Origin of the sequence: Bradyrhizobium sp. GCM10028915 (genome assembly GCF_042666195.1) — a bacterium.
In the GTDB taxonomy this organism is placed as follows: domain Bacteria; phylum Pseudomonadota; class Alphaproteobacteria; order Rhizobiales; family Xanthobacteraceae; genus Bradyrhizobium; species Bradyrhizobium canariense_D.
Genome location: NZ_JBHTFN010000003.1, coordinates 110,836 through 167,080 on the forward strand (window position 1 = coordinate 110,836; position 56,245 = coordinate 167,080).

Genomic DNA, 56,245 nt, shown 5'->3' on the forward strand with positions numbered 1-56,245 from the left:
AGCGCGTCAATGACGAGATGAAAACCATCCGTCAATTCCTGCTCGGTGCCCGGTGCTTCGGACTTGGTCGCGGTATTCAGCATGGGCCTTGTCTCCCTGGTCTCAAGATGCCGTTTCAGGCTTTTGCGGGCGATGCCTCGCCCTTTGGTGAACGTTGCCGGCTAGAAGAGTTCCTGACCATGCGCTTCGACGTAAGCGGCAAGGCCAAGGGTGTGATCGCGGGCGCGCTTCTCGGCGAGCTCGGTATCGCGCGCCTCCAGGGCTTCGATCATGCCGAGATGCTCGGGAAGCGACGTCGCGGTGCGGTCCTTGCGTCCGATGGTCAATTGCCGATAGCCACGCACATGCAGCAGCAAGTCGTTGGTGAGATCGACCAGCACCGGTGATTCCGACAGCGAGATCAGCGCCTGGTGGAAGGCGATGTTGGCGCGCGAATATTCCTCGACGTGATCCTCGGGCAGGCGATCCTTGCCAAATTCCTTGAAGTAGTCGCGCAGCGCCGTGATGTCTTTCTTGCGCGCTGTGGCGGTGATGAGGCGAGCCGCCATGCTCTCCAGCGCCGCCCAGGCGCGGATCATGTCGACGATCTCGCTTTTGGTCCTTCGGACCACCATGATGCCGCGGCGAGGAACCGTCTTCACGAAACCGTCTTGCTCTAGCATCGCGATGGCTTCGCGGATCGGCGTGCGGCTCACGCCGAGGCGCTCGGACAACGCGCGCTCGTCGAGCATGACGGGTTCGGGCGTCGAGTAGATGTCCATCTTGAGGATGGCTTCCTTCAAGGCGTCATACGCCTTGTTCTTGAAGCTCGACTCCGGGGCAATACGAACGATTGCGATATCTGCCTCGGCCATGTTCGGCAACGCCTTGGTTGGTTTCCGCAGTGACACGACGAATCTCCTCCAGTGGGAGTCGTCTTTTACAGGATTATTAACGGGAAAGTTTTTGGCATACCAAATACCAGAATGTCAAGCTGCCTATTTTTTGCAGCGTTCTAAGGTGCGCTGCAGCTTGACAAGTTGGCTTCTGGCATACCAAATGCCATCGCCAGCCATTTTTGATCCAAGCCGGCGGAGTAATCTCGGCTTTATGCCACTCCGTTCCGCGACATGGAACAGAGCGCGGCGAATGGAAAGCATCACGGGCAGCCGCAACGCGCGCGCGCTTTGAGAACGCAAGAACCAAGGTCAAGGGAGAAGCCACATGTCCAATTCCAAAGATGCCGTCCGCAAGGTGCTTGACCAGGTCAAGGCGGACAAGCGCACCAGCCTGACCGCGCCGGAAGGCAAGCTGGTCTGCGACGCCTACGGCATTGCGGTGCCGAAGGAGGGTGTGGCGAAGTCGGCCGGCGAGGCCGGCAAAATGGCCGCCTCGATGGGGTTTCCGGTGGTGATGAAGATCGTCTCGCCGGACATTCTCCACAAGACCGAAGCCGGCGGTGTCATCGTCGGCCTCAAGACGGCCGAAGACGCCGAGAAGGCCTACGAGACGATTCTCTCCAACGCCAGGAAGTACAAGTCCGATGCCAAGATCGAGGGTGTCCAGGTGCAGCAGATGCTGGCCGGCGGCACCGAAGTGATCGTGGGGTCGATCACCGACGCCTCGTTCGGCAAGCTGGTTGCCTTCGGCCTCGGCGGTGTGCTGGTCGAAGTCCTGAAGGACATTACCTTCCGCCTCGCGCCCGCGACCAAGCAAGATGCGCTGTCGATGCTCGACGGCATCCAGGCGCATGAAATTTTGAAGGGCGTTCGCGGCGGCGAGCCGGTGAACCGCACGGCGCTCGCCGATGTCATCGTCAAGGTCTCGCAGCTCGTCACCGATTTCCCCGAGATCGTCGAGCTCGATCTCAACCCGGTGTTCGCGACGGCCAAGGACGCGATCGCGGCCGACGTCCGCATCGTCGTCGACTTCGCTTACGTGCCCAAGCCGAAGCCGCGCCCGACCGAAGAGATCGTCGCGGCGATGAGCCGCATCATGCAGCCGAAGGCGGTTGCCGTGGTCGGCGCTTCGGCCGAAGACGGCAAGATCGGCAATTCCGTGATGAAGAACCTCATCAACGGCGGCTACAAGGGCGACATCTACCCGATCCATCCCAAGGCCGCCGAGATCCTCGGCTACAAGGCCTACAAGAGCGTCAAGGACGTGCCCGGTGTGATCGACACCGCGGTGTTCGCAATTCCCGCGAAGTTCGTGGCCGCGGCGCTCACCGAATGCGGCGAGAAGAAAATTCCCGGCGCGGTTCTGATTCCGTCGGGCTTCGCGGAAGCCGGCGCGCCGGAGCTCCAGGCCGAGATCGTCGAAGTCGGCAAGAAGTACGACATCCGCCTGATGGGACCGAACATCTACGGCTTCTATTATACGCCTGCCAATCTCTGCGCGACCTTCTGCACCGCCTATGATGTCAAGGGCCACGCGGCACTGTCTTCGCAATCGGGCGGCATCGGCATGGCCATCATCGGCTTCTCCCGTTCGGCCAAGATGGGCGTGTCGGCGATCGTCGGCCTCGGCAACAAGTCCGACATCGACGAGGACGATCTGCTCGCCTTCTTCGAGCAGGATCCGAACACGAACCTGATCGCGCAGCACTGCGAAGACCTCAAGGACGGCCGCGCCTTTGCGGAAGCCGCAAAACGCGTCTCCAAGAAAAAACCGGTCATCGTGCTCAAGGCCGGCCGCACCTCCGCCGGTGCCAAGGCGGCCTCGTCGCACACCGGCGCGCTCGCCGGCAACGACAAGATCTACGAGGATGTCCTGGCCCAGTCCGGCGTGATCCGCGCCCGTAGCTTGCGGCAGCTGCTCGAATTCGCGCGGGGCGTGCCGGTGCTGCCGACGCCGAAGGGCGAGAACGTGCTGATCATTACCGGTGCAGGCGGTTCGGGCGTGCTGTTGTCGGACTCCTGCGTCGACAACGGCTTGTCGCTGATGTCGATGCCGCCGGATCTGGATGCGGCCTTCCGCAAGTTCATCCCGCCGTTTGGCGCGGCCGGAAATCCCGTGGACATCACCGGCGGTGAGCCGCCGATCACCTACGTCAACACCGTAAAACTCGGCCTGACGGACGAGCGCATCCACTCGCTGATCCTCGGCTACTGGCACACCATCGTCACGCCGCCGATGGTGTTCGCCCGCAACATGGTCGAGGTGAAGAAGGAGATGGAGGCCAAGGGCTTCGTGAAGCCGATCGTCGCCTCGCTCGCCGGCGACGTCGAGGTTGAGGAAGCCGCCGAATATCTCTACCAGAACGGCATTCCGGCCTATGCCTACTCGACCGAACTGCCGGTCGAGGTCCTCGGTGCCAAGTACAAATGGGCGCGCGGAGCAGGGCTGCTCTGAGCCGACGATGCCGCTTCACCTCTCCCCGCGCGCGGGGAGAGGTGAGAACAGTCAGGTCGCGATGGGCAGGAACGTGATCCGGCGCAAATCGATCGAGCCCCGATCGCCATCGGCGGCCGATCGCGACGCGCGCGACGGCGGCGTGCAGTCCGTCGATCGCGCGCTGTCGATCCTCGAGACATTGTCCGAAGACGACGAAGGCTATCGCCTCAGCGATCTCGCCGTCCGCACCGGGCTCTCGGCCTCGACCGTGCATCGCCTGCTGGCGACGCTGGAAAGCCGCCGCTTCGTGCAGTTCGACCGCGCCGAATCCAAATGGCATGTCGGCGTGCGCAGCTTCACGGTGGGCGCGAGCTTTGCGCGGCGGCGCAATTTCAGTGCCCAGGCCATTCCTTACTTGCGCAAGCTGCGTGATCTTACCCGCGAGACCGCCAATCTCGCCGTGGTCGACGACGAGTTCATCATCGTGCTGACCCGGATGGAGAGCCGCGAGATCATGCGCTCGCTGACCCAAGTCGGCGGCCGCGTTCCGATGGTGACCTCCGGCGTCGGCAAGGCGGTGCTCGCGACCTATTCCGACGAGGACGTCGGCGCCGTCATCCGCCATCACGGCATGCCACGCCTGACCGAGAAATCGATCGTGCGGCCGAGCGACCTGTTCAAGGAGCTCGAAAAGATCCGCAAGCAAGGCTACGCGCTGGATGATGAAGAGGCCTGCATGGGCCTGCGCTGCGTTGCAGCGGTGGTCTACAACGCCTGCGCCGAGCCGCTTGCTGCGATTTCGGTGTCCGGCATGACCAGCCGGCTGACCGATCAGCGGTTACTGGAAATCGGGCAAATCGTCCGTGATGTTGCCGCCGAACTGACGGCAGCGCTCGGCGGGGCAATTCCGACGCCCCGCTAATCGGAAACCGGGGGTATGTCACTGGACAGTGTCGGCCGTTTTGGCTGATATGCGACCAAACGACACGATGCGGCAAACGTCCGCATGAGCCCGGAGACGTCCCATGTTTCAACTTCCCGCGCGCCTCGTCGGCGCAGCCGTCGCGCTGACCCTTGCGGCAGCCACGCCGGCCTTTGCCCAGCAGCTCGAGCTCAAGCTGATGGCACCTGCGGCGCCGGGCGGTGGTTGGGACCAGACCGCGCGCTCGATGCAGCAGGCGCTGGTCGCTGCCGGCGTCGCACGCAGCGTGCAGGTCACCAACGTTCCCGGCGCAGGCGGCAGTGTCGGCATCGCGCAGTTCGTCAACGGCGCCAAGGGCGACGGCAACCAGCTGATGGTCAACGGCTTCGTCATGGTGGGCGCGCTCGCCATGAACAAATCACCCGTCACGCTCGAGCAGGTGACGCCGATCGCGCGCCTCACCGAGGAAATCCAGGTGATCGTGGTGCCGGCGAATTCTCCGATCAAGACCGCGCAGGATCTGGCCGCAGCGGTGAAGGCCGACATCGCCAAAGTGACCTTCGCCGGGGGCTCGGCCGGTGGCGTCGATCATGTGATGGCAGCATTGTTCGCCGGCGCCGTTGGCGCCGACGCGAAGAAGATCAACTACATCCCGTTCTCGGGCGGCGGCGAGTCGCTCGCCGCCATTCTCGGCGCGAAGGTCACTGCCGGCATTTCCGGCCTCAGCGAATATGATGGGCAGATCAAGTCGGGCAAGCTGCGCGCGATCGGCGTGACCTCGGAGAAACGCATTCCAGGCAGCGACATCCCGACCTTCAAGGAGCAGGGCATCGACCTCGTGATCGCCAACTGGCGTTCGGTGGTCGCGCCTCCCGGAATCACGCCGGAGCAGCGCAAGACGCTGAGCGACGCGGTCGAGAAGATGGTGAAGTCGGACGCCTGGAAAGACATTCTCAAGCAGAAGGGCTGGGAGGATGCCTATCTCGGCGGCGACGCCTTCGCCGACTTCCTGAAGAAAGAAACGGTGCGTGTGACGGACGTGCTGAGATCAGTCGGCCTGGTTAAGTCATGACCTCAGGCGATCCCGTCCAGCCACCGCGGCGCGTCGATCGCGCCGGCGTCGTCATCGCCGCGCTGCTCGCAGGTCTTGCCGCGGTGCTGGTCTGGGACGCGCGCGGCCTGCAATCGACCACGATGTACGGGATGGGGCCGGAAGCCATGCCGGTCGTGATCGCCTCCGGCCTCGCGCTGCTCGCGATCGGCAATCTCATCGACGCGCTACGCGGTCATTTGCCGGCGCGCGAAAGCGCCGATCCCGTGCCTGTTGTATTGATCCTCGCCGGCCTTGCGCTGCTGATCGGCATCATCGGCTTCGGCGGCGGGTTCATTCTGGCGACGTCGGCGCTGTTCGTCACGACCTCGGCAGCATTTGGGCGCCGGGCCGTCCTCGTCGATTCCGCCATCGCCCTGGTGATGTCGATCCTCATTTACCTCGCGTTCGACCGGCTGTTGACGTTGAGCCTTCCCGCCGGCCCCCTGGAGCGACTGCTGTGATGGAAACTTTCGCCGCGCTGGCCCACGGCATGGCGGTCGCCGTCCAGCCGATGAATCTCCTCTACGCCCTGATCGGCGTGTTCCTTGGCACCGCCGTGGGCGTGCTGCCCGGCATCGGCCCGGCGTTGACGGTCGCGCTGCTGCTGCCGGTGACGTACAAGCTCGATCCCGGCGGTTCGCTGATCATGTTTGCCGGCATCTATTACGGCGGCATGTATGGCGGATCGACTACGGCCATCTTGATCAACACGCCCGGCGAGAGCGCCTCGATGGCGACGGCGCTCGAAGGCAACAAGATGGCCAAGGCCGGCCGCGGCGGACCGGCGCTCGCGACCTCCGCGATCGGCTCCTTCGTCGCGGGCACCATTGCCACCATCGGGCTTGCCTTTCTCGCGCCGTGGTTGGTCGATTTCGCCGTGCGCTTTGGTCCGGAGGATTATTTCGCGCTGATGTGCGTCGCCTTCGTCACGGTGTCGGCGACCTTCGGCGATTCCCCGATCCGCGGCCTGACCAGCCTTTTTATTGGTCTGACATTAGGTCTCGTCGGTATAGACAAGCTGACCGGTCAGGCGCGGCTTGCGTTCGGGGTGCCCGAGCTGCTCGACGGCGTCGAGGTGACGACGCTCGCGGTCGGCCTGTTCGCGGTGGGCGAGGCGCTCTACGTCGCATCGCGCCGCCACCACACCGAAGAGAAGCTCGAGCCGGTGCGCGGCTCGCTGTGGATGACCAAGGAAGACTGGAAGCGATCGTGGAAGCCGTGGCTGCGCGGCACCATGTTCGGCTTCCCGATCGGTGCGCTGCCTGCCGGCGGCGCGGAGATCCCGACTTTCCTGTCCTATTCCTGCGAGAAGCGACTGACCAAATACCCCGAAGAATTCGGCAAGGGCGCGATCGAAGGTGTCGCAGGACCGGAGGCCGCCAACAACGCTTCGGCTGCCGGCACGCTGGTGCCGCTCTTGACGCTGGGATTGCCGACCTCGGCGACGGCCGCGATGATGCTGGCGGGCTTCCAGCAATACGGCCTCAACCCGGGGCCGCTGCTGTTCGCCGAGCGGCCCGACCTCGTGTGGGGCCTGATCGCGAGCCTGTTCATCGCCAATTGCATGCTGCTGGTGCTCAATCTGCCGCTGGTTGGCCTGTGGGTGCGGCTGCTGGCGATCCCGCAGCCGTGGCTCTATGCCGGCATCCTCGTGTTCGCGACCATGGGCACCATCGCCGCAAAGCCGTCGGTGGTCGAACTTTCGATGCTGGCCGGCTTCGGCGTGCTCGGCTTTCTGATGCGGCGGTTCGATTTTCCGATCGCGCCCGTCGTGGTCGGCCTGATTCTCGGCCCGATCGCCGAGAGCCAGCTGCGTCGCGCGCTCGCGATCAGTCTCGGCGATCCCATGACGTTGCTCCAGAGCCCGATCTCGGCGACGCTGCTTGCGCTGGCGTTCATCGCCCTGCTGGCACCCTTCGTGCTGAAAGGGATGGGACGCTTCAAGGCGAACGAGGACTAGCCATTCCGCCGCGAGCGTCTTCTAATGTTACGTTCATCTCGTAGGAAAAGTCATGCCGTCAGAGCTCCGTTCGCCCCGTCTCGCTGTCCTGATCGATGCAGACAATGCTTCGGCAAAGATCGCCGATGGGCTGTTCGAGGAGATTGCCAAGATCGGCGAGGCCAGCGTTCGCCGCATCTACGGCGACTTCTCCAATGCCAGGTCGAGGGGCTGGGCCGACATCCTGTCCAAACACGCCATCATCCCGCAGCAGCAGTTCGCCTATACGACGGGGAAGAATGCCTCCGACATCACGCTGGTCATCGACGCAATGGACCTGCTTCACAGCGGCCGGTTCGATGGCTTTTGTCTGGTGTCGTCGGACAGCGATTTCACCCGTCTGGCCGCCCGCATCCGGGAGCAGGGCATCGACGTCTTTGGGTTCGGCGAACAGAAGACGCCGGAGAGCTTCCGGCAGGCCTGTCGAAGGTTCGTCTACACGGAGAACTTGCTTGCCGCCCCAGCGAACACCCAGGACGCCGCCTCGAGATCGACGTCGCTTCAGCCGCTCGATGCCGCAACCCCCATCATCAAGAAGGTCATCACCCAGATGGAGAGCGAGGACGGCTGGGTGACGCTCGGGGAAGTTGGCCGCCAGCTCGCCAATCTCGCGTCCGATTTCGATCCGCGAACGTTCGGCTTCCGCAAGCTGAGTGACCTCGTGCGCAAGACGAATGCGTTCGAGATTGACGAGCAGAACGGGAGGTCGATGCGGATTCGGGTCAAGCCCGCTGCCGCACCGGCCCCGCGACGACGGAACTCGCGCAGACCTGCGAGGCCAGCGGCGGCAGGCGCTTCTCCGCCTAAAGCGTAAGCAGAGCCTGCCGTTATATTTGCGCTTGCCCGGTCGGGCGCAGGGCGTAACCATCGCAGGGCCATAACGCCACGCGAGGGTTCTGATGACCAGACTTACCCGCTTCGCCGTCGCACCGCTGCATTCGATGACCCGGCGTCTCGCCGATGTGGCCTCGGCGCGTGTCGCGCCGGATCTCGTCGTCACCGGCGCGCGGGTGCTCTCGACCTATTCGGAGCGCATCCATGCGAACCGCGAAATCTGGATCACCGGCGGCCGCATTGCTGCGATGAAGCCGGCCGGCGCTGCGAAGAATGTCTTCGGCGACGTGCCGGTTTACGACGCGGCGGGCGGCATCATCGCGCCGGGGCTGGTCGATCCGCACATCCACATCGAATCCTCGATGGTGACGGCCTGCGCCTATGCCGAGGCCGCCCTGCTCAACGGCACCACCACAATCTTCTGCGACAGCCACGAGATCGGCAACGTCATGGACGTCGTCGGCGTCGAGGCGATGCTGGAGGACGCACGCGAGGCTCCGCTCTCGATCTTCCTGACGGTGCCCTCGACGGTTCCTGCGACTTCGGCCGCACTGGAGACTGCGGGCGGCGATCTGACGCCCGACAAGATCGCCGGCCTGTTCGACCGTTGGCCGGAAGCCGTCGGGCTCGGCGAGAAGATGGATTTCGTGCCTGTCACCATGGGCGATGAGCGAAGCCACGCCATCCTCGCTGCCGCCCTGAAGCGCGGCCGGCCGGTGTCCGGCCATATCTATGGCCGCGACTTCGTTGCGGCCTATGCGGCGAGCGGCATCACCGACACCCATGAGGCGATCGACCGCGACATCGCCGACGATCTGCTCGATGCCGGGGTCTGGGTGTTCCTGCGCGGGGGACCGCCGACCACGCCCTGGCACTCGCTGCCGCAGGCGATCCGGACCATCACCGAGCTCGGCGCCTCGCACAAGCGCACGGCCGTGTGCACCGACGATCGCGACGCCGACGATCTCCTGCTGTTCGGTCTCGACTGGGTGGTGCGCGAAGCCGTGAAAGCAGGGATGTCGCCGGAGCAGGCCTGGTCGATGGGCTCGCTGCATGGCGCGACGCGCTTCAACATGGACAGCGATATCGGCGGGCTCGGCGGCGGGCGCCGCGCCGATCTGGTGCTGATGGACGACAATCTGAAGCCGCAATGCACTTGGTACGGCGGCGAGCTGGTGGTCGAGAACCGCAAGATCACGCCGAAGCTCGATCAGGCATTGTCGCAGCGATATCAATACCCGCAGGCGGCCTATGCGACCGTGAAGCTGCCCGAGAAGGTCAAGCTAATACCGGAACTGCCGGTGAAGGCCTGCACCGTCAACGCCATCAAGACCGCGTTGCCCGGCATCACGCTGATCCATGAGAAGATCGCGATCGAGCCCGCAAAGGACTGGCCGACGCTGTTTGCGCGCTACGGCCTGTGCTTTGTCACGGTGGTCGAGCGTCACGGTAAATCCGCCGGCAACGTCGCCTACGGCCTTCTGAAGGACTTTGGCCTGAAGCGGGGCGCGGTCGCCTCCAGCGTCGGGCACGATAGCCACAACATCATCGTTGCCGGCACCAACGAGGCCGACATGCAGGTAGCGATCTCGGCCATCAAGGAGCATCAGGGCGCCGTCTGCGTCGTCGCTGACGGCAAGGTGAAGGCGCTGGTGCCGCTGCCGATCGCTGGGCTCTTGTCCGACAAGCGCGTCACGGAGGTGGCGGAAGAGGTCAAGGCGCTGAAGAAGGAATGGGCGGAGGCCGGCTGCACCATCCCCTACATGGGTTTCAATCTGATTCCGCTATCGGTCATTCCGGAAATTCGTATCACCGACAAGGGCCTCGTGCTCGTGCCGCAGATGCAGCTGGCGCCGCTGTTCGAGTGATCGCTTTCACGGATATCTCGATCTAACCGATTGAGACCGCCACGTTTTTTCCGCGGCTGCCGCATCGTGGAAAATAAAATCGATCTCGTTGAGTGAAGCCCTCGCGGGCCCGATGATCTCGCTCGAGCCAATGCAACTCAAGCGAGGTCCGATATGGCGAAGATGCGAGCCATCGATGCTGCCGTGCGAATTCTGGAGAAGGAGGGCATCTCGACTGCCTTCGGCGTTCCCGGGGCCGCGATCAATCCGCTTTACTCGGCGCTGAAGAAGCGCGGCTCGATCCGCCATATCCTGGCGCGCCATGTCGAGGGTGCCTCGCACATGGCCGAGGGCTATACGCGGGCCAAGGCCGGCAATATCGGCGTCTGCATCGGCACCTCGGGGCCGGCCGGGACCGACATGATCACCGGGCTCTATTCCGCGATCGCTGATTCCATCCCGATCCTCTGCATCACCGGGCAGGCGCCGCGCGCGCGGCTCTACAAGGAGGATTTCCAGGCCGTCGACATCGAGTCGATCGCAAAGCCCGTGACCAAATGGGCGGTGACGGTGCGCGAGCCGGCGCTGGTGCCCCGCGTGTTCAGCCAGGCGTTTCACGTGATGCGCTCGGGAAGGCCCGGCCCGGTGCTGATCGACATGCCGCTCGACGTGCAGCTCGCCGAGATCGAGTTCGACGACGAGACCTATGAGCCATTGCCGGTCTACAAGCCGACCGCGACCCGCAAGCAGGTCGAGAAGGCGCTGGAGATGCTCAATGCGGCCGAACGGCCGCTGATCGTCGCGGGCGGCGGCGTGATCAATGCCGACGCCTCGGATCTGCTGGTGGAATTCGCCGAGATTGCCAACGTGCCGGTCGTGCCGACGCTGATGGGCTGGGGGGCCATCCCCGACGACCACGTGCTGATGGCCGGCATGGTCGGTCTTCAGACCAGTCACCGTTACGGCAATGCCACCATGCTCGAATCCGATTTCGTGCTCGGCATCGGCAATCGCTGGGCCAACCGCCACACCGGCTCGGTCGAGACCTACACCAAGGGGCGCACCTTCGTGCATGTCGACATCGAGCCGACGCAGATCGGGCGCGTGTTCAATCCCGATCTCGGCATCGTCTCGGACGCGAAGGCCGCTCTCGAACTCTTCGTCACCGTCGCCAGGGAGTGGCGCCGGTCCGGCAGGTTGCGCGAGCGCCAGGCGTGGCCCGCTGCCTGCCGCGACCGGAAGAAGACAATGTTGCGCAAGAGCCATTTCGATAACGTCCCGATCAAGCCCCAGCGCGTCTACGAGGAGATGACCAAGGCGTTTGGCCGTGACACCTGCTACGTCTCCGTGATCGGCCTGTCGCAGATCGCCGGCGCGCAGTTCCTGGGCGTCTACAAGCCGCGCAACTGGATCAATGCCGGGCAGGCGGGCCCGCTCGGCTGGACGCTACCCGCGGCGCTCGGCGTGCGCGCGGCGTGTCCGGATCGTGATATCGTCGCGCTCTCAGGCGACTACGATTTCCAATTCCTGATCGAGGAGCTCGCAGTTGGGGCGCAATTCAATCTGCCCTACATCCACGTCGTCGTGAACAATTCCTATCTCGGCCTGATCCGCCAAGCCCAGCGCGGCTTCGACATGGACTATCACGTCCAGCTCTCGTTCGAGAACATCAACGCGCCTGAGCTCGGCGGCTACGGTGTCGATCACGTCGCTGTCGCCGAAGGGCTCGGCTGCAAGGCGATCCGCGTCACCGACCCGAAGGACTCGCAGGCGGCGTTCGCGACCGCGCGCGAATGGATGGCCAAGCATCGCGTGCCCGTGATGGTCGAGTTCATCCTCGAACGCGTCACCAACATCGCGATGGGCACGGAAATCGACAACATCGTCGAATTCGAGGAGGTGCTGGATCTGCCGCTCGACGAGGTCGCGACCGCGCTGCCCGGCGTGCTGCAGCCGGCGGAATAGGGAGATAGCATCATGCCGAAATTCGCCGCCAACCTCACCATGCTCTTCAACGAAATGCCGTTCGTGGACCGCTTCGCAGCGGCCAAAGCAGCGGGCTTCGGCGGGGTCGAGTACCTCTTCCCCTACGAATTCGACAAGGCGCAGCTGCGCGAGCAACTCGACGGCCATGGGCTGACGCAGGTGCTGCACAATCTGCCGGCCGGCAATTGGGCGGCGGGCGAGCGCGGCATCGCGATCCTGCCTGATCGTATCAGCGAGTTCAGGGACGGTGTGTTTCGCGCCATCGACTATGCCAAGGCGCTCGATTGCGAGCAGCTCAACTGTCTCGTCGGCATCGCGCCTGCGGATGCCGATCCGCGTGAGCTCAACGAAACGCTGGTTGGGAATCTGCGCTTTGCGGCGTCGACGCTGGCGCGGGAAAACATCAAGCTGCTGATCGAGCCGATCAACACGCTCGACATGCCCGGCTTCTTTCTGAACGGCACCGAGCAGGCCGTGCAGCTGATCTCCGAGGTGCGCTCGAACAATCTGTTCGTCCAGTACGACATCTACCACATGCAGATCATGGAGGGCGACCTCGCCCGTACTATGCAGGAATACCTGCCGCAGATCGCGCACATCCAGCTCGCCGACAACCCCGGCCGTCACGAGCCTGGCACCGGCGAGATCAACTATCCCTTCCTGTTCCGCCATCTCGACGCGATCGGTTACCGCGGCTGGGTCGGCTGCGAATACAAGCCGCGCACCACGACGCTGGAAGGCCTGTCCTGGCACGCGGCGCAGACGTTCGAGACCTGAGGAAACGTTGACATGATCGACATCGGCTTTATCGGACTTGGCACCATGGGACGGCCGATGGCCGGCCATCTTCTGACCGCAGGCCATCGCGTTCTCCTGCACGATGTCGGGCCGGTCGCGCCCGAGCTGATCGCGGCCGGCGGCGTTGGCTGCAAGTCAAGCAAGGAGGTCGCGGAGGAGGCGGATGCGGTCATCATCATGGTGCCGGATACGCCGCATGTGGAGGCCGTGCTGTTCGGCAAGGACGGCGTCGCGGGCGGCATTTCCAAGGGGAAGATCGTGGTCGACATGAGCTCAATCTCGCCGCTGGCGACCAAGGAGTTTGCGAAGAAGATCGAGGCGCTCGGCGCGGATTATCTCGACGCACCGGTGTCAGGCGGGGAGGTCGGTGCCAAGGCGGCAAGCCTCACCATCATGGTGGGTGGCCCCGAGCGCGCCTTCAACACCATGAAGCCGATCTTCGACCGGATGGGGAAGAACGTCACCCGGGTCGGCGCCAATGGCGACGGCCAGACGACGAAGGTCGCCAACCAGATCATCGTCGCGTTGACGATCGAGGCGGTCAGCGAAGCGCTGCTGTTCGCGTCGAAAGCCGGTGCGGATCCGGCGCTGGTGCGGCAGGCCCTGATGGGCGGCTTTGCGTCGTCGCGGATTCTCGAAGTGCATGGCGAGCGCATGGTGAAGCGCAATTTCGATCCCGGCTTCCGCATCGAGCTGCATCAGAAGGATCTCAACCTCGCGCTTGAAGGCGCCCGCGCGCTCGGCCTGTCACTGCCAAGCACGGCAGTGGCGCAGCAATTGTTCTCGTCTTGCACCGCACATGGCGGCAAGGGTTGGGATCACTCGGCAATGGTGCGTGCGCTGGAACTGATGGCGCGGCACGAGATCGCCGCAGCCTGAACTGTTACCAGGTAACAGTCTCCACTTGTAGTTCTGCCTAGATCCGGCGGGGAACCGGAACAATGATCCGGCCCCGCGGTTGAAGGCGCACAACAATCACTGGAGACATAAGCACATGAAGACCCGTCTTGCGATTACGTTCGCTGCCGCGTCGCTGCTGGCGTCGAGTGCAGCCTTTGCCCAGTCGACGACCGAACAGGGCGCCAGGGACGGCGCTCGCGCGGGCGGCGACATCGGCGGCCCGGTCGGAGCGATGGTCGGTGGTACCGTCGGTGCGGCGGTCGGCGCTGGTCTGGAAATCCCGAATGCGATCCTCGGCGGAATTCCGCGCGATGATTCCGTCGTGGTCCACGAGCGCGTCGTGGTCGGCGAGCCACTGCCGCCGACCGTGGTGCTGCGGCCCGTGCCGAACTACACCGAATATCGCTATGCGGTCGTGAACGATCGCCGCGTGATCGTGGAGCCGCGCACGCGCCGCGTCGTTAAGATCATCGACTGATCGACCGGAGCGTGAGCTTTGAAGAGACGGGCCCTGCGGAGCGTCACTCCGCGGGGCCTTGACTCGTCAGGGCCGGATTTGCGCGAAACCGCGTCATGGCCCAATCGGCGATGGCCGCCAGCGCGAAACCGATGCAGGTGGTGCCGGCATCGACCAGAAAGTCCTCCAGCCGCGCATGCCGTCCCGGTGCCCAGAATTGCATCAGTTCCAGCAGGCCGATCAGCACCACGGCGATCGCTGTGGCCGACAGGCGGCGGCGCGGATAGGCGAGGCCGAAGGCTAGTCCCACCAGGACGAAGGCAAGGGCATGTTCGCCGTCCTGGCCAAGGTCGGAATGGGGCCGTAGGCCTGGCGGGCCGAGGGTTGCAAAGGCGACGGCGGCGGCAAGCAGCCAGGCAGAGGAGCGAAGCAAAATGGACATCCGCACCGCTTAGCACGGATTGCAGCAGCCTGCCGAGGCGCCAGGATCAGATCGCCGTGTAGTTAATGACGAACCGTTAAAGTGGCTCGCGCACGCCAAGGCCGTGCATGAAGCGTTCCCGGATTTGTACGGGATCGCGTCGGGTGGCGCCGACGCCGGGCTTGTCATCGATGCGGACGGCGATCAGGCTGGGCTCGCCGGCCGACATGGCTTCCTCGACCAGACGCTCGAAATCCGCCTCGTCCGCGGCCCAGGCGCTGTTGGCAAGCCCGGAGCCGGTTGCGATGGCGACGATGTCAGCCACGTTCGCGGCCGGTGTCGGCTGCGCGCCCGTGATCTGGTAGATGCCGTTGTCCATCACGATCATGATGAGGTTCTTCGGCTTCAACGCCGCGATCGTCGAGAGTGCGCCGAGCTGCATCAGCAGCGAGCCGTCGCCTTCGAGCGCAAAGACGCGCCGGTCCGGCTGCGCCAGCGCCACGCCCAGCGCGATCGGGAAGGCGAGCCCCATGCTGCCGAGCATGTAGAAATTTTGCGCACGGTGGCCGGCGGCCCAGAGGTCGAAATTGGTGTTGCCGATGCCGCCGATCACGGCTTCCTCGTGCTCGAGTTTCGCGATCAGGCGCGAGGTGACGTCGAAGCGGTTCATCACTTTGGTGTTGCGCACGTCTGTATTCATTTGGGCCGGACTCACTTGTCGAACACCTTGCCGCCCGTGAGCAGCGGGTTGAGGATCAGCGCGACTGGCGCCTGCGTCGTGACGGCCTGCTTGATCGAACGATCGGCAATGAATTCGAGCTCGTCGAGCCGGGTGATGGTGTGATGCTCCAGCGCCAGCGAATCCAGCACCGGACGCATGGTGCGGCAGACCAGTGACTGGCCGTAGTTGAACTCGCCGAGCGTGCCGCGCTCGGACACGAACATGATAAGCGGAATCTGGTAGGGCACCGCGAGCGAGGCCAGCACGTTGGCGAGCGTCGCAAAGCCTGAGGTCTGCATCAGCACCGCACCGCGCCGTCCGCCCATCCAGGCGCCCGAGACGATGCCGACGGCCTCCTCCTCGCGGGCGGTGGCAAAGGTGGTGAAGAACTGATCGGCGTGCAGGTTCTTGATCAGCGGCGTCAGCACGCGGTCGGGCACGTAAGGGACGAGGCTGATCTCATTCCGCTTTAAGGTTTGCAGGATGATGCCGTGCCAGCTCTTGTCACTGGAGGTCTGCGCCGCCTCGGACGAGGTTTGTTGCTCCGCAATCGGCATTGCGTTCTCCCTTCGGCCGCGCATGCTTCTTGGTCTTTGCCATTGTCTTAGGCGTCGTCTTAGCCCTTGTCTTGGCCGTCGCGGCGGTCTGCCGAACTTGACGCAGGCAGCGGGATTGTCAACATGTCCGGACTGCACCGTGATCTGCGCCAGACGGCCTGCCGCAGCCGGTGCCGCCGTGTCATAAGCGGCAACAACAAGAGAACGGAGGAACGCATGACAGGAGCGCGCGAAGCGCTGGCCCTGCGGATCTCCTGGAGAAAGCCGGAAGGGTCCTGATGTCCGTCAACAGCAAGCGCGTCTTCTACGTCAAATATCTGGCCAATCCGATCTATATCGACATCCTGAAGGCGCGGCCCGACGTCCGGCTCGATCGCATCGAGAACGAGAGCCCCGAGGAATATTTCGCGCCGATCATCGAGGCGGCTCATGTCTACCAGATCGGCGCCGCCCGTGACGAACTGGCCCCGCACTTCCATGTCGATGCTGCCTTCCTGAGGCGCGCGCCGAACCTGCTGCTCGTCTCCAGCAACGGCGCGGGATTCGATCCTGTCGATGTCGAGGCTTGCACCGATGCCGGCGTGCTGGTCGTCAACCAGTCCGGCGGCAACGCCCACTCGGTCGCCGAGCATGCGCTGGCGATGATGTTGACGCTGTCCAAGCGCATCATCCAGTCCGACCGCAAGCTCCGCAGGGAGTCCAACGTCAACCGCAACGAACTCGTCGGCAACGAGATCGAGCACAAGACCGTCGGCATCGTCGGCCTCGGCAATGTCGGTCGCCGCATCGCCGCGCTGTGCAAGGGCCTGTTCGGCATGAAGGTGCTGGCCTACGATCCTTACCTCACGGCCGAGGTGATGGCCGAGCGGGGCGGCGAGAAGGTCGAGCTCGACGAGCTGCTGCGCCGCGCCGATTTCGTCTCCATCTCCTGCCCGCTCGACAAGCGCAGCCGCAACATGATCAGCGTGCGCGAATTTGCGTTGATGCAGCCGCATGCGTACTTTATCACCACGGCGCGCGGCTTCATCCACGATGAGGATGCGCTGCTCCAGGCCTTGCGCGAGAAGCGCATTGCGGGCGCCGGTCTCGACGTCTGGTCCAAGGAGCCGCCGCCGCCGGAGCATCCGCTGCTCCAGCTCGACAACGTGCTGGCGAGCCCGCATACCGCGGGCGTCACGATCGAGGCGCGGCAGAACATGGGCCGCATCGCGGCCGAGCAGGTGCTGGATACGCTCGATGGCAAGCGGCCGCCGCGCATCATCAATCCGGAGGTCTGGCCACGCTATGTGGAGCGATTCAAGCAGGCGTTTGGTGTGACGCCGGCGTAGTTGACAGTCGCTCTGTCCTTCCGGGGTGCGATGCTCCTGCTGCCCAATGTCCCGGTTAGCGCTACGCGCCACGGAACGATCGGCGGGGGGAACCGCGCCCGACTTTGATCCGTGTCAAAATCTCCCTCCCGGATTCCGCCTAAATGGGATAAGAGTGAGCGCCGCCGGGGCAGGCAGGAGGTCCCATGTCAACTTATGTGGTCAGGTTCATGAAGGACGTGCTCGGCCAGTACGGCCGGCAGATCGAGGTGTGCCAGGGCACGCTCGAGATCGACGCTTCCGACGAGGACGAAGCCAGAGAGCGGGCGAAGGCGAGGTTTTGCGAGGATCAGGCGTTGCACCACTGGTCGCTGCATGCCGACCGCATCCAAGTCAGACCGGCTGACTTTCCCTCGTGAGGCCTGGCGGCCGGGCGCCGTGAGGTGACGCCGGCGCCGAGAGGGGACTGCTGCACCGTCTCAGTCGAGCAGCTTGTCCAGTGTGATCGGAAATCGACGGATGCGTTTGCCGGTGGCGTGATAGACGGCGTTCGCGATCGCGGCGGGAACGCCGACGATGCCGATCTCTCCCAGCCCCTTGATGCCGAGCGCGTTGATGTGCGCGTCCGGCTCGTCGACGAAGATCACGTCGATGTCGTGAACATCGGCATTCACGGGAATGTGGTACTCGGCGATGTTCGCGTTCATGATCCGCCCGAAGCGGTGATCCATCACCGTCTCCTCGTGCAGGGCCATCCCAATCCCCCAGACCACGCCGCCCATGATCTGGCTGCGGCCTGTCTTGGTGTTGAGAATCCGCCCGGCCGCGACGGCGCTCACGACCCGCGTCACGCGAATGACGTTTAGCTCTTCGTCCACCTTGACCTCGGCGAAGACGGCCGAGTGGGTGTTACGCGCGTGCTTCTTGTCCTCGCCGAATTGATTGAGCTTTTCCTTCTCGATGCGTTCGACGCCGCCGTGACGCATCGCGTCGGCGATCGAGACCGCGCGGCTGTTGTTGCTGGAGCTGGCAATGCTGCCGTCGGTCAGCACCGTATCGGCTAGCTCGGCGCCGGCGAGCGGCGAGCCTGGCATCTTCCCGGCCAGGCGTAACAGTTCCTTGCGCACTTCCTCGGCGGCTGCGAGCACCGCATGCGCGCTCGAAGCGGCCATCCAGGAGCCGCCCTCCACAGGCGCCTGCGGCAGACTGGAATCTGCGAGCCGGACGCTGATGTTCTCAATCGGCAGGCCGAGCGCATCGGCTGCGACCTGAGCCACAATGGTGTAGGTGCCGGTGCCGATGTCGGATGCGGCGCAGGACACCTCGGCATGTCCGTTCGACGTCAGCACGATACGGACGGCGACCGGCATCTGCAGTGCTTCCCACACACCCGTCGCCATGCCCCAGCCGATCAGATCCTTGCCGTCGCGCATCGAGCGCGGCGCAGGATCGCGTCTGCTCCAGCCGAAGGCGTCCGCGCCGCGCGCGTAGCATTCGCGCAACTGCTTGCTGGTGTAGGGCAGGTTTTCGCTCTGGTCGCGATCCGAGTAGCACTTCAGCCGCAATTCGATCGGGTCGAGCTTGAGTGCGACGGCGAGCTCGTCCATCGCGCATTCCAGCGCGCAGACGCCCGACGCAGCGCCCGGTGCGCGCATGTCGCAGGGGGTGGAGACGTCAAGGTGCACCAGCTTGTGGGAGAAGCGGCTGTTCGGGCTCTTGTAGAGCTGTTCGGCCCAGCCGGTATCGTTGCGGGCAAAATCCTCATAGCGCGAGGTGACGGCAATCGCCTCGTGCGTGACCGCGTCGAGGGCGCCATCGGATCTTGCGCCGAGCCCGACGCGCTCGATGGTCATCGGCCGGTAGCCGAGCCCGTACATCTGCTGCCGCGTCAGTACGACGCGAACGGACCGCTTCAGCGCGAGCGCGCCGAGTGTTGCCAACACCACCTGATATTGCGGCCGCAAGCCGGAGCCGAAGGCGCCGCCGACGTACGGCGAGACCACGCGAATGTCGTCCGGCTTCTTGTCGAACACGCTGCAGAGAAATTTGTGGACGTTCTGGACGCCTTGGGTCTTGTCGTAGATCGTGAGCTTGCCATTGCTGTCCCAGACCGCCGTGGTCGCATAGAGCTCCATCGGGTTGTGATGCTCGGTCGGTATCACGTAGTCCGCCTCGTGGCGCACATCAGCTCCCGCAAGGGCGGCTGCGGCGTCGCCCCGCGGTTTATGCGGCTCGTTCTTCTCGGCGGCGTTGCTGCGTTCGCCTTCGAGGTCGGTTGCAAAACCATGCTGCTCATATTCGACCCGCACGAGCGTCGCGGCGAATTTCGCGGTTTCCCAGTCCTCTGCGACGACAAGTGCGATCGGCTGGCCATTGAACTTGATCTTGTCATCATAAAGCGGACGGAAAGGCGAGCCTTCCTCGGGCGCCACCTCGTCCTTCCACGCCTCGTCCTTGTCGGCCAGCGGCGGACGGTTCGCATGCGTGAGCACGTTGAGTACGCCCTCGACCTTCAACGCCTCGCTCGCGTCGAGGCGGGCAATGCGCCCGCATGGAATGATGGCCTCGACCACGAAGCCATGGAGGAGCTTGTCGGCTGGAAATTCGCCGGCGTATTTGGCGGCGCCGGTGACCTTGGCCCGGCCGTCGACACGCGACGTTGGCGTTCCGACATAAGCGTTCATGGGGTCCTCACGCGATCTTCTTGTGCGCCTGAGATTGCGGCGTGGCGTTCGCCGCCTGTGTCAGCGTCCGCACGATGGCGCGGCGTGCGAGCTCGACCTTGAAGCCGTTATGTGAGCGGGCTGTTGCTCCCTGGAGCAAGAGATCCGCGGCGTGCGAGAAGTGATCGGGCGTTGCGGCCTGGCCGCGCAACGTAGCTTCGGCCTCGAGGCTGCGCCAAGGCTTGTGAGCCACGCCGCCGACCGCCACGCGTGCCCCGCTGATCGCGTTGCCCTCCAATTCGAGCGCGGCGGCAACCGAGACCAAAGCAAAAGCATAAGACATCCGGTCGCGAATTTTTAGATAGCTGTAGTTTTGAGCAAAGCCGCGCGGCGGAAGCTCAATCCCGGTGATGATCTCGCCGGTGCCGAGATTGGTATCGACATGAGGCTTGTCGCCGGGCAGCCGATGGAGATCGGTCAGCGCGATGGTGCGTTCGCCGGAGGGACCCGCGATGTGCACGAGCGCATCGAGCGCGGCGAGCGCCACGCTCATGTCGGATGGATTGGTCGCGATGCAGGCGGCGCTCGTGCCCAGGATCCCATGGTTGCGGTTCAGCCCGTCCATTGCCGAGCAGCCGCTGCCGGGATGTCGCTTGTTGCACGGCGTGGCCGTGTCATAGAAATAAGCGCAGCGCGTTCGTTGCATCAGATTGCCGCCGACCGATGCCATGTTGCGCAGTTGCGCCGAGGCGCCGGCCAGGATGGCGCTGGCGAGCAGGGGATAGCGCTGCTCGATCAATGGATGATAGGCGAGGTCCGAGTTCGGCACCAAGGCGCCGATGCGCAAGGACCCGTCGGGCGTCTCTTCGACCTTGCGGAGCGGCAGGCGGGAAATGTCGATCAGCCGGGAGGGGCGCTCGACATTCTCTTTCATCAGGTCGATCAGATTGGTGCCGCCGGCAATCAGTTTGGCGCCGGGACCGGCGGCGAGCAAGCGGATGGCGTCGGCGACATCAGTGGCTCGAGCGTACTGGAAGTTGTTCATGGCTGGCCCATTGCCTGCTGGATGGCGGCGACGATGTTTGGATAGGCGCCGCAGCGGCAAAGGTTTCCGCTCATCAGCTCCCGGATCTCGTCGGTATCTTTGGCACGGCCTTCGGCGAGCAGTCCGGCCGCCGAGCATATCTGTCCCGGCGTGCAATAGCCGCACTGGAAGGCGTCATGGTCGATGAACGCCTGTTGCAGGGGATGCAGCGCGCCATCCTTGGCAAGACCTTCGACAGTCGTGATCTCCGCGCCGTCCTTCATGACGGCGAGCGTGAGACAGGAATTGACGCGCCGGCCGTCCACCAGCACCGTGCAGGCGCCGCACTGACCATGGTCGCAGCCCTTCTTGGTGCCGCTCAGTGCAAGATGGTCCCGCAAGGCATCGAGCAATGTGGTCCATGGCACGAGATCGAGCGTGTGACTGACGCCGTTGACGACAAGATGGATCGGAATGCGTTCGGAAATCTGATGCGTGACATCGCCCATGTCCTGCTCCCTGCGACGGCGACCGTGCCGGACGTCAGCCGTGTTGACGCGGGGGCACGCCTCCGCCGGCCAATAGCGCCCAACGGACCACCGACCGGTTGGTTCCTTGCCAGCAGTTCGCCTTTCCGAGAGGTTGCGGTCAGCGCTTTGCTTCGCCGAACACCACATTCGGCACGGCGCGGTCGACAACTTCGCGCAGCGCGAAGCTCGATTGTACCCTCGCGACGCGCGGCAGGCGCGACAGCTCCATGCGGTGGATGCGCTCGAAATCCTGGATATCGCGGGCGAGCACGATCAGGATGTAGTCGTCGGTCCCCGACATCAGGAAGCAGCGCACGACGGACGGGCATTTCACCACCTCCGCCTCGAACGCCTTCAGCGCCTCATCGCTCTGGCTTTCCAGCGCGATACGGACCAGCACCGTGGTGGTGAGGCCGAACTGCGCGAGGTCGAGCGTGGCCTGATAGCCCTGGATATAGCCGTCGTCTTGCAGCGCCTTCTGCCGCCGCGCGAGCGCGGTGCTTGATAGCCCGACCTTGTGCGCGAGCTCGGTGTGACTGGCCCGCGCGTTGGTCGTGAGCTCCGCGAGGATGGCGAGATCTTTCCTGTCGAGGGCCAAGGTTTCGTTTCCAGCGTGAAAGGGCGTTTGCGCGCCGGAAACCGGCGCAGGGAGGCCAAAGCTAGCGGATATTTGCACGAAACCAAACAGGGCACGTCGCTACGATCATGAGGTGAATCACAAGGAGGCCCGGGATGCGCGTCGGTGTGCCCAAGGAAATCAAAGTGCAGGAATATCGCGTCGGGCTCACCCCGGGTGCGGTCCGCGAATATGTCGCCGCGGGGCACGAGGTGACGGTCGAGACCGGTGCGGGCGGCGGCATCGGCGCCTCCGACGAAGACTACCGGCGGGCAGGGGCCACCATTGCCGAGAGCGCGCGCGACATCTTCGCGAAGTCCGACATGATCGTGAAGGTGAAGGAGCCGCAGACAAGCGAGTGGCCCCAGCTCCGCGAAGGCCAGATCCTGTTTACTTACCTTCATCTTGCGCCGGATCCCGAACAGGCCAGGGGTTTGCTCGCCTCCGGCTGTACTGCGATCGCCTATGAAACCGTCACCGACGCGGCCGGTCACCTCCCCCTGCTTGCGCCGATGAGCGAAGTGGCCGGCCGCCTCGCTATCGAGGCCGCCGGCGCCGCGCTCAAGCGCTCCGCTGGCGGTCGCGGGCTGCTGCTGGGCGGTGTCCCTGGCGTGCAGCCGGCGCGGGTCGTCGTGCTCGGCGGCGGCGTGGTGGGAACGCAAGCCGCGCGCATGGCCGCGGGCCTTGGCGCCGAAGTCACCGTGATCGACCGCTCCATTCCAAGGTTGCGGGAGCTTGATGATCTCTTTGTCGGACGCGTGCGCACCCGCTTCTCCACCATCGAGTCGGTCGAGGAGGAGGTGTTCGCCGCCGACGTCGTGATCGGCGCGGTACTGGTGCCGGGCGCGAGTGCGCCCAAGCTCGTCACGCGTGCGATGCTGACATCGATGCGCCCAGGCGCCGTGCTGGTCGACGTCGCGATCGATCAGGGCGGCTGCTTCGAGACCTCGCACCCGACCACGCATGCCGATCCGACCTATCTTGTCGACGGCATCGTGCATTATTGCGTGGCCAATATGCCCGGCGCGGTGCCGGTGACGTCGAGCCAGGCGCTGAACAACGCGACGCTGCCGTTCGGCTTGATGCTCGCGAACAAGGGTTTTGCTGCGATCTTGGAAAATCCACACCTGCGCAACGGGCTGAATGTGCATCGCGGCCGTATCACCAACAAGGCGGTGGCGGAGAGCCTCGGGCTGGAGTTTGCTCCGGTGGAGAGCGGGCTAGCGGCGTAGCGTTGCTGCTCATGCCGGCTTGCGATGGCGGCTGCCGAGAGCTGCCTCGATCGTCCCGGGCTTCTCGATGCGTTCGATCAACATGTCGATGCGGTCGCCGCCCCAAAACAGCTCGCCGTTGAACACCATGGTCGGCACGCCGAACACGCCGAGCACTTCGGCCTCGTCGATGATGCGGTCATGCTCGGCGCGTGCGGGGCCATGGACGTAGGCTTCGAACTCGCTGGCCGAGCCACCGCAGGACGTGATGACGTCCGTGATTGCGGCGAGATCGTCGATCTCGAGCTCATGCCTCCAGAACCGACGAAACACCGTGTCGTGATACGGACGGAAGAAGCGGTGCTGTTGGGCGAACAGCATGCCGACGCTGGAATAGAACGCGTCGTAGATCCGCCTAGGCCCTTTCATGACGAGCCCTTGCGCATTGGCATAGCGCCGGGCGTCCATATAGGCGTAGCGCACCTTGCGCCAGAAATGCGGCGTGCGCTCTTCCACGGTCCCCATGAATTCGGCAACGCGCAGCGTATAGGGCAGCCATTCGAGCTCGACGCCGTGCGTCTCCTGCAGTTCGAATAGGCGCTTGTTGGCCACGAACGCGTAGGAGCTCTTGTAGTCGGTGTAGACGCGCACGCGGGGGTTTGGCATTGGCAGATTCCTTTCATACGCGCGGCGCTACCTGCTCGCCGTGGCGCCGGTGCTCAAATAGGCCGGAAGAAGAAAACTATTGCCCCGGGTCCGTCCGGCGGAAGGAGTTTCCTCTTCGGGAGGCAAAAAAGCCAATCGCTTCCATTGCTGTTTGGGGCCGAAACGACGACATTTCCATCAGAAATTGATGGATTGACTGCTATGGAACGCACCAGGTTTGAGCCTTTCGGCGAGCAATTGGTGTCCGCAACGGACACCCAGCCGCGCTCGCGCGGGTCAAAGCTGCTGCTGCGGGTCGGCACCGGGCTGTTCTGGTCGCTGGTCGCCGGTATCGTGCTGGCGCGCGCGGCCTTCTTCGAGCCCGGCGTCTATGACGGCTTCAGCCGCGTCGCCTCGCTGGCCAAGAGCCTGATCTTCTAAGGCGCGCCTGATCTTCCAACGGGCGCCTGATCTTCCGAGCCAGATTATTCCGGATTGAGGATAGAACTTCGCTCGGCCCTGATATGTCGAAAACTTATTCCCCAATCGGATGGCGCTGCGTATAAATCCTTCTCCTTGGGGAGAGATTTGTGTCGCAGAATCAAGCATCCAGCCCGGCCGACGCCAAGCGGACCACGGCCATCAGCCGCATCGTCGCGCTGATTCCCGGGATCCTCCTCTGCATCGCCGTGGCCGGCGTTTCGGCCCTGCTCGAACGGGCGGAATTGGGCATCTTCGAACATCCCTATGTCGAGGCGCTGGTGATGGCGATCTTGCTCGGCATGGCTGTGCGCAGCTTTTGGAAGCCCGCGCCGCGCTGGCAGTCCGGCATCGCCTTCAGCGCCAAGCAGCTGCTCGAAGTCGCCGTCATGCTGCTGGGGGCCTCGATCAGCTTCGCTGCTATCGCGGCGTCCGGCGTCGCGCTGTTGGCCTCGATCGCGGCCGTCGTTGTGGTCGCGCTCTGCGTTTCCTTCGGCATCAGCCGGCTGCTTGGTCTCTCGACGCGGCTCTCGATCCTGATCGCCTGCGGAAACTCGATCTGCGGCAATTCGGCGATTGCGGCGGTGGCGCCGATCATCGGCGCCAACAATGACGAGATCGCATCCTCCATCTCCTTCACCGCGATCCTCGGCGTGATGATGGTGCTCGGCCTGCCGCTGCTGATTCCGCTGCTGCAGCTATCGGCTACGCAATACGGCATCCTTGCAGGCCTCACTGTCTATGCCGTGCCGCAGGTGCTGGCTGCGACGGTGCCGGCGGGACTCGTCTCGACGCAGATCGGCACGCTCGTCAAGCTGATGCGCGTGCTGATGCTCGGGCCGGTGGTCGTCGGCCTCTCGCTGACGGCGTCGCGCTGGCACAGCGATGCCAAGAAGACCAATGTCGGCTTCTTCCGCCTGGTCCCGTGGTTCATCCTCGGCTTCCTTGCGCTGGCGACCTTGCGCTCGCTCGAGATCGTGCCGTCCACGGTGATTGCCCCGATCACGCGGATCACGGGTTTTCTCACGGTGGTATCGATGGCCGCGCTTGGCCTCGGCGTCGATGTGAAGGTGCTTGCCAATGTCGGGGGACGGGTGACGGCGGCCGTGACCTTGTCGCTACTGCTGCTGCTCGGCATTAGCATCGCGCTGGTGCACTGGTTCAAGTAAGGCAAGCTGCTGCGCATACTCCACTTCCTTCTCCCACAAGGGGAGAAGGAAGTCAGCGCGCAAGTCGAAGATCCCTAAATCACATCCGCGAGCGAATGCCCGTGCAGCTCGATGTTCAGCCCCTGCATGCCCATGTCGTTGAGCTCGCCGCCCATCGCCTTGATGCTCTCCTCGCGGATCAGCGACATCAGTCCGCGGCGCAATGCCAGGAATTCCGACGACATCATCATCGACTGCTGCCGCGGCCGCTCCAGCGGGATCGGAATCTCCGCCTTGATCGAGCCGGGGCGTGCGGTCATGCAGTAGACACGGTCGGACAGGAAGATCGCCTCGTCGATGTCGTGGGTGACGAATAGCACCGAGATCTTCAGCCGCTGCCACATGTTGGTGAGGATCTGCTGCATGATGACCCGGGTCTGCGCGTCGAGCGCGCCGAAGGGTTCGTCGAGCAGCAACACTTTGGGTCCCGTCGCGAGCGCGCGGACGATGCCAACGCGCTGCTTCATGCCACCTGAGAGTTTCTCGGGGTAATGCTTTTCGAAGGCTTCGAGGCCCGCGAGTCCCAGCAGCGTGCGGGCGGCGCGCTCGCGCTGCGAGCGCGGCATGCCGCGCATCTTCAGGCCGAACTCGACGTTCTCCCGCACGGTCTTCCAGGGAAACAGCGAATATTGCTGAAACACCATGCCGCGCTCCGCGCTGGGGCCGTTCACCTTCTCGCCGTCGACGGTGACGATGCCCGTGGTCGGCTTGAGGAAGCCGGCAACCGCGTTGAGCAGCGTCGACTTTCCGCAGCCGGAGGGCCCGACGATCGAGACGAACTCGCCAGGCTTCACATGAATCTGCGTATCGGCGACGGCTTCGACCGGCCCCTCGATGCTGTCGTAGCTGAGGGAGAAGTTCTTGACCTCGATATGGCCCTGCGGTGCCTTGACAACGATCTCACTCATCTTGACCTCCACGGCATCACCAATTGTCCGGCGCCTCGGATCAACATGCTCGATCCGAGGCCAAGCACGCCGATCGCGATCATGCCGAGCGCGATGTCGGCATACTGGACCAGCGAATAGGCCTCCCAGGTGAAATAGCCGATGCCGTACTGTCCGGAGATCATCTCGGCAGCGATCAGCGACACCCAGGCCACGCCCATGCCGACGGTGAGGCCGGTGAAGATGTGCGGGAGCGAGGCCGGAAAATACACATCGCGGAAGATCGAGCGCTCCCGCGCGCCGAGACATTGCGCGGCACGCACCAGCACGGGATCGACCAGCGACATGCCGTGCAGCGTGTTGACCAGGATCGGGAAGAACGATCCGAGGAACGTGATGTAGACGATGCTCTGCTCGTTGGTCGGCCACAGCATGATCGCCATCGGCACCCAGGCGATCGCCGGGATCGGCCGCAGCACCTCCGCCACGGGAAAGATGATCTCGTGGACGGGCTTGAAGCGGCCCATGATCAGGCCGAGCGGCACCGCGACGATCGCCGCGAGCGAGAAACCGAAGAAGATGCGGCGGCAGCTCAAGAGGACGTGCAGCAGGAATTTTGGATCGTGGATCGCCTTGGTGAAGCTCGCATAGACCGCGAGCGGCGAGGGCACGTTGGTGAAGCGCACGAAAAACACGACGCGATAGGTTGTCAGCAGATGCCAGACCAGCAGGAAGGCGAGCAGCGAGATGATGCCGATCGCGGTCGCGCGCAGCCCGCCCCGGTTGAGCCGGTACCAGCGCAGTGCGAGCGTGCCGAAGGAGGGTGGAGACGCGGGTGGCGTGGAGGCGGGCATGGCGCTTGCCTCCGCGATTGCACTTGCCGGCATGCTGTCCTCGGAATGTCTGAGGAGGGCGGGACTGCTCACGTCTTGCCCCCGCCGACCGCCGCCTTCACCGCGTCGTCGAAGCCGAGCACCTTGCCGCTGATCTTGGCGGCATAGGCTTCGGCGTCCTTCTTCAGCAGGAACGGCGCAACCTCACCATTGCCGACCGCGAAGAAAGCCTGGTCTGCGAACAGCTTGATGCCGCGGGTGGTATCGAAGACGTAGGCGACGTTGATCTTCCTGCCCTTGGCCTTGTAGTCGGCATAGGCGCCGAGCGTGCAGCTGGCTGACGAGAAGGGCACGATGCCTGAATCGTCGACCCAGACCTCGCCGGCCTTGCGCGGATCGGCGATCGGCTTCTTGCAGAAGGAATCGTCGCCGGAGATCTCGTAATTCTTGGTGCTCGCAAGCTGCGCGTCGTAGTCGAGCTTCATCTCGGAATAAGCTTTACGGATGTAGCTGTCGTCGACCCATTTCTTCGGCTCGAACTCCTTCATCCGGCCGAGGTTCTGCAGCACCTTGACGTCAGCCGCGGCGGCGTCGATCAGCGCCGGCTTGATCGAGGGATCGGTGGTCATGTTGCCGCTGGGGCCGAGGAAGATGTAGACGACCTCCTTGCTGATGCCGGTCCATTCCTGGATCTTCTCGGCGGCGAGCTTGGGATCGTCCCGCAGCCATTGATTGGCGGCGATCACCGCCTTGAAGTAGGCGACGACGACTTCCGGGTATTTCTCGGCGAAATCGGTTCGCACGACGATGCCGTGGAAAGTCGGGAGATTGGTCTCGACGCCGTCAAAGATCTTTCGCGCGAAACCGCGGAACGGCAGCAACTCGGCGAACGGAACGAAGTCGGCATGCGCGTCGATCTTCTTCTCCTGGAGATTGGTCGAGCCGACCTCCGGGCTTTGGCTGACCAGCTGGAAGAAATCAGATGCATAGCCGCGGTCCTGCATCGCCTTCAACACCATGCCGTGCGCGGCAGAGCCGAACGGCACGCTCACGAGCTTGCCCTTGAGATCGGCGAGATCGTAGTAGGGCGAATCCTTGTGAACGACGATGCCGTTGCCGGAGCCCGACAGGCTGTAGGCGGCGATACCGATCAGCCGGCTCTTGCTCTCGGGATTGCTGTCGAAAGTGAAGCCGTTCACGATCAGCGGATAGTCGCCCATCATGCCGATCTGCAGCTTGTTGGCCATCATCGCGTTGGTGACGGGCGGGCCGGAGGTGAAGTTCTGCCACTCCAGCTCGAACTTGATGTTGGCGTATTTGCCGTCCTTCGGCAGATATTTTTCGAGGAGATGGAGCTGGCGGATGACGACGCCGGCGGTCACCGTGTTGGTCGTGGTGTCCTGCGTTCCGATGCCCAGCGTGACGGTTTCCGCCGCGGCCGGCTGCGCGAGGAGAAGCGCCAGCGACGTCACCGACATCGCGATCGAGAGCGTGGGAAGATGGCGGACCATTCTCATCCTCATTCGGTTGGATGTGCTGTGGTTGCCATGATTGGGTGAGGGCGTGGGCAGGGCAAATCCGGAATGAGCGCCACAGTCGATTAGTTGCCGGGAAAAGTTGATTGCATACTCCTTGGGCAGTCCTGCACTATTAAGCCGCTTGCATGGGCACCGGCCCTGGTCGCAAGCTCGGTCAGTCGGCCGCCTGCCCTCGCATTTCTTCCAGCACGTCGGACCGGCAGACCACGATCTGCGAGCGCTTGGTCAGCACGATTCCCTTTTCCTGCATGCGCTTCAGGCTGATCGTGACCCATTGCCTGGTGGCACCGACCATGTGGGCGATATCGGCATGGGTGAAGGCGGCCGCGATCACCCGGCCGTCGGCGTCATCGACGCCATAGAGGTCGACGAGATGCAGCAACAGATGCGCAAGGCGCTGTGTGATCGAGCGCGTTCCCAACATCTGGGCCAGCGCCGAATAGCACTTGCCCTTGAAGGTCAGGCCTTCGATCAGGCCGATCGCGAGGTTCGGGATCTCGACCGCAAGGGATCGTAGCTCCTTTCCGGGCAGATGCACCACGCTGCAATTGCTGGATGCAACGCCGGACCATTGATGCACGGTGCCTTCGAACACTTCCGGCCCGCCGACGAAATTGCCGACATGCCAATAGGCCAGCGTGATCTCGCGGCCGAGCGGAGAGGTGTAGAACACCCGGATCCGGCCGCTCTCGATCAGCCAGATACCGTCATGCTTGCCACCCTGGCTGAACAGCGTCTGGCCACGGTTGAGCACTTTTCGGCGGCCCTGCTTCAGCACCAGCTCCCGCTCGCGCTGGCTGAGCTTGTCCATCAAGGGCGGCGGTCCGCCGATCCATTGCTGGTTCTCGGTGAGCAGCAGCGAGGAACCGCCGGTAGGCCGGACCGTTGCGGGAACCGTCCCGCGAACCACATTGGCCGCCGCCTGCAACATCATCTGCCTCCGGAACGTTCAAACCGTTCTAAAGAGGAGCAATGTCCGTGCCAGATTCACTCCGCTGTCATCGCCCGGCTTGACCGGGCGATCCAGTATTCCAGAGATGTCAATGGGCTATCGAGAAGCCGCGGCGTACTGGATTCCCACCTTCGCGGGGAATGACAGCGAAGCTTGGAAGACGACCTGTGGCGTCTACCACCCCACCAGGCTCAGCAAATACGGCTTCGGGTAAATCCCCCGATTGTGCCCATCCGAAAACGAGATGTTCAGCCCGTAACCGAGATCGCCGATCTCGGTGATCGCGATGCCTGGAAACCGCTCGGGAAAGCGGCCGTCGAAGCGGGCGCGGGTGCAGTGGGCGCATTTGCAGGAGAGGCGGAGCGTTTCCGCCGCCAAGTCCAGCGTGTCGTCCTGAGCGGTGCGGACGCGGAGCGTCGCGAGGTCGGCGCTTGCTTCGTAATCTGCCACGGTCGGTCCCACCAAGGTCATGACGTGTCTCCGACCCTTCTCTACCTTGCCGCAGCACTGCCGCGATAGCAACTAATTGCCAGGCGCAGGGTGCGCGGCGCTGATCGTCGCTGCCTGCTGTTCGATCATCGCCCACGAAATGTGAAACTAATCGACCGGCAATTTCAGTTCGGCGTTGCCGGATTCCTGTCTCTCCGAAACCTTGTGCGCAATCGAGATCAGGAGAGACAATGAGCGCATTTCAGAAGGAAACGGTTTTGTCGGTCAGGCACTGGACCGACAGCCTGTTCAGCTTCACCGCGACGCGCGATCCGGGCTTCCGCTTCCAGAACGGCCAGTTCGCGATGATCGGGCTGGAAGTCGAGGGCAAGCCGTTGCTGCGAGCTTACAGCATGGCGAGCGCCAATCACGAGGAGGCGCTCGAGTTCTTCTCGATCAAGGTGCAGGACGGTCCGCTGACCTCGCGCCTCCAGAAAATCAGGGAAGGCGACGTCATCCTGGTCGGCCGCAAGGCCACGGGCACGCTGATCACCGGCAATCTCATTCCCGGCAAACGCCTGTTGCTGCTCTCGACCGGAACGGGACTCGCGCCGTTCGCCAGCCTGATCAAGGACCCCGACGTCTACGAGAATTACGAGACCATCGTGCTCGCCCATGGCTGCCGCCAGGTCTCCGAACTCTCCTATGGTGAGCACCTCGTCGAAGGCCTGCGTAGTCACGAGTTCTTTGGACCGCTGATCGGCGACAAGCTCGTCTACTATCCCACAGTCACCCGCGAGCCGTTCAGGAACCGCGGACGCATCACCGACCTGATCGCGTCGAACCAGCTCTTCGAAGACATCGGTCTGTCAGGCCTCGATATCGAGACCGACCGCATCATGCTGTGCGGCAGCCCGGCGATGCTGGAGGAACTTCCCGCGATGCTCTCTGGGCGCGGGTTTGTCGAGGGCAATCACAGCAGGCCCGGCCATTTCGTGATCGAAAAGGCCTTTGTCGAGCGCTGAGGCGCAAATCGCAGCCCCGCGACAACTAATTGCTATCGCCGGGACGCCTGCTGAACAAATCTGATGCAAAGGCGCCGGACCTGCTGGCGAACCAGGAGCAAGCGATGTCACTAGATCAGATCGTCGACGGACTTTCGGAGGTTTCCTGCGACGTGCTCGTCATCGGCGGCGGCACGGCGGGCCCGATGGCGGCGTTAAAGGCGAAGCTGAAGAATCCGAAGGCCAATGTCGTGCTGCTCGAGAAGGCCAACGTCAAGCGCTCCGGAGCGATCTCGATGGGCATGGACGGCTTGAACAACGCCGTCATTCCCGGCTACGCGACGCCGGAGCAGTACACCAAGGAAATCACCATCGCCAATGACGGTATCGTCGATCAGAAGGCGGTCTACAAATACGCGCAGAACTGCTACTCGATCATCGAGGAGCTCGACAGTTTCGGCATCCGCTTCCTGAAGAACGAGAACGGCGACTACGCTGTCAAGAAGGTGCATCATATCGGCACCTACGTACTGCCGATGCCGAACGGCGAGACCGTGAAGAAGGCGCTGTATCGCCAGCTCCGCCGCGCCCGCATCCTGATCTCCAACCGCTACATGGCGACGCGGCTGCTCAAATCCGCCGACGGCCGCATTGCCGGCGCGATAAGCGTCAATACCCGCACCGCCGAGATGCTGGTGATCAAGGCCAAGGCCGTCATCCTGTGCATGGGCGCCGCCGGCCGTCTCGGCCTGCCGACCTCGGGCTACATGTTCGGCACCTACGAGAACGCGGCCAATTCCGGCGACGGCTATTCCATGGCCTATCACGCCGGTGCAGCACTGGCGAACCTCGAATGCTATCAGATCAATCCGCTAATCAAGGACTATAACGGCCCGGCCTGCGCCTACGTCGCCGGTCCCTTCGGCGCCTTCACCGCCAACAACGAGGGATCGCGCTTCATCGAATGCGATTACTGGTCCGGCCAGATGATGCTGGAGTTCTACAACGAGCTGTTGTCCGGGAAGGGCCCGGTGTTTCTCCAGCTCAAGCATCTTCACCCCGACACCATCTCGGAGATCGAATCGACGCTGCACAAGGTCGAACGTCCCACGCGCGGCCTGTTCCAGCAGGGGCGCGGGGTCGACTACCGCAGCGAGTCGATCGAGATGCACATCTCCGAGATCGGCTTCTGCTCCGGTCACAGCGCGTCGGGCGTGTTCGTCGACGACAACGCGCGCACCACCGTCCCGGGCCTCTATGCCGCCGGCGACATGGCGAGCGTGCCGCACAACTACATGCTCGGGGCCTTCACCAACGGTTCGGTCGCCGGCGTCGACGCGATGGAGTTTGCGGACAATCACGACTTCGCGGAATTCGACGCGGCTGAGGTCGCCCGCGAACGTGACCGCGTCATGGCGCCGACCAAACGCGAGGACGGTATTCCGCCGAACCAGATCGAGTACAAGACGCGGCGTCTCGTCAATGACTATCTCCAGCCGCCGAAAGTCACGCGCAAATACGAGCTCGGCATGCGCCGGCTCGCTGAAGCGAGGGAAGACATGCAGGAGCGCATGATCGCGCGCAATGCGCACGAACTGCTCCGCGCGCTCGAAGTCCAGTCGATCATGGATTGCGCGGACATGGCTGTGCATGCCTCGCTCTACCGCGAAGAAAGCCGTTGGGGCCTCTATCACTGGCGGACGGATTTCCCGGAGAAGGACAACGAAAACTGGTTCTGCCACACGCTGCTGAGTAAGCAGGACGGCAAGATGACCAGCGAGAAGCGTGCCGTGGAGCCCTATATCGTACCGATCGCCGACGATGAGAAGGATCTCTACGACAAGCAGCGCATCCGCGCGACAGCCTGACCCGCCGCACAAATACAGGAGACATACGATGCCTCTCGCTTCCTATCAGACATCGGTTCCGGTGGTCGTCGATGACGCCAAATGCATCGCGGACAAGGGCTGCACGGTGTGCGTCGATGTCTGTCCGCTCGACGTACTGCGTATCAGCGATATGACCAACAAGGCCTACATGGCCTATGACGAATGCTGGTACTGCATGCCCTGCGAGGCGGATTGCCCGACCGGCGCCGTCACCGTCAACATTCCTTATCTCCTGAGGTAGCCATGTCGAGCCCGTTCGAATCCTACGACGATCTCGAAGACGCCGACGAGCGGCTCCAGGCTGCCGATCCAGGGGAGCGCCGCGTCGCGATCATCGCGCTCGGCCATTCCGGCGATCCCGCCGCCGTCGGCCATCTCGCCAAAATGGTCGCCGATCCTGATGCCGGCGTCCGCCAGCAGGTCGCGATGGCGCTCGGCGAGTTCGACGGGCCGGAGGCCGCGGCTGCGCTGGTGAAGCTGCTCGTCGATCCTGAACGAATCGTTGCGTCCGCCGCGGCCGACAGCATGGCGGAGTTCAAGGATCCGGCTTGCGCCGAGATCATCCTGCCGCTGGTCAAGCATGCCCACGCCTTCGTCCGCATGGGCGCGTTGCGTGCGCTGAAGGAGCTGCGCTGCAAGGACACACTGAAACCGGCGCTGGAAGCGCTCCAGGATTCCGATGCCGCCGTGCGGGTGCAGGCGATCGGCGTGATCGGGTTCCTCAAGCTGGAGGAATCAATTCCGGCGCTGACCGCGCTGATCAACGATCCCGACGCGCATGTGCGCCGTGCCGCCGTCAGCGCGCTCGCCTTCTCGCAGATGAAGCCCGCGGCCGAGATGATCACGCGCGCGTTGAAGGATTCGGACTGGATGGTGCGGGAGATGGCCGCGGAAACGCTGGGCCTCAACGTCAACGGATCGATTGCCGCCGACCAGCTCATCGCTTCGCTCAGTGACGAGTTCTGGCAGGTGCGGCTGAAGGCAATCCGCAGCCTTGGCCGGATGAAGATCGAGCGCGCGGTGCGCCCGATCGGCAACTGCGTGAACCATGAGCAGGCCAATCTGCGGAAAGAGGCGGCGGCTGCGCTTGGCGAGATCGCCCACCACGACGGCGAAGCGTTCCTTGCCGTCATCGCCGACGATCCCGATCCCGAGGTGCGCAAGAACGCGCGCTGGGCGCTTCAGCAGATTGCGGCCCGAAAAGCGCGGGCGGGGGCATAGAAGCGCGGCGGGCTGCCGCGCTGGACTTCCCGTCCCAGACGTTTATTGGTCTTCGCCAATGTGATAGGCCTCCGCGAGCGAGGCCGATCCGAAAAGAGCGAGGATACGCCCATGACGACATTGACGGTAAAGGACCTTCTTCCCGAGGACGGCACGCGGGGAACGCTCGTCGGCCGCGTCTGGCTGCCGCAGGCGAATGGCCCGGCCGTGGTCGCCGTGCGCGGCGATGGTGTGTTCGACGTCACCGCAAAATTCCCGACCGTCAGCGCACTCTGCGAGGAAGACAATCCGGCGAAGGCGCTTGCCGCGACCAAGGGCGAGCGCATCGGCGATCTCGAGGCCATCGTCGCCAACACGCCTCCCGATCAGCGCGATCCGAAAAAGCCGTGGTTGCTTGCGCCCGTCGATCTCCAGACGCTGAAGGCGGCCGGCGTCACCTTTGCCATCTCGATGCTGGAGCGCGTGATCGAGGAGCGGGCAAAGGGCAGTCCGGCCTCGGCCGAAGCGATCCGGAAGGAAGTGACCCGGCTGATCGGCGACGATCTGTCGAAGCTCAAGCCGGGCTCGGACAAGGCGATGCACCTGAAGCAGGTGCTGATCGACCAGAACGCCTGGAGCCAATATCTCGAGGTCGGCATTGGCCCCGATGCCGAGGTCTTCACCAAGGCGCCGACCTTGTCGTCGGTCGGCACCGGCATGGATGCGGGGCTGCATCCGAAGTCGACCTGGAACAACCCCGAGCCGGAGCTGGTGCTGTTCGTCTCGAGCCGCGGCACGATCGTCGGTGGCGCCCTCGGCAACGACGTCAATCTGCGCGACTTCGAGGGCCGTTCGGCACTGCTGTTGTCGAAGGCCAAAGACAACAACGCCTCGTGCTCCATCGGCCCGCTGCTGCGCCTGTTCGACGACAGCTTTACCCTCGACGACGCCCGCAAGCTCGACATCAGCCTGAACGTCAAGGGGCAGGACGGTTTCGTCCTCGACGGCCATTCCTCGATCAGCATGATCAGCCGCGATCCGACCGATCTGGTCGAGCAGACCATCGGCAAGGTGCACCAATATCCCGATGGCTTCGTGCTGTTCCTCGGGACCATGTTCGCGCCGGTTAAGGATCGCGACGCGCCGGGACAGGGGTTCACCCACAAACGCGACGACATCGTCACGATCTCGGCGCCCCAGCTCGGCAAACTCGTCAACCGCATGCGGGCCAGCGACGAATGCGAGCCCTGGACGTTCGGCATCGGCGCGCTGATGAAGAATCTCGCGCAGCGCAAGCTGATCTAGCTCACTGCACGCCGGATGTGGGGGACTCTCCACGAGTCGCTTTGCCTCGATCGACGCAGAAACTCTCTCCCCACCGTCATTGCGAGCGCAGCGAAGCAATCCAGAATCCCTCCCCGGAAAGACTCAGGATTGCTTCGCTGCGCTCGCGGTGATGGGGGGAGGGGTTGCGGGTTCGCCTTTCACCATCCTCCTAGACAGTGTCTTCGCCCCAACTGCCGCATCATTTCGTTCATCTCCGCGTTGCATCCGTGGAATAAAATCGCGCTGCGCGTGACATAGAAGTCGCTCATCCGCTCGCGCGCGCTTTCCCCCTCAATAGTCAAATAATATGACTAGTCGGAACCAAACTTCCGTGAAATAGTCCCTCCCGCCACCTCAAAGGTCGGCCTGTGGGTGCGATGCTACCAATCGGCGCCCCCGGATAACATTTTGGGAGACACGCCTGATGATCGTCAAAGCCCTCTTTGCGGCCAGCGCGACGGCCGCGTTGCTGCTCGCGCTGCCGGCGAATGCCGCCGAGCTCACCATTGGCTTCTCGCAGATCGGATCGGAATCCGGCTGGCGCGCGGCCGAGACCTCGGTCTCCAAGCAGGAGGCCACCAAGCGCAAGGTCAATCTCAAGATCGCCGACGCGCAGCAGAAGCAGGAGAACCAGATCAAGGCGATCCGCTCCTTCATCGCGCAGAATGTCGATGCGATCTTCCTCGCGCCCGTCGTCTCAACCGGCTGGGACTCGGTGCTGAAGGAAGCCAAGGAGGCCAAGATCCCGGTCGTGCTGCTCGACCGCGACATCGATCCCTCCGGCAAGGAGCTCTATCTCACCGCCGTGACCTCCGACAGCGTTCACGAAGGCGAGGTCGCGGGTGACTGGCTGGCGAAGACCGTCGGCGCCAAGGCCTGCAACATCGTCGAATTGCAGGGCACGGTCGGCGCGAGCGTCGCCGCCAACCGCAAGAAGGGGTTTGACACCGCTATCGCCAAGCATGCGAACCTGAAAGTGGTGCGCAGCCAGACCGGCGACTTCACCCGCGCCAAGGGCAAGGAAGTGATGGAAAGCTTCATCAAGGCCGAAGGTGGCGGCAAGTCGATCTGCGCGGTCTATGCGCACAACGACGACATGATGGTCGGCGCGATCCAGGCGATGAAGGAAGCCGGGCTCAAGCCGGGCAAGGAGATTCTCACCGTCTCGATCGATGCAGTCCCCGACATCTTCAAGGCGATGGTCGCCGGCGAAGCCAATGCCACGGTCGAGCTGACGCCGAACATGGCAGGCCCCGCTCTCGATGCCATCGCGGCCTTCAAGGACAAGGGTACCGTTCCGCCGAAATGGATCCAGACGGAATCCAAGCTCTACACCGCCACCGATGATCCGCAGAAGATCTACGACAGCAAGAAGGGCCTCGGTTACTGAGGCGAGAGTGTCGCCGGACGGCCGTGCTTCGGCAGTCCGGCGATCCCGCTCGAAACCGCTGCGCGAACGAACAGGCTCCGTGTCCGCATTGTCAGCGGGCGCCCTTGGGAGTGAATGTCATGGAGAACAGCCAGGATTCCGCTGCTTCCCTGCTGGAGGTGCGTGGGATCAGCAAGAGCTTTGGCGCCGTGCGTGCGTTGCAGGAGGTCGACTTCACGCTTCGCGCCGGCGAGATCCATGCGCTGCTTGGTGAGAACGGCGCGGGCAAGTCCACGCTGATCAAGGTCGTCACGGGCGTATTTCCGCGCGATGCCGGCATCGTCAGACTGGGCGGCGAAGAGGTCGCGCCGCGCTCGGCCAAGGCGGCGGTTCAGGCCGGCATTGCGACGGTCTACCAGGAAGTCAATTTGCTGCCGAATCTCTCGGTGGCGCAGAACCTGTTCCTGGACCGGCAGCCGACGCGCTTCGGCGTCGTGCGCGAGGGCGAGATGCGACGGCGCGCGAAGTCGCTGCTCGCGGATTTCGGTCTCGACATCGACGTATCAGCGCCGCTTGGCAATTACTCGGTGGCGATCCAGCATGTCACCGCGATCGCGCGCGCCGTCGATCTCTCCGCGCGCGTGCTGATCCTGGACGAGCCGACCGCGAGCCTCGACCGCCATGAGGTCGAGATCCTCTTTCGCATCATGCGTCAGCTTGCCAAGCGCGGCATTGGCATCGTCTTCGTCAGCCATTTCCTCGACCAGGTCTACGAGATCTCCGATCGAATCACCGTTTTGCGAAATGGTCGCCTTGTCGGCGAGCGCGAGACCGCGTCGCTGTCGCGGCTCGAGCTGATCCGGATGATGCTCGGCCGCGAACTGGCCGAGACCACCAGCGCGCGGACCGCGACGCGCGAGCATCAGGCCCGCGAAGTCTGCGCGAGCTTCGAGAACTATGGCAAATCAGGCTATGTCGCGCCGTTCAATCTCGAGCTGCGCCATGGCGAGGTCGTCGGTCTCGCCGGCCTGCTCGGCTCGGGCCGGACCGAGACGGCGCGGCTGGTGTTCGGCGCCGAGCGCGCCGATCGCGGACAGGCGAGGGTGGAAGGCGCGCCTGTCCGGCTTCAGTCGCCGCGCGACGGGGTGCGTCACGGCTTTGGCTATTGCCCTGAGGAGCGCAAGACCGACGGCATCGTCGCCGAGCTCACCGTCCGCGAGAACATCGTGCTCGCGCTCCAGGCCAAGCGCGGTTTGCATCGGCCGCTGTCGCGACGCGAGCAGGACGAGATCGCAAGCCGTTACGTCAAGATGCTCGACATCCGTCCGCCCGATCCGGAGCGTCCCGTCTGCCTGCTCTCCGGCGGCAATCAGCAGAAGGTCCTGTTGGCACGGTGGCTTGCGACTTCGCCGCGGCTGCTCGTGCTGGACGAGCCGACCCGCGGCATCGATGTCGGTGCGCATGCCGAGATCATCCGCCTGATACGCGAGCTCTGCGACGACGGGCTCGCGCTGCTCGTGATCTCCTCCGAGCTCGACGAGATCGTGACCTATTCGGACCGGGTCGTGGTGCTGCGCGACCGCGCGCATGTCGAAGAGCTCGCCGGCGAGGCGATCGATGTCGGCAACATTCTCGCGGCCATTGCGGCCGACGGCGCCGCGACAGCGCATGAGGGCTGGGCATGACCGCGCTGTTGCCGCGCCGCGGCCTTGCCCAGATCCTCGCGTTGATCGTCATCCTGGCGGTCGATCGCGTGGTGTCGCCGCAATTCTTCGATCTGCGCCTCCAGGACGGCCGGCTGTTCGGCAGCCTGATCGACGTGCTCAACCGCGGCACGCCGGTGGCGCTGCTCTCGCTCGGCATGGTCCTGGTGATCGCGACGCGCGGCATCGATCTGTCAGTTGGCGCTGTGATGGCGATCTCGGGCGCGATCGCGGCGAGCCTCGCCGACAACCACAGTCTGGTCGTGGTGCTGGCGGCTGCGCTCGGCACCGGCCTGATCTGCGGGTTGTGGAACGGATTTCTCGTCGCGGTGCTCGGCATGCAGCCGATCGTGGCGACCTTGATCCTGATGGTGGCGGGGCGCGGCATCGCCCAGCTCATTACCGAAGGCCGCATCGTGACCTTCTCCTCGCCCGATCTGGTCTGGCTCGGCAATGGCTCTATCCTCGGCCTGCCGGTGCCGGTCGCGATTGCGCTGGGCATGCTGATCCTCACCGGCGCGGTGGTGCGCGGCTCGGCACTCGGATTGCTGATCGAGGCCACTGGCGGCAATGCGCGGGCAAGCGAGCTCGCCGGCGTCGGCACGCGCGCGATGATTTTGGCGGTCTATGTCTGGTGCGGCGTTTGCGCAGCGCTTGCCGGCGTCATCGCGGCGGCCGACATTATGGGCGCGGATGCCAACAATGCCGGCCTCTGGCTCGAGCTTGATGCCATCCTCGCAGTGGTGATCGGCGGCACCTCCCTGTTCGGCGGCCGCTTCAGTCTCGTGCTGGCCGTACTCGGCGCGCTGATCATCCAGACCATGAACACGGGCATTCTGCTGTCGGGCTATCCGCCGGAGTTCAATTTGCTGGTCAAGGCGGTGGTGGTGCTCGCCGTGCTGCTGCTGCAATCGCCGAAGCTGTCCGGCTTTGCCGGCGCCGTGGCGCGGCTGCGGAGGACCAAGGCATGAAAGGCCTGCCGCCCGTCCTCATCACGGCGATCGTGCTCGTCGCCGGATTCGCGCTCTGCGCGATGCAGTTTCCCAACATCGCCTCCACCCGCGTGGTCGGCAATCTCCTCACCGACAACGCCTTCCTCGGCATCGTCGCGACCGGCATGACCTTCGTCATCATTTCCGGCGGCATCGATCTCTCGGTCGGCTCGGTGATCGGCTTCACCACGGTGTTCGTCGCGCTGGCGATCGAGCGCTGGGGAATGCCGCCCCTGGTCGCCTTCGTCGCCATTCTCGCGCTCTCGGCCGCCTTCGGAGCGGCGATGGGCGCGGTGATCCACGTCTTCGATTTGCCGCCTTTCATCGTGACGCTCGCCGGCATGTTCTTGGCCCGGGGTGCCAGCTTCCTGCTCTCGACGGAATCGGTGCCGATCACAGCACCGGTCTATTCCACCGTGTCGGACTTCGCACTGCGACTACCCGGCGGCGGGCGGCTGACGGCGGTCGCGATCATCATGCTTGCGATCGTGATCGGCGGCGCATTGCTGCTGCAGCTCACCCGGTTCGGCGCCAATGTCTATGCGCTCGGCGGCAGCCGGGCGACCGCTAGCCTGATGGGCGTCGCCGTTGGCAAGATGACGGTGAAGATCTACATGCTGTCGAGCCTGCTCGCCGGCATCGCCGGCATCGTCTTCTCCTTTTACACCAGCGCCGGCTATTCGCTGTCCGCCGTCGGCGTCGAGCTTGACAGCATCGCGGCCGTCGTGATCGGCGGCACGCTGCTCACGGGCGGTCAGGGCTCGGTGATCGGCACCTTCCTCGGCGTGCTGATCCAGGGCATGATTCAGACCTACATCAATTTCGACGGGACACTGTCGAGCTGGTGGACCAAGATCGCGACCGGCGTGCTGCTGTTCGCCTTCATCGCCTTGCAACAAGGATTGGTCGCGCTCGCGCGCCGGCCTGTGGCAAAGCGCGCGGGAGCAGTCTCATGACCACCTCGCGCATCCTCGTCATCCCGACGCGCCGGGCGCACTCCAATCACGCGGAGGTGGCCCGTTCGATCGGCGTTGACATCATTGCCGGCCGCTACGCGGAGGGAACGCGCCTGCCTGGCGATGCCGAAATGATTGCGATGTTCGGGGTGTCGCGGCCGGTATTGCGGGAGAGCGTGAAGACGCTGGTCGCCAAGGGTCTGCTCACCACCAAGGCCCGCGTCGGCACTGTCGTGCGCGAACGCGTCGCCTGGAACATGTTCGACGCCGACGTGCTGGCCTGGCACCTGGACGCCGGGATCGACAAGCGTTTCCTCAACGACCTCGCCGAGATCCGCCTTGCGGTCGAGCCGCGCGCGGCGATGCTGGCGGCGGCGCAGCGGTCGGAGCAGGATCTGTCCGAGCTCCGGCGCTGCATGGAGCGGATGCGACTTGAAGCCTCCGACTCCGTTGGCTTCGCCGATGCCGACCTCGCGCTCCACGTCGCCGTCGCGCGCGCCTCCGGAAATCTGTTCATGCGCTCGATCGGGCACGTCATCGAGGCTGCGTTGCGCGCCTCATTCCTGCTCAGCGCACCGGTCGAACCAGAGGACCGCGAGACCGTTCTGCTCTGGCATCAGAAGATCGTCGATGCCATCGCGGCCGGTGATGCCACGACCGCGGCGGAGGCGATGGTCTACGTCATTCACAACGGCATGCGCCGCCACGAGGGTACAGTGATCGAGACTGTACCGGCCGAAGCGCTGCCGTCCGCGGAAGCTGGAGAAAGATCGTGACTGAACTTCGCATCGCCATCGTCGGCTTCGGCAAGATCGCGCGGGACCAGCATGTCGGCGCCATCGCAGCGGTTCCCGGCGCGACGCTGGCGGCCGTCGCCAGCCGCAATGCCTCGTTGCCGGATCTGCCGCATTTCGCGACCATCGAAGAGCTGCTGGAAAAAGGTCCGCCGATCGACGCGGTGTCGCTCTGCACGCCGCCTCAAGTGCGCCGCGCCCAGGCGATCGCAGCGCTGAGGGCCGGCAAGCACGTCATGCTGGAGAAGCCGCCCGGCGCGGGCGTTGCCGAGCTCGATCCGCTGATCGCGATGGCGAGGGAGGCCAAGCGAACGCTGTTTGCGACCTGGCATTCGCGCCACGCGCCGGCCGTCGAGCCGGCGCGTGAGTGGCTCGCCGCGCGCCGCGTCCGTTCCGTGCACATCAACTGGAAAGAGGACGTCCGCGTCTGGCATCCCGGGCAGGCATGGATCTGGGAGCCGGGCGGGCTCGGGGTGTTCGATCCCGGCATCAATGCGCTGTCGATCCTGACCAGGATCCTGCCGAAGCCCGTGTTCGTCACCGCGGCCGAGCTCGCCTTCCCCGCCAATTGCCAGGCGCCGATCGCCGCGAAGCTGACGCTGACCGACATCGACGGCCTACCTGTGACCGCCGAGTTCGACTTCCGCCAGACCGGGCCGCAGAGCTGGGATATCCTCGTCGAAACCGACCAGGGCCGGATGACGCTATCACGCGGCGGCCGGATCATGGCGATCGACGGCAAGACCGTTGCCGAGGCGCCCGATGAGGAATATCGGGAGCTTTACCGGCACTTCGTCGCGCTCGCCGCGACAGGCGCGAGCGACGTCGATTTGGCGCCGCTTCGTCTCGTCGCGGACGCCTTCCTGCTCGGCAGGCGCACGATCGTCGAACCGTTTGTGGATTGATCATGGCTGGATCGAAAACAGAAAGAGACGTCTTCGGAACGCTGCCGGACGGCCGCAAGGTGGACCGCATCGTGCTGCGCGGCGAGGGCGGGTTCGAGGCGCGCATCATCACCCATGGTGCAGTCTTGCAGGCCTTGATCGCGCCGGACGGCAAGGGCGGCCACGACGACGTCGTGCTCGGCCATGATGGGTTTGCCGGCTATCTCGCCGAACGAAAGTTCTTCGGCGCCACCGTCGGCCGCTACGCCAATCGCATCGCCAACGGACAATTTTCGCTGGACGGCGAGACGGTGCAGCTTCCCGTCAACAACGGTCCGAATGCGCTGCATGGCGGCCTCGACGGCTTCGACCGCAAGCTCTGGGAAATTGCGGAGATCGACGATGGCGCCGAGCCCGCGGTCACGCTGACCTACACGAGCTCGCATGGCGAGGAAAACTATCCCGGTCGGCTCGATGTGCGCCTGACCTATCGTGTTACCGGCCCGGCTGAGCTATCCCTGATCATGGAGGCGCGGACCGACCGGCCGACCATCGTCAACCTGACCAACCACAGCTTCTTCAATCTGGAGGGCGCGACATCAGGCACGCCCATTCTCGATCACAAGCTGACGGTCGCGGCCGGGCATTTCCTCGCGATCGACCCCACGGCCATTCCGTTGCCGGAGCCGCCGCGCAGCGTTGCCGGCACGCCGTTCGACTTCCGCGAGCCGCGGGCGATCGGCGAGCGCATCCGCGAGAGCGACCAGCAATTGCGCAACGGCAGGGGCTACGACCATACCTACTGTCTCGCGCGCGACGGTAAGCTCAGTCTCGCGGCGCGACTGGAGGCGCCGCGCTCGGGGCGCATCATGGAGCTGTTCACCGATCAGCCCGGTCTGCAGGTCTATTCGGGCAATTATCTCGACGGCACGATTTCGGGCAAGGGCGGCAAGCTCTACCGGCAGTCGGACGCGATGTGCCTGGAGCCGCATATCTGGCCGGACGCACCGAACCGGCCGGATTTCCCGAGCCCGCGCCTAGCGCCCGGCGAGGTCTATCGCCATCATACGGTCTATCGCTTTGCGGTGAGGACGTCCTGATGGAACAGGTGCCGACCTCGGTTCTTTCGGACGATCCTTGCCATCTCGGCGAGGGACCGACCTATGACGTGACCACCGACACCGCCTGGTGGTTCGATATCCGGGAGGGGCGACTGTTCGAGGCGCAGCTCGGCAGCGGCAGCATTCGCGTTCATGCGCTGGGCCGGATGGCGAGCGCGCTTGGGCGGATTGATGCTGAACGGCAGTTGATCGTCGCGGAAGACGGCCTCTATATCCGCAAAATTGCCGACGGCGCGATGAGGCTGCTCTGTCCGCTTGAAGCCGACAATCCCGCGACCCGCTCCAACGATGCCCGCGTGCATCCCTCCGGCACGTTCTGGATCGGCACTATGGGTCGGAAGGCGGAAGCAGGGGCAGGCGCGATCTACGCGTTCCATCACGGCGAGATATCGATGCTGTTTCCGCGCATCAGCATTCCCAACTCGATCTGCTTCTCGCCCGATGGCGCCACGGGCTACTTCGCCGACACGGCGCGCGCGGTGCTCTACGCGGTGCCGCTCAATCCCGCCACCGGCCTGCCGCGCGGCGAGCCGGAGGTGCTGCTGCGCCACACCGGCGTTGGCGGCCTCGACGGTTCGGTGTGCGATGCCGACGGGCAGATTTGGAACGCGTGCTGGGGCGCGAGCCGCATCGACGTCTACTCTCCGCAAGGCGAACGCCTGCGTTCGCTGAGCGTGCCGGCAAAGCAGGCGAGCTGCCCCGCTTTTGTCGGTCCTGGTCTGTCGCGTCTCCTCGTCACCTCGGCCTGGCAGGACATGGATGCGGCGGCGCGTGCCGCCGATCCGCAAGCCGGCTACACCTTCCTGTTGGAGGCCACCGCGCGCGGTCGCGCGGAGCCTGACGTCAAGCTCGCATAGGAGGCTAGAAGCCGCACACCAAATTTCTCGACGACACGAAAAAACAGTCTGACATCCAAGGGAGTGAAACATGTTGAAACTGAAGACGACCTTCCTCGCGCTGGCGCTGGCCGGCGCTGCGACGATGGCCGCGGGCGTCACCGCCTCGGCCCAGGACAAAGCAACAGTCGGCATCGCCATGCCGACCAAATCGTCGGCGCGCTGGATCGACGATGGCAACAATATGGTGAAGGTGCTGAAGGAGCGCGGCTACAACACCGACCTGCAATATGCCGAGGACGACATTCCGAACCAGCTCTCGCAGGTCGAGAACATGGTGACCAAGGGCGCGAAAGCGCTGGTGATCGCCGCGATCGACGGCACCACGCTCTCCGACGTGCTCAAGCAGGCGAAAGCAAAAGGCATCACCGTGATCGCCTATGACCGCCTGATCCGCGGCACGCCGAACGTCGACTATTACGCCACCTTCGACAATTTCCAGGTTGGCGTGCTCCAGGCCGAATCGATCGTGCAGGGCCTCGGTCTTAAGGACGGCAAGGGCCCGTTCAACATCGAGCTGTTCGGCGGCTCGCCCGACGACAACAACGCTTACTTCTTCTACAACGGCGCGATGAGCGTGCTGAAGCCGTACATCGACAGCGGCAAGCTCGTCGTCGTCTCCGGCCAGATGGGCATGGATAAAGTCGCGACGTTGCGCTGGGACGGCGCCACCGCGCAGGCCCGCATGGACAATCTGCTCAGTGCCTACTACGGCAACAAGAAGGTCAACGCGGTGCTGTCGCCGTATGACGGCCTGTCGATCGGCATCATCTCCTCGCTGAAGGGCGTCGGTTATGGCAGCGCCGGCCAGCCGATGCCTATCATCTCGGGCCAGGATGCCGAGGTGCCCTCGATCAAGGCGATGCTGCGCGGCGACCAGTATTCGACCATCTTCAAGGACACCCGCGATCTCGCCAAGGTGACCGCCGACATGGTCGACGCTGCGCTTGCCGGCAAGCAGGTCACCGTGAACGACACCAAGACCTACGAGAACGGCGCCAAGACCGTGCCGTCCTATCTGCTCAAGCCGGTCGTGGTCTACAAGGACAATTGGGAGAAGGTCCTGGTCGACAGCGGCTACTACAAGAAGTCGCAGTTCCAGTAGGCTTCTTTTTCTTTTCCCTCTCCCCGCTTGCGGGGAGAGGGTTAGGGTGAGGGGAAGCCTCCGCGAGGAAGGAAGCAGTCCGTCTCGCGGAGACTCCCCTCACCGGATCGCATCGAACGATGCGATCCGACCTCTCGCCGCGAGCGGGGAGAGGTGATCTAACACTGATTGAGGGACGTGAAATCATGACCGCAATGCTGGAGATGCGTAACGTCAACAAGAGCTTTTCCGGTGTGCAGGCGCTGCGTGATGTCAACTTCTCGGTTGAAGCCGGGCAGATCCACGCCCTCGTCGGCGAGAACGGTGCCGGTAAGTCCACGCTGATGAAGGTCCTCAGCGGCGTCTACCCGGCCGGCAGCTACGAGGGCACCATCATCTTCGATGGCGAGGAGCGCCGCTTCCGCGACATCAACGATTCCGAGGCGCTCGGCATCATCATCATTCATCAAGAGCTCGCGCTGATCCCGCTGATGTCGATTGCCGAAAACATCTTCCTGTCGCATCCGCCGTCAAAGCTTGGCGTCATCGACCGCGACGAGGTGTATCGGCGCACGCGCGACCTGCTCGCGCAGGTCGGCCTCAAGGAATCGCCGGATACGCTGATCACCGATCTCGGCGTCGGCAAGCAACAGCTGGTCGAGATCGCCAAGGCGCTGTCCAAGCGGGTGCGGATGCTGATCCTGGACGAGCCGACCGCGAGCCTCAACGAGGCCGACAGCGCCGCACTGCTGGAGCGGCTGATGGCGTTCCGCGCGCAGGGTATCGGCTCGATCCTGATCTCGCACAAGCTCAACGAGGTCGCCAAGGTCGCCGACCACATCACGGTGCTGCGCGACGGCCGCACCGTCGACAGCATCGATTGCCACGCCGAGCCGATCCAGGAAGACCGCATCATCCGCAGCATGGTCAACCGCGATCTCGCCCACCGCTTTCCGGAGCGCAGCGCAAAGATCGGCGAGCCCGTTCTCACCGTCGAGAGCTGGTCGGTCTACCATCCCATCCATCCCGAGCGGCAGGTGATCAAGAACGTCGATTTCAGCGTGAAGCGCGGCGAAGTCGTCGGCATTGCCGGATTGATGGGCGCCGGCCGCACCGAATTCGCCATGAGCCTGTTTGGCCGGTCGTGGGGCACCACGATCAGCGGTCGCATCCGGCTCGAGGATCATGAGATCGTGCTGCCCAACGTGGCGGCCGCGATCGACGCCGGCCTTGCCTATGTCACGGAGGACCGCAAGCAGCTAGGGCTAATCCTCGCCGACGACGTCCGCAAGAACATCACGCTCGCAAGCCTCGACCAGGTCGCTCCTCGCCGCGTCATCGACGACATCGCCGAGCTGAAGGTCGCCAGCGACTACCGCAACCGGATGCGCATCCGCTGCTCCGACGTCTATCAGGAGACCAGCCAGCTCTCCGGCGGCAACCAGCAAAAGGTCGTGCTGTCGAAATGGCTGATGACCGACCCCAAGGTCTTGATCCTGGACGAGCCGACCCGGGGCATCGACGTCGGTGCCAAATACGAGATCTACTGTATCATCAACGAGCTTGCAGAAGCCGGCCGCGGCGTGGTGGTGATCTCCTCGGAGATGCCCGAGCTACTCGGCATCTGCGACCGCATCTGTGTCATGAACGACGGCGCCTTCGTCGGCGAGTTCAAGGGACGTGATGCGACGCAGGAAAAGATCATGCGCGCCATCATGCGCAACGACAGAAATTATGGAAGCAGCGCCCTTGCGGGTGCGGAGATGGGAGGATCGCAGCCATGACCGACAAGACGGTTTCGCTGCCCGAGGAGGGCCGGCACGGCAGCTTCATCAAGAACAATCTGCGCAATTACGGCATGCTGATGTCGCTGATCGCGATCATGCTGTTCTTCCAGGTCATGACTGGCGGCACGCTGCTGCAGCCGCTCAACCTGACCAATCTGGTGCTCCAGAACAGCTACATCGTCATCATGGCGCTCGGCATGCTGCTCGTCATCGTCACCGGCCATATCGACCTCTCGGTCGGCTCGGTCGCGGGCTTCGTCGGCGCGGTGGCTGCCGTGCTCATGGTGACCTACAAGGTCGACTACACGCTCGCCTTTATCGCCTGCCTGCTGCTGGGCGCGGCGATCGGCGCCGCACAGGGCTATTGGGTGGCCTATTTCAAGATACCGTCCTTCATCGTGACGCTGGCCGGCATGCTGGTGTTCAAGGGCCTCGCGCTTGCGGTATTGCAAGGCCAGTCACTAGGACCGTTCCCGGCCACCTTCCAGAAGCTGTCCTCCGGCTTCATTCCGGAGATGCTGCCCGAGGCCGGCACGCTGCATCCGACGTCGATGCTGGTCGGTGCGGTGCTCGCGCTCGGCCTCGTCTACGCCAGCGCCAAGGGGCGCTCGCGCGAGCAGCTGCACGGCATCGAGGTCGAGCCTTACGCGTTCTTCCTCGGCAAGAGCATTCTCCTGGCTTGCGCTGTGCTCTATTTCACCTATCTGATCGCCTCGCATCGCGGTCTGCCGAACGTGCTGGTCATCATGACCGCGCTGATCGCGCTGTACGGTTTCGTCACCCGCCGCACCGTCATCGGTCGGCAGGTCTACGCGGTTGGCGGCAATGCGAAAGCGGCAAGCCTGTCGGGCATCAAGACGGAACGGTTGACCTTCCTCACCTTCGTCAACATGGGCGTGCTCGCTGCGCTCGCCGGCCTCGTCTTCGCCGCGCGCCTCAACACAGCAACGCCGAAGGCGGGCCTCGGCTTCGAGCTCGACGTCATCGCGGCCTGCTTCATCGGCGGCGCCTCGGCCTATGGCGGTGTCGGCCGCGTCGGTGGCGCCGTGGTCGGCGCCATGATCATGGGCGTGATGAACAACGGCATGTCCATCCTCGGCATCGGCATCGACTATCAGCAGGTCATCAAGGGCCTGGTCCTGCTCGGGGCGGTGTGCATCGACGTTTATAATCAGCGGAGATGAGGCTGCCGCCGACTACGATCGGCTTCAGTGAGCTATTGCTCAACAGGTGAGCATATGATCGAATGACCGAATGGATCCTGGTCAGTTCGATCTCATTATCTTCGATTGCGACGGTGTGCTCGTCGACAGCGAGCTGTTGAGCTGTCAATGCCTGTCGGACGAGCTGTCCGAATCCGGGATATCGCTGACACTTGCACAAGCGCTGGAGCTGTTCCTTGGACGAAGCACGAGCGCAATTACTCGGCATTATCGCGAGCTCGGCCACGCAATGCCGGTCGATTTTCCGTCCCGGCTGAAGTCGCGCGTGTTGATGGCGTTCGAAAAGGCGCTTCATCCGGTTTCTGATGTCGATATGATCTTGTCGGGCCTGCGGGCACCATTCTGCGTGGCTTCCTCCAGCGACATCGACCGTGTCGCGCTCTCCCTTGACGTCACCGGCCTGCGGGCGCATTTCGGCGACCGGATCTACACCGCGCAGATGGTCAGGCACGGCAAGCCGGCGCCCGATCTCTTTCTGTACGCGGCCGAGCAGATGGGCGCGCAACCTGCGCGCACGCTGGTGATCGAGGATAGTCCGAGCGGCGTGCAGGCGGGCAAGGCGGCCGGCATGACGGTCTGGGGATTTGCCGGCGGCAGCCATTATCGCGGACGCGACGGGCAGGCTATACTGTCGGGTGCGGGGGCCGACCGGGTCTTCGCGCGCATGATCGATTTCTGGAAGGACGCCTGACGCCTGCCATGGCCGCCGAGAACGAAAAGTCCAGGCTCGACGACGCTGCGCGTGCCGGCTGGCTCTATTTCATTGCCGGTCACACCCAGGACGAGATCGCGAAGATGCTCCAGGTGTCGCGCGCGTCGGCGCAGCGGCTGGTGTCGCTATGTCTCGCCGAGCGGCTCATCACCTTCCGGCTCGAACATCCCATCGCCGCGTGCATGGAGCTGGCGGCGCGGTTGAAGGAACGTTTCGACCTTGCCCATTGCGAGGTGGTGCCGGCTGATCCCGCCGCGCCGCAGGCCACAGCGGGCATTGCCGAACGCTGCGCCAACCTGCTCGATTCCACCCTGCGTTCGGAAACGCCCGTCATCGTCGCGCTCGGGACGGGACGCGCCGTGCGCGCCGCGGTCGAGCGCGTCACGCCGATCGACCGGCCCAATCACCAGATCGTCTCGCTCGTCGGCAACATCTCCGCCGACGGTTCTGCGAGCTTCTACGATACCGTCGGCCGGCTCGCCGATCGCACCGGCGCACGGCATTACCCGATGCCGCTACCGTTCCTGATGTCGTCCGAGGACGAGCGCAACAAGATGGTCCGGATCGAGCCGATCGCGAAGGTGAAGGCGGTCGCGGAGAAGGCGGATTTGCGCCTCGTCGGCATCGGCCAGATGGACCAGAAGGCGCAGGTCCATGTCGACGGCTTCGTCACCCGCGACGAATTGTTCGAGATGATGCGGCAAGGGGCGATCGGCGAGATCACGGGCTGGGCCTATGATTCCAAGGGCCGCCTGCTGAAGGCCGGCACCAACAAACGGTTGACCAGCATTCCGCCGGAGGTCCCGGCGAAGACCACGACGATCGGCGCCGCCGTCGGCGCAGCCAAGGTGCCGGCGATCGCGGCGGCGCTGAATGGGCGGCTGATCAACGGTCTGATTACGGACGAGGCGACCGCAAGGGCGATTCTGGAGCGCTGAGGCGGTTCGTCGTTTCCCGCGCGGGGCGCGAGGCAGGGATTTCGCCACCCACGCCGCTGTCGTCGTCCGCGACCCGGCTACGCCAAGGCTTCGCCGGGATTGAGGTCTGGGGGCGCCGAAGGTTTAGCGAAGGCGGCAGGCGGACGATCCAGGACGCCGCAGCGCCGCTTGAGGCAAACCGACAGACGGCACGGAGTACTGGATGCCCCTTCGCGGGGCATGACGGGGAGGGCGACGCACGAGCTCCCCCGCATCGCAGCACTCATAAGTTGCCGAAACGTCCGCGCGCCTGCTTGACAACGGCCCGCCCTCAGCCGAACATACGCCCAACGCGTGGGCATATGCTCAAAAGCGCGAGCTTAGGGAGGTCACCGTGAAACACGTCCTCGGCGCCGTCTGTGGCGCGTCTGTCCTGCTGGCTGTCCCCGCGATGGCCGAAACGACCCTGACGATTGCCACCGTGAACAACGGCGACATGATCCGCATGCAGGGGCTGACGGGTGAATTCACCAAGAAGAACCCCGATATCAGCGTCAAATGGGTGACGCTGGAAGAGAACGTGCTGCGCCAGCGCGTCACCACCGACATCGCCACCAAGGGCGGCCAGTTCGACGTCCTCACCATCGGCACCTACGAGGTGCCGATCTGGGCCAAGAAGGGTTGGCTGGTGCCGCTCGCCAATCTCGGCGCCGACTACGACGTCGCCGACCTCCTGCCCAAGATCAAGGATGCGGTCTCGGTCGACGGCAAGCTCTACGCCGCGCCATTCTACGGCGAGAGCTCGATGGTGATGTACCGCACCGACCTGTTCGACAAGGCCGGCCTCAAGATGCCGGAAAGCCCCACCTGGGATTTCGTCGTCGACGCCGCCAAGAAGCTCACCGACAAGAGCGCCGGCGTCTACGGCATCTGCCTGCGCGGCAAGGCCGGCTGGGGCGAGAACATGGCGTTCCTCTCCGCCATGGCCAATTCCTACGGCGCGCGCTGGTTCGACGAGAAGTGGCAGCCGCAGTTCAACACGCCGGAATGGAAGGCGACGCTCACGACCTATGTCGACCTGATGAAGCAGGCCGGCCCTCCCGGTGCGAGCTCGAACGGCTTCAACGAGAACCTCGCGCTGTTCAATGCCGGCAAGTGCGCAATGTGGATCGATGCCACCGTCGCGGCGTCGTTCGTCACCAACCCGAAGGACTCCAAGGTCGCCGACAAGGTCGGCTTCGCGCTGGCGCCCAACACCGGGCTCGGCAAGAACGCCAACTGGCTGTGGGCCTGGAGCCTCGCAATTCCCGCCGGCTCGAAGAAGGCCGAAGCCGCCGAGAAGTTCATCGCCTGGGCCACCAGCAAGGATTACACCAAGGTCGTGGCTGCGAAGGAGGGCTGGGCGAACGTGCCGCCGGGCACCCGAACCTCGCTCTACCAAAACCCTGATTATCTGAAGGTCGCCCCGTTCGCCAAGCTGACGCTGGCCTCGATCGATGCCGCCGATCCGAACAAGCCGACGGTGAAGCCGGTGCCCTACGTCGGCGTGCAATATGCGGCCATCCCCGAATTCCAGGGCATCGGTACGCAGGTGGGCCAGCAATTCTCGGCCGCGCTTGCGGGATCGATGACGGTCGATGCCGCGCTCACCGCGGCGCAATCTTCAACCGAGCGCGAGATGAAGCGCGCGGGTTACATCAAGTGAGCTCGAGCTCTCCCTCCTGAGCTCAGACTTGCGGCCATCCACCGCTCCAGGTGGATGGCCGCCTTCTTCCCGCAAGCGGAGAAGCCAAGAATGGCAACCCGGCAGACGCAGCTTCTCGCACGGACGCTCCTGACGCCGGCCGTCGGGCTGCTGTTCATCTGGATGATCGTCCCGCTCGCGTTGACGATCTATTTCTCGACGCTGCATTACAGCTTACTCGATCCCGGCTCGGAAGCGTTCGTCGGGCTGGAAAACTTCCGCTACTTCCTCACCGACCCCGCGTTCCTCGCCTCGCTCCAGAACACGCTGGTGCTGGTCGGCTCGGTGCTGGCGCTGACCGTCCTGCTCGGAGTTCCGCTGGCGCTATTGCTCGACCAGCCGGTGATCGGCCTCAACATCGTGCGGTTGATGGTGATCGCGCCGTTCTTCGTGATGCCGACGGTGAGCGCGCTGGTCTGGAAGAACCTGCTGATGCATCCTGTGTCCGGGCTGTTTGCCTGGATCGCCTCGCTGTTCGGGTTGACGCCGATTGACTGGTTTACCGACGCGCCGCTGCTCGCCGTGATCCTGATCGTGTCCTGGCAATGGCTGCCGTTCGCGACCCTGATTTTGCTCACCGCGATGCAGTCGCTCGACGAGGAGCAGAAGGAAGCCGCTGAAATGGACGGTGCCAGCGCGGTCTCGACCTTCATCTACATCACGCTGCCGCACCTCGCGCGCCCCATCACGGTGGTGATCCTGATCGAGACGATCTTCCTGCTCACCGTCTTTGCCGAGATCTACGTCACCACGGGCGGCGGCCCGGGACTCTCGACCACCAACATCGCCTTCCTGATCTATTCGCAGGCACTGATCCAGTACGATGTCGGTACTGCCTCGGCAGGCGGCCTCGTCGCTGTCGTGATCGCCAACGTTGTTGCCTTTTTCCTCGTCCGTATCGTCGGTCGCAACCTGGAGGCATAAGACATGGCGCGTACGGCGACGAGGCAGCGGGTGGTGGTCTCGACCATCGGGGCGTGGTTCTTCGGCTTCCTGATCTTCTTCCCGATCCTCTGGATGGTATTGGCGAGCTTCAAGACCGAGCTCGAGGCTTTCGCGATCCCGCCGTCCTTCCTGTTCTTCCACTGGACCACGGAAAACTACGCGACGGTGCAGGAGCGCAGCGATTATGTCCTCCACGCGATGAACTCGATCATCATCGCCGGCGCCTCGACCTTGATCGCGCTTTTGATCGCGATCCCCGCGGCCTGGTCGATGGCGTTCTCGCCGACCAAGCGCACCAAGGACATCCTGCTCTGGATGCTCTCGACCAAGATGATGCCGCCGGTCGGCGTGCTGGTGCCGATCTACCTGATCTACAAGTCATTCGGCCTGCTCGATTCCCGCATCGGCCTCGTCTTCATCCTGTGTCTCGGAAACTTGCCGATCGTGATCTGGATGCTGTTCACATATTTCAAGGAGATTCCGCGCGACATCCTGGAAGCCGCGCGCATGGACGGCGCCACCATCGGCCGCGAGCTGATCTACGTGCTGACGCCGATGGCGATCCCGGGGCTCGCATCGACCATGCTGCTGAACCTGATCCTGGCCTGGAACGAGGCGTTCTGGACGCTCAATCTGTCGACCTCGAACGCTGCGCCGCTCACCACGTTCATCGCGTCCTATTCGAGCCCGGAAGGGCTGTTCTGGGCAAAGCTGTCGGCGGCTTCCACGTTGGCGATCGCGCCCATTCTCGTCCTCGGTTGGTTCAGCCAGAAGCAGCTCGTGCGCGGGCTCACCTTTGGCGCGGTAAAGTAGGAAGGGCTGCCGGATCATGGGTCAGATCACACTTCAGGACGTGCAGAAATCCTTCGGCCCCGTGCACATCATCAAGGGCGCGGACCTGGAGATCGCCGATGGGTCGTTCGTGGTGTTCGTGGGGCCGTCGGGCTGCGGCAAGACCACGCTCTTGCGGCTGATCGCGGGGCTCGAGGACGTCTCCGGCGGCAAGATCCTGATCGACGGCAAGAACGTGGTCGACACGCCGCCGGCCAAGCGCGGGCTCTCGATGGTGTTCCAGTCCTATGCGCTCTATCCGCATATGAGCGTGCGCGGCAACATCGGCTTCGGCCTGAAGATGGCGGGGCTGGCCAAGGACGAGATCAACCGTAAGGTCGAGGCCGCCGCCGCAACGCTGAACCTCACGCCCTATCTCGATCGCAAGCCGCGCGAGCTCTCCGGCGGCCAGCGCCAGCGCGTCGCGATCGGGCGTGCCATCGTCCGCAAGCCCAAGGCGTTTTGTTCGACGAGCCGCTCTCCAACCTCGACGCGGCGCTGCGCGTGCAGATGCGGATCGAGGTGACGCGGCTCCAGAAGCAGCTCGGCACCACCGCGATCTATGTCACCCACGACCAGGTCGAGGCCATGACCATGGCCGACAAGATCGTGGTGCTCAACGGCGGCAAGATCGAGCAATACGGCTCGCCGCTGGAGCTCTACGAGAAGCCGGCCAACCTCTTCGTCGCCGGCTTCATCGGCTCGCCCAAGATGAACTTCGTGACCGGCGAGCACGCCTTGCAGAAGGCCGCAGCAACGATCGGCGTACGGCCTGAGCATCTCAAGATCGAGCGCGACGGTGCCGGCGGCTGGCAGGGAACGATCGCGGTGGCCGAGCATCTCGGCAGCGACACCTTCCTTTATGTCGATGCCGGCCCGCTCGGCATGCTGACGGCGCGCTACATCGGTGAGTTGAGCCTGCACGCCGGCGACCATGTATCGCTGGTGCCGGAGCCAGCGCGCATCCATCGCTTCGACGCAAGCGGCAACGCCATCCGGGGCTGACAAGAAACGGCAAGAATCGGGAAAAGCAACATGTACCTGGAAAAATTCAAGCTGAACGGCAAGACCGCGTTCATCACCGGCGGCGGGCAAGGCATCGGCTTCGCCTGCGCCGAAGCGCTGGCTGAAGCCGGCGCCAGGGTCGTCATCGGCGATCGCGACAGTAAGGTCGCCGACAGTGCAAAAGCCAGCCTGAAGGCGAAGGGGTATGACGCCGAGACGGCGATCATGGACGTCACCGATACCAAGCGCGTGGCGGAAGTGGCCAACGACGTCGTTGCCCGGCACGGCAAGGTGGACATCCTCGTCAACAACGCCGGCATCGCCCGCAGCGAGACGCCGGCGGAGACCGTGACCGACGAGCACTGGCTCAATGTGATCGACGTCAATCTCAACGGCACCTTCTGGTGCTGCCGCGAATTCGGCAAGCACATGCTCAAGGCGAAGAGCGGCGCCATCGTCAATGTCGGCTCGATGTCCGGCTTCATCGTCAACAAGCCGCAGGAGCAGTGCTTCTACAATGCGTCCAAGGCCGGCGTGCACCATCTGACGAAATCGCTCGCCGCCGAATGGGGCGCGCGCGGCATCCGCGTCAACGCGGTGGCGCCGACCTATATCGAGACGCCGCTCAACGCCTTCGTGAAGAGCAATCCGAGAATGTACGACGCCTGGATCGGTGGAACCCCGATGGCGCGGATGGGGCAGGTCGAGGAGATCGCCTCCGTGGTGCTCTTTCTCTCGTCCGAGGCCGCGAGCCTGATGACCGGCAGCATCGTGCTGGTGGATGGCGGCTACACTTGCTGGTAGGCTTGCGTCAAAACTGACGAGAGCTTCCGGGGGCGACAATGCCGCGAGCGTATATCGGCGTCGATGTAGGGACCACAAGCACGCGGGCAGGGGTGTTCGACGAGGCGGGCACCTTGCTGGCTATCGCACGGCATCCGATCAGGATATGGCCCGAGGCCGGTGACATCGTCGAACAGTCGTCCCAGGATATCTGGGACGCTTGCACGGCGTCGGTGCGGGCCGCGATGGCGGAAGCTGCAATCGCGCCCGACAGCGTCGGCGGTATCGGTTTCGACGCCACCTGCTCCCTCGTGGTGCTCGACCGGCAAGGCGAGCCGCTCACCATCAGCGCCTCCGGCGACCGGCAGCGCAACGTCATCGTCTGGATGGATCACCGCGCCACGGCCGAGGCGCGGCTGATCAACGAAACCGGTGATGCCGTGCTGCGCTATGTCGGCGGCTCGATCTCGCCCGAGATGGAGATGCCGAAACTGCTGTGGCTGAAGCGGCACATGCGCACGAGCTTCGACGCCGCAGGGCACTTCTTCGATCTGGCGGATTACCTGACCTGGCGCGCCACCGGCTCGTTGCAACGCTCGACCTGCACGGTCACTTGCAAATGGAACTACCTCGCGCATGACGGCGGTGGCTGGAGCGCGCCATTCTTCAAGCGCATCGGCCTGTCGGACTTCGTCAACGAGAAATACGCCCGCATCGGCACCGAGATCGTCGCGCCTGGCACGCGGCTCGGCGCCGGTCTAACCGGTACGGCAGCTGCCGATCTCGGCTTGTCACCGGGCACGCCGGTCGGAGCGTCCCTGATTGATGCCCATGCCGGCGGCATCGGCGCCATCGGCGGCCGCGATGAATCGGAGGGCGCGACAGATGTCTGCGACCGCCTCGCCTA

Annotated in this window: 54 protein-coding genes and 1 pseudogene (2 of these 55 running past the window's edge); 40 read left to right on the forward strand and 15 right to left on the reverse strand. The window is 64.1% G+C overall.

What is annotated here, in order from left to right; genetic code table 11:
- Positions 1-83, reverse strand: partial view of an oxalyl-CoA decarboxylase gene (oxc, locus tag ACFQX9_RS02280; RefSeq protein ID WP_377786385.1) — the 5' portion only. 1,651 nt of this gene lie to the left of the window's left edge; 83 of the gene's 1,734 nt are visible here — the first part of the coding sequence; it begins with the start codon at positions 81-83; its stop codon lies off the left edge, out of view.
- 78 nt (positions 84-161) lie between these two features.
- On the reverse strand, positions 162-854 hold the full coding sequence (locus tag ACFQX9_RS02285; protein WP_162496371.1) for a GntR family transcriptional regulator: 693 nt from the start codon (positions 852-854) through the stop codon (positions 162-164).
- 349 nt (positions 855-1,203) lie between these two features.
- Between ACFQX9_RS02285 and ACFQX9_RS02290 the strand changes: the two genes are divergently transcribed.
- The 11 genes from ACFQX9_RS02290 to ACFQX9_RS02340 all read left to right on the forward strand — a co-directional run bounded on the left by ACFQX9_RS02290 (position 1,204) and on the right by ACFQX9_RS02340 (position 14,172).
- Entirely contained in the window at positions 1,204-3,333 is a 2,130-nt protein-coding gene (locus ACFQX9_RS02290; RefSeq protein ID WP_018458584.1) for an acetate--CoA ligase family protein, read from the forward strand.
- 61 nt (positions 3,334-3,394) lie between these two features.
- On the forward strand, positions 3,395-4,237 hold the full coding sequence (locus ACFQX9_RS02295) for an IclR family transcriptional regulator (protein WP_377786570.1): 843 nt from the start codon (positions 3,395-3,397) through the stop codon (positions 4,235-4,237).
- Between the two features lie 103 nt (positions 4,238-4,340).
- On the forward strand, positions 4,341-5,309 hold the full coding sequence (locus ACFQX9_RS02300) for a tripartite tricarboxylate transporter substrate binding protein (protein ID WP_018458586.1): 969 nt from the start codon (positions 4,341-4,343) through the stop codon (positions 5,307-5,309).
- Positions 5,306-5,791: a tripartite tricarboxylate transporter TctB family protein gene (locus ACFQX9_RS02305; protein ID WP_085352319.1), complete on the forward strand. Its 486-nt coding sequence runs from the start codon at positions 5,306-5,308 to the stop codon at positions 5,789-5,791. Before ACFQX9_RS02300 ends, ACFQX9_RS02305 begins: the two co-directional genes overlap by 4 nt.
- A complete protein-coding gene (locus tag ACFQX9_RS02310; protein WP_018458588.1) occupies positions 5,791-7,290 on the forward strand; it encodes a tripartite tricarboxylate transporter permease in 1,500 nt (499 codons plus the stop codon). The genes ACFQX9_RS02305 and ACFQX9_RS02310 overlap by 1 nt, the downstream gene beginning before the upstream one ends.
- A gap of 52 nt (positions 7,291-7,342) precedes the next feature.
- The gene (locus ACFQX9_RS02315) at positions 7,343-8,143 is read left to right on the forward strand and encodes an NYN domain-containing protein (protein ID WP_085352320.1); all 801 of its coding nucleotides are present in this window, start codon (positions 7,343-7,345) and stop codon (positions 8,141-8,143) included.
- Positions 8,144-8,228: 85 nt separating this feature from the next.
- On the forward strand, positions 8,229-10,031 hold the full coding sequence (locus ACFQX9_RS02320) for an adenine deaminase (RefSeq protein ID WP_085352321.1): 1,803 nt from the start codon (positions 8,229-8,231) through the stop codon (positions 10,029-10,031).
- Between the two features lie 153 nt (positions 10,032-10,184).
- The gene (gene gcl, locus ACFQX9_RS02325) at positions 10,185-11,975 is read left to right on the forward strand and encodes a glyoxylate carboligase (protein WP_377786389.1); all 1,791 of its coding nucleotides are present in this window, start codon (positions 10,185-10,187) and stop codon (positions 11,973-11,975) included.
- A gap of 12 nt (positions 11,976-11,987) precedes the next feature.
- Complete coding sequence (gene hyi, locus ACFQX9_RS02330; protein ID WP_085352322.1) at positions 11,988-12,773, forward strand: hydroxypyruvate isomerase; 786 nt, start codon at positions 11,988-11,990, stop codon at positions 12,771-12,773.
- 12 nt (positions 12,774-12,785) lie between these two features.
- A complete protein-coding gene (locus ACFQX9_RS02335; protein ID WP_085352323.1) occupies positions 12,786-13,673 on the forward strand; it encodes a 2-hydroxy-3-oxopropionate reductase in 888 nt (295 codons plus the stop codon).
- Between the two features lie 115 nt (positions 13,674-13,788).
- Positions 13,789-14,172: a DUF1236 domain-containing protein gene (locus ACFQX9_RS02340; protein WP_018458594.1), complete on the forward strand. Its 384-nt coding sequence runs from the start codon at positions 13,789-13,791 to the stop codon at positions 14,170-14,172.
- Positions 14,173-14,215: 43 nt separating this feature from the next.
- Here ACFQX9_RS02340 and ACFQX9_RS02345 read toward each other — a convergent pair whose 3' ends face one another.
- From ACFQX9_RS02345 to ACFQX9_RS02355, 3 genes are all read right to left on the reverse strand, one after another.
- Positions 14,216-14,593, reverse strand: a complete 378-nt coding sequence (locus tag ACFQX9_RS02345; RefSeq protein ID WP_018458595.1) for a VanZ family protein — start codon at positions 14,591-14,593, stop codon at positions 14,216-14,218.
- A 76-nt stretch (positions 14,594-14,669) separates the two neighbouring features.
- A complete protein-coding gene (locus ACFQX9_RS02350) occupies positions 14,670-15,272 on the reverse strand; it encodes a thiamine pyrophosphate-dependent enzyme (RefSeq protein WP_018458596.1) in 603 nt (200 codons plus the stop codon).
- Between the two features lie 11 nt (positions 15,273-15,283).
- Positions 15,284-15,850 carry a thiamine pyrophosphate-binding protein gene (locus tag ACFQX9_RS02355; RefSeq protein ID WP_026233617.1) on the reverse strand — a complete coding sequence of 189 codons (567 nt, stop codon included), beginning with the start codon at positions 15,848-15,850 and terminating at the stop codon, positions 15,284-15,286.
- Positions 15,851-16,128: 278 nt separating this feature from the next.
- Between ACFQX9_RS02355 and ACFQX9_RS02360 the strand changes: the two genes are divergently transcribed.
- On the forward strand, positions 16,129-17,178 hold the full coding sequence (locus ACFQX9_RS02360) for a hydroxyacid dehydrogenase (RefSeq protein ID WP_018458598.1): 1,050 nt from the start codon (positions 16,129-16,131) through the stop codon (positions 17,176-17,178).
- Positions 17,179-17,363: 185 nt separating this feature from the next.
- The gene (locus tag ACFQX9_RS02365) at positions 17,364-17,576 is read left to right on the forward strand and encodes a hypothetical protein (protein WP_007608382.1); all 213 of its coding nucleotides are present in this window, start codon (positions 17,364-17,366) and stop codon (positions 17,574-17,576) included.
- A gap of 60 nt (positions 17,577-17,636) precedes the next feature.
- On the opposite strand, the gene ACFQX9_RS02370 is transcribed toward ACFQX9_RS02365, so the two are convergent.
- The 4 genes from ACFQX9_RS02370 to ACFQX9_RS02385 form a co-directional block, all read right to left on the reverse strand.
- Positions 17,637-19,841, reverse strand: a complete 2,205-nt coding sequence (locus ACFQX9_RS02370; protein ID WP_018458600.1) for a xanthine dehydrogenase family protein molybdopterin-binding subunit — start codon at positions 19,839-19,841, stop codon at positions 17,637-17,639.
- Between the two features lie 7 nt (positions 19,842-19,848).
- Entirely contained in the window at positions 19,849-20,865 is a 1,017-nt protein-coding gene (locus tag ACFQX9_RS02375; RefSeq protein ID WP_018458601.1) for a xanthine dehydrogenase family protein subunit M, read from the reverse strand.
- A complete protein-coding gene (locus tag ACFQX9_RS02380) occupies positions 20,862-21,353 on the reverse strand; it encodes a (2Fe-2S)-binding protein (RefSeq protein WP_018458602.1) in 492 nt (163 codons plus the stop codon). The genes ACFQX9_RS02375 and ACFQX9_RS02380 overlap by 4 nt, the downstream gene beginning before the upstream one ends.
- Positions 21,354-21,492: 139 nt before the next feature.
- The gene (locus tag ACFQX9_RS02385) at positions 21,493-21,972 is read right to left on the reverse strand and encodes an Lrp/AsnC family transcriptional regulator (RefSeq protein ID WP_018458603.1); all 480 of its coding nucleotides are present in this window, start codon (positions 21,970-21,972) and stop codon (positions 21,493-21,495) included.
- 134 nt (positions 21,973-22,106) lie between these two features.
- Between ACFQX9_RS02385 and ald the strand changes: the two genes are divergently transcribed.
- Positions 22,107-23,222, forward strand: a complete 1,116-nt coding sequence (ald, locus tag ACFQX9_RS02390; RefSeq protein ID WP_018458604.1) for an alanine dehydrogenase — start codon at positions 22,107-22,109, stop codon at positions 23,220-23,222.
- 9 nt (positions 23,223-23,231) lie between these two features.
- Here the strand turns inward: ald and ACFQX9_RS02395 are convergent, their stop codons facing one another.
- The gene (locus ACFQX9_RS02395) at positions 23,232-23,867 is read right to left on the reverse strand and encodes a 2-hydroxychromene-2-carboxylate isomerase (protein WP_018458605.1); all 636 of its coding nucleotides are present in this window, start codon (positions 23,865-23,867) and stop codon (positions 23,232-23,234) included.
- 201 nt (positions 23,868-24,068) lie between these two features.
- On the opposite strand from ACFQX9_RS02395, the gene ACFQX9_RS02400 reads away from it, so the two are divergent.
- Together ACFQX9_RS02400 and ACFQX9_RS02405 are read left to right on the forward strand one after the other, a co-directional pair.
- Positions 24,069-24,287, forward strand: a complete 219-nt coding sequence (locus tag ACFQX9_RS02400) for a hypothetical protein (protein WP_007593267.1) — start codon at positions 24,069-24,071, stop codon at positions 24,285-24,287.
- A 149-nt stretch (positions 24,288-24,436) separates the two neighbouring features.
- The gene (locus ACFQX9_RS02405) at positions 24,437-25,495 is read left to right on the forward strand and encodes a YeiH family protein (RefSeq protein ID WP_085352331.1); all 1,059 of its coding nucleotides are present in this window, start codon (positions 24,437-24,439) and stop codon (positions 25,493-25,495) included.
- Between the two features lie 74 nt (positions 25,496-25,569).
- Here the strand turns inward: ACFQX9_RS02405 and ACFQX9_RS02410 are convergent, their stop codons facing one another.
- From ACFQX9_RS02410 to ACFQX9_RS02430, 5 genes are all read right to left on the reverse strand, one after another.
- Positions 25,570-26,442, reverse strand: coding sequence for an ABC transporter ATP-binding protein (locus ACFQX9_RS02410; protein WP_026233618.1), 873 nt, complete (start codon positions 26,440-26,442; stop codon positions 25,570-25,572).
- Complete coding sequence (locus ACFQX9_RS02415; RefSeq protein WP_026233619.1) at positions 26,439-27,347, reverse strand: ABC transporter permease; 909 nt, start codon at positions 27,345-27,347, stop codon at positions 26,439-26,441. Before ACFQX9_RS02415 ends, ACFQX9_RS02410 begins: the two co-directional genes overlap by 4 nt.
- Complete coding sequence (locus tag ACFQX9_RS02420) at positions 27,344-28,765, reverse strand: ABC transporter substrate-binding protein (protein ID WP_018458609.1); 1,422 nt, start codon at positions 28,763-28,765, stop codon at positions 27,344-27,346. The genes ACFQX9_RS02415 and ACFQX9_RS02420 overlap by 4 nt, the downstream gene beginning before the upstream one ends.
- Positions 28,766-28,946: 181 nt before the next feature.
- Entirely contained in the window at positions 28,947-29,726 is a 780-nt protein-coding gene (locus ACFQX9_RS02425) for a Crp/Fnr family transcriptional regulator (RefSeq protein WP_018458610.1), read from the reverse strand.
- A 192-nt stretch (positions 29,727-29,918) separates the two neighbouring features.
- The gene (locus ACFQX9_RS02430) at positions 29,919-30,215 is read right to left on the reverse strand and encodes a gamma-butyrobetaine hydroxylase-like domain-containing protein (RefSeq protein ID WP_377786397.1); all 297 of its coding nucleotides are present in this window, start codon (positions 30,213-30,215) and stop codon (positions 29,919-29,921) included.
- A gap of 209 nt (positions 30,216-30,424) precedes the next feature.
- On the opposite strand from ACFQX9_RS02430, the gene ACFQX9_RS02435 reads away from it, so the two are divergent.
- The 24 genes and pseudogenes from ACFQX9_RS02435 to ACFQX9_RS02550 all read left to right on the forward strand — a co-directional run.
- Positions 30,425-31,198 carry a ferredoxin--NADP reductase gene (locus tag ACFQX9_RS02435; protein WP_085352335.1) on the forward strand — a complete coding sequence of 258 codons (774 nt, stop codon included), beginning with the start codon at positions 30,425-30,427 and terminating at the stop codon, positions 31,196-31,198.
- A 104-nt stretch (positions 31,199-31,302) separates the two neighbouring features.
- Complete coding sequence (locus ACFQX9_RS02440; RefSeq protein ID WP_026233620.1) at positions 31,303-33,045, forward strand: fumarate reductase/succinate dehydrogenase flavoprotein subunit; 1,743 nt, start codon at positions 31,303-31,305, stop codon at positions 33,043-33,045.
- A 28-nt stretch (positions 33,046-33,073) separates the two neighbouring features.
- On the forward strand, positions 33,074-33,307 hold the full coding sequence (locus ACFQX9_RS02445) for a ferredoxin family protein (protein ID WP_007593252.1): 234 nt from the start codon (positions 33,074-33,076) through the stop codon (positions 33,305-33,307).
- Positions 33,308-33,309: 2 nt separating this feature from the next.
- Positions 33,310-34,287, forward strand: coding sequence for a HEAT repeat domain-containing protein (locus ACFQX9_RS02450; RefSeq protein WP_085352336.1), 978 nt, complete (start codon positions 33,310-33,312; stop codon positions 34,285-34,287).
- Positions 34,288-34,398: 111 nt separating this feature from the next.
- Positions 34,399-35,571 (forward strand): fumarylacetoacetate hydrolase family protein, encoded by a 1,173-nt coding sequence (locus tag ACFQX9_RS02455; RefSeq protein WP_085352443.1) that lies wholly within the window; start codon positions 34,399-34,401, stop codon positions 35,569-35,571.
- 445 nt (positions 35,572-36,016) lie between these two features.
- Complete coding sequence (gene ytfQ, locus ACFQX9_RS02460) at positions 36,017-36,982, forward strand: galactofuranose ABC transporter, galactofuranose-binding protein YtfQ (RefSeq protein WP_018458617.1); 966 nt, start codon at positions 36,017-36,019, stop codon at positions 36,980-36,982.
- Positions 36,983-37,101: 119 nt separating this feature from the next.
- Complete coding sequence (locus tag ACFQX9_RS02465) at positions 37,102-38,646, forward strand: sugar ABC transporter ATP-binding protein (protein WP_377786402.1); 1,545 nt, start codon at positions 37,102-37,104, stop codon at positions 38,644-38,646.
- The gene (locus tag ACFQX9_RS02470; RefSeq protein WP_204510742.1) at positions 38,643-39,635 is read left to right on the forward strand and encodes an ABC transporter permease; all 993 of its coding nucleotides are present in this window, start codon (positions 38,643-38,645) and stop codon (positions 39,633-39,635) included. The genes ACFQX9_RS02465 and ACFQX9_RS02470 overlap by 4 nt, the downstream gene beginning before the upstream one ends.
- Positions 39,632-40,612, forward strand: a complete 981-nt coding sequence (yjfF, locus tag ACFQX9_RS02475; protein WP_247393855.1) for a galactofuranose ABC transporter, permease protein YjfF — start codon at positions 39,632-39,634, stop codon at positions 40,610-40,612. Before ACFQX9_RS02470 ends, yjfF begins: the two co-directional genes overlap by 4 nt.
- Complete coding sequence (locus tag ACFQX9_RS02480) at positions 40,609-41,388, forward strand: FadR/GntR family transcriptional regulator (RefSeq protein ID WP_377786404.1); 780 nt, start codon at positions 40,609-40,611, stop codon at positions 41,386-41,388. The genes yjfF and ACFQX9_RS02480 overlap by 4 nt, the downstream gene beginning before the upstream one ends.
- Positions 41,385-42,311, forward strand: coding sequence for a Gfo/Idh/MocA family protein (locus ACFQX9_RS02485; RefSeq protein WP_377786406.1), 927 nt, complete (start codon positions 41,385-41,387; stop codon positions 42,309-42,311). Before ACFQX9_RS02480 ends, ACFQX9_RS02485 begins: the two co-directional genes overlap by 4 nt.
- 2 nt (positions 42,312-42,313) lie before the next feature.
- Positions 42,314-43,390 (forward strand): aldose epimerase family protein, encoded by a 1,077-nt coding sequence (locus ACFQX9_RS02490; protein WP_377786408.1) that lies wholly within the window; start codon positions 42,314-42,316, stop codon positions 43,388-43,390.
- Complete coding sequence (locus tag ACFQX9_RS02495; RefSeq protein WP_085385851.1) at positions 43,390-44,268, forward strand: SMP-30/gluconolactonase/LRE family protein; 879 nt, start codon at positions 43,390-43,392, stop codon at positions 44,266-44,268. Before ACFQX9_RS02490 ends, ACFQX9_RS02495 begins: the two co-directional genes overlap by 1 nt.
- A 70-nt stretch (positions 44,269-44,338) precedes the next feature.
- A complete protein-coding gene (gene chvE / locus ACFQX9_RS02500; protein ID WP_007593237.1) occupies positions 44,339-45,412 on the forward strand; it encodes a multiple monosaccharide ABC transporter substrate-binding protein in 1,074 nt (357 codons plus the stop codon).
- Between the two features lie 185 nt (positions 45,413-45,597).
- Positions 45,598-47,175, forward strand: coding sequence for a multiple monosaccharide ABC transporter ATP-binding protein (mmsA, locus tag ACFQX9_RS02505; protein ID WP_377786410.1), 1,578 nt, complete (start codon positions 45,598-45,600; stop codon positions 47,173-47,175).
- Positions 47,172-48,362 (forward strand): multiple monosaccharide ABC transporter permease, encoded by a 1,191-nt coding sequence (gene mmsB, locus ACFQX9_RS02510; protein ID WP_007608442.1) that lies wholly within the window; start codon positions 47,172-47,174, stop codon positions 48,360-48,362. Before mmsA ends, mmsB begins: the two co-directional genes overlap by 4 nt.
- Before the next feature lie 70 nt (positions 48,363-48,432).
- Complete coding sequence (locus tag ACFQX9_RS02515) at positions 48,433-49,092, forward strand: HAD family hydrolase (protein WP_204510749.1); 660 nt, start codon at positions 48,433-48,435, stop codon at positions 49,090-49,092.
- 8 nt (positions 49,093-49,100) lie between these two features.
- On the forward strand, positions 49,101-50,051 hold the full coding sequence (locus ACFQX9_RS02520) for a sugar-binding transcriptional regulator (protein ID WP_204510750.1): 951 nt from the start codon (positions 49,101-49,103) through the stop codon (positions 50,049-50,051).
- Positions 50,052-50,424: 373 nt separating this feature from the next.
- Entirely contained in the window at positions 50,425-51,735 is a 1,311-nt protein-coding gene (locus ACFQX9_RS02525) for a sugar ABC transporter substrate-binding protein (RefSeq protein ID WP_026233623.1), read from the forward strand.
- 90 nt (positions 51,736-51,825) lie between these two features.
- Positions 51,826-52,698, forward strand: a complete 873-nt coding sequence (locus tag ACFQX9_RS02530) for a carbohydrate ABC transporter permease (protein ID WP_377786414.1) — start codon at positions 51,826-51,828, stop codon at positions 52,696-52,698.
- A 3-nt stretch (positions 52,699-52,701) separates the two neighbouring features.
- The gene (locus ACFQX9_RS02535; protein ID WP_377786416.1) at positions 52,702-53,532 is read left to right on the forward strand and encodes a carbohydrate ABC transporter permease; all 831 of its coding nucleotides are present in this window, start codon (positions 52,702-52,704) and stop codon (positions 53,530-53,532) included.
- A gap of 16 nt (positions 53,533-53,548) precedes the next feature.
- A pseudogene (locus ACFQX9_RS02540) lies at positions 53,549-54,555 on the forward strand (ABC transporter ATP-binding protein).
- A 30-nt stretch (positions 54,556-54,585) separates the two neighbouring features.
- Positions 54,586-55,359 (forward strand): SDR family NAD(P)-dependent oxidoreductase, encoded by a 774-nt coding sequence (locus ACFQX9_RS02545; protein WP_018458634.1) that lies wholly within the window; start codon positions 54,586-54,588, stop codon positions 55,357-55,359.
- A 38-nt stretch (positions 55,360-55,397) separates the two neighbouring features.
- On the forward strand, positions 55,398-56,245 hold the 5' portion of the coding sequence (locus tag ACFQX9_RS02550) for an FGGY-family carbohydrate kinase (protein ID WP_085395492.1). 799 nt of this gene lie beyond the right edge of the window; 848 of the gene's 1,647 nt are visible here — the first part of the coding sequence; the start codon lies at positions 55,398-55,400; its stop codon lies off the right edge, out of view.

What these genes read in the sequence shown, in the direction of transcription:
- ACFQX9_RS02515 (WP_204510749.1), top strand. Translation starts at nt 48,433, where the DNA reads ATGGATCCTGGTCAGTTCGATCTCATTATCTTCGATTGCGACGGTGTG.
- ald (WP_018458604.1), top strand. Translation starts at nt 22,107, where the DNA reads ATGCGCGTCGGTGTGCCCAAGGAAATCAAAGTGCAGGAATATCGCGTC.
- ACFQX9_RS02445 (WP_007593252.1), top strand. Translation starts at nt 33,074, where the DNA reads ATGCCTCTCGCTTCCTATCAGACATCGGTTCCGGTGGTCGTCGATGAC.
- ACFQX9_RS02410 (WP_026233618.1), bottom strand. Translation starts at nt 26,442, where the DNA reads ATGAGTGAGATCGTTGTCAAGGCACCGCAGGGCCATATCGAGGTCAAG.
- ACFQX9_RS02370 (WP_018458600.1), bottom strand. Translation starts at nt 19,841, where the DNA reads ATGAACGCTTATGTCGGAACGCCAACGTCGCGTGTCGACGGCCGGGCC.
- ytfQ (WP_018458617.1), top strand. Translation starts at nt 36,017, where the DNA reads ATGATCGTCAAAGCCCTCTTTGCGGCCAGCGCGACGGCCGCGTTGCTG.
- ACFQX9_RS02340 (WP_018458594.1), top strand. Translation starts at nt 13,789, where the DNA reads ATGAAGACCCGTCTTGCGATTACGTTCGCTGCCGCGTCGCTGCTGGCG.
- ACFQX9_RS02295 (WP_377786570.1), top strand. Translation starts at nt 3,395, where the DNA reads ATGGGCAGGAACGTGATCCGGCGCAAATCGATCGAGCCCCGATCGCCA.
- ACFQX9_RS02395 (WP_018458605.1), bottom strand. Translation starts at nt 23,867, where the DNA reads ATGCCAAACCCCCGCGTGCGCGTCTACACCGACTACAAGAGCTCCTAC.
- ACFQX9_RS02380 (WP_018458602.1), bottom strand. Translation starts at nt 21,353, where the DNA reads ATGGGCGATGTCACGCATCAGATTTCCGAACGCATTCCGATCCATCTT.
- hyi (WP_085352322.1), top strand. Translation starts at nt 11,988, where the DNA reads ATGCCGAAATTCGCCGCCAACCTCACCATGCTCTTCAACGAAATGCCG.
- gcl (WP_377786389.1), top strand. Translation starts at nt 10,185, where the DNA reads ATGGCGAAGATGCGAGCCATCGATGCTGCCGTGCGAATTCTGGAGAAG.
- ACFQX9_RS02420 (WP_018458609.1), bottom strand. Translation starts at nt 28,765, where the DNA reads ATGGTCCGCCATCTTCCCACGCTCTCGATCGCGATGTCGGTGACGTCG.
- ACFQX9_RS02365 (WP_007608382.1), top strand. Translation starts at nt 17,364, where the DNA reads ATGTCAACTTATGTGGTCAGGTTCATGAAGGACGTGCTCGGCCAGTAC.
- ACFQX9_RS02350 (WP_018458596.1), bottom strand. Translation starts at nt 15,272, where the DNA reads ATGAATACAGACGTGCGCAACACCAAAGTGATGAACCGCTTCGACGTC.
- ACFQX9_RS02455 (WP_085352443.1), top strand. Translation starts at nt 34,399, where the DNA reads ATGACGACATTGACGGTAAAGGACCTTCTTCCCGAGGACGGCACGCGG.
- ACFQX9_RS02490 (WP_377786408.1), top strand. Translation starts at nt 42,314, where the DNA reads ATGGCTGGATCGAAAACAGAAAGAGACGTCTTCGGAACGCTGCCGGAC.
- ACFQX9_RS02400 (WP_007593267.1), top strand. Translation starts at nt 24,069, where the DNA reads ATGGAACGCACCAGGTTTGAGCCTTTCGGCGAGCAATTGGTGTCCGCA.
- ACFQX9_RS02480 (WP_377786404.1), top strand. Translation starts at nt 40,609, where the DNA reads ATGACCACCTCGCGCATCCTCGTCATCCCGACGCGCCGGGCGCACTCC.
- yjfF (WP_247393855.1), top strand. Translation starts at nt 39,632, where the DNA reads ATGAAAGGCCTGCCGCCCGTCCTCATCACGGCGATCGTGCTCGTCGCC.
- ACFQX9_RS02285 (WP_162496371.1), bottom strand. Translation starts at nt 854, where the DNA reads ATGGCCGAGGCAGATATCGCAATCGTTCGTATTGCCCCGGAGTCGAGC.
- ACFQX9_RS02310 (WP_018458588.1), top strand. Translation starts at nt 5,791, where the DNA reads ATGGAAACTTTCGCCGCGCTGGCCCACGGCATGGCGGTCGCCGTCCAG.
- ACFQX9_RS02345 (WP_018458595.1), bottom strand. Translation starts at nt 14,593, where the DNA reads ATGTCCATTTTGCTTCGCTCCTCTGCCTGGCTGCTTGCCGCCGCCGTC.
- ACFQX9_RS02425 (WP_018458610.1), bottom strand. Translation starts at nt 29,726, where the DNA reads ATGATGTTGCAGGCGGCGGCCAATGTGGTTCGCGGGACGGTTCCCGCA.
- ACFQX9_RS02435 (WP_085352335.1), top strand. Translation starts at nt 30,425, where the DNA reads ATGAGCGCATTTCAGAAGGAAACGGTTTTGTCGGTCAGGCACTGGACC.
- ACFQX9_RS02290 (WP_018458584.1), top strand. Translation starts at nt 1,204, where the DNA reads ATGTCCAATTCCAAAGATGCCGTCCGCAAGGTGCTTGACCAGGTCAAG.
- ACFQX9_RS02430 (WP_377786397.1), bottom strand. Translation starts at nt 30,215, where the DNA reads ATGACCTTGGTGGGACCGACCGTGGCAGATTACGAAGCAAGCGCCGAC.
- ACFQX9_RS02320 (WP_085352321.1), top strand. Translation starts at nt 8,229, where the DNA reads ATGACCAGACTTACCCGCTTCGCCGTCGCACCGCTGCATTCGATGACC.
- ACFQX9_RS02495 (WP_085385851.1), top strand. Translation starts at nt 43,390, where the DNA reads ATGGAACAGGTGCCGACCTCGGTTCTTTCGGACGATCCTTGCCATCTC.
- ACFQX9_RS02470 (WP_204510742.1), top strand. Translation starts at nt 38,643, where the DNA reads ATGACCGCGCTGTTGCCGCGCCGCGGCCTTGCCCAGATCCTCGCGTTG.
- ACFQX9_RS02355 (WP_026233617.1), bottom strand. Translation starts at nt 15,850, where the DNA reads ATGCCGATTGCGGAGCAACAAACCTCGTCCGAGGCGGCGCAGACCTCC.
- chvE (WP_007593237.1), top strand. Translation starts at nt 44,339, where the DNA reads ATGTTGAAACTGAAGACGACCTTCCTCGCGCTGGCGCTGGCCGGCGCT.
- ACFQX9_RS02535 (WP_377786416.1), top strand. Translation starts at nt 52,702, where the DNA reads ATGGCGCGTACGGCGACGAGGCAGCGGGTGGTGGTCTCGACCATCGGG.
- ACFQX9_RS02360 (WP_018458598.1), top strand. Translation starts at nt 16,129, where the DNA reads ATGTCCGTCAACAGCAAGCGCGTCTTCTACGTCAAATATCTGGCCAAT.
- ACFQX9_RS02465 (WP_377786402.1), top strand. Translation starts at nt 37,102, where the DNA reads ATGGAGAACAGCCAGGATTCCGCTGCTTCCCTGCTGGAGGTGCGTGGG.
- ACFQX9_RS02545 (WP_018458634.1), top strand. Translation starts at nt 54,586, where the DNA reads ATGTACCTGGAAAAATTCAAGCTGAACGGCAAGACCGCGTTCATCACC.
- mmsA (WP_377786410.1), top strand. Translation starts at nt 45,598, where the DNA reads ATGACCGCAATGCTGGAGATGCGTAACGTCAACAAGAGCTTTTCCGGT.
- ACFQX9_RS02450 (WP_085352336.1), top strand. Translation starts at nt 33,310, where the DNA reads ATGTCGAGCCCGTTCGAATCCTACGACGATCTCGAAGACGCCGACGAG.
- ACFQX9_RS02315 (WP_085352320.1), top strand. Translation starts at nt 7,343, where the DNA reads ATGCCGTCAGAGCTCCGTTCGCCCCGTCTCGCTGTCCTGATCGATGCA.
- ACFQX9_RS02305 (WP_085352319.1), top strand. Translation starts at nt 5,306, where the DNA reads ATGACCTCAGGCGATCCCGTCCAGCCACCGCGGCGCGTCGATCGCGCC.
- ACFQX9_RS02335 (WP_085352323.1), top strand. Translation starts at nt 12,786, where the DNA reads ATGATCGACATCGGCTTTATCGGACTTGGCACCATGGGACGGCCGATG.
- ACFQX9_RS02300 (WP_018458586.1), top strand. Translation starts at nt 4,341, where the DNA reads ATGTTTCAACTTCCCGCGCGCCTCGTCGGCGCAGCCGTCGCGCTGACC.
- ACFQX9_RS02440 (WP_026233620.1), top strand. Translation starts at nt 31,303, where the DNA reads ATGTCACTAGATCAGATCGTCGACGGACTTTCGGAGGTTTCCTGCGAC.
- ACFQX9_RS02375 (WP_018458601.1), bottom strand. Translation starts at nt 20,865, where the DNA reads ATGAACAACTTCCAGTACGCTCGAGCCACTGATGTCGCCGACGCCATC.
- ACFQX9_RS02520 (WP_204510750.1), top strand. Translation starts at nt 49,101, where the DNA reads ATGGCCGCCGAGAACGAAAAGTCCAGGCTCGACGACGCTGCGCGTGCC.
- mmsB (WP_007608442.1), top strand. Translation starts at nt 47,172, where the DNA reads ATGACCGACAAGACGGTTTCGCTGCCCGAGGAGGGCCGGCACGGCAGC.
- ACFQX9_RS02530 (WP_377786414.1), top strand. Translation starts at nt 51,826, where the DNA reads ATGGCAACCCGGCAGACGCAGCTTCTCGCACGGACGCTCCTGACGCCG.